The sequence below is a fragment of the Chryseobacterium caseinilyticum genome, from assembly GCF_014837145.1.
In the GTDB taxonomy this organism is placed as follows: domain Bacteria; phylum Bacteroidota; class Bacteroidia; order Flavobacteriales; family Weeksellaceae; genus Chryseobacterium; species Chryseobacterium caseinilyticum.
Genome location: NZ_JACYFS010000003.1, coordinates 422,177 through 479,847, shown reverse-complemented (window position 1 = coordinate 479,847; position 57,671 = coordinate 422,177). Strand labels below are relative to the sequence as shown.

The 57,671-nt window shown below is 36.7% G+C and carries 51 protein-coding genes (2 of these 51 running past the window's edge); 30 read left to right on the top strand and 21 right to left on the bottom strand.

Annotation, left to right across the window (positions count from 1 at the left end; translation table 11 throughout):
- Together rho and IC610_RS12900 are read left to right on the top strand one after the other, a co-directional pair.
- Positions 1-1,562, top strand: partial view of a transcription termination factor Rho gene (rho, locus tag IC610_RS12905; RefSeq protein ID WP_191737228.1) — the 3' portion only. Its footprint begins 274 nt before the window's first position; 1,562 of the gene's 1,836 nt are visible here — the last part of the coding sequence; its start codon lies beyond the left edge, outside the window; the stop codon is at positions 1,560-1,562.
- A 164-nt stretch (positions 1,563-1,726) separates the two neighbouring features.
- On the top strand, positions 1,727-2,323 hold the full coding sequence (locus IC610_RS12900) for a superoxide dismutase (protein ID WP_194698922.1): 597 nt from the start codon (positions 1,727-1,729) through the stop codon (positions 2,321-2,323).
- Between the two features lie 124 nt (positions 2,324-2,447).
- On the opposite strand, the gene IC610_RS12895 is transcribed toward IC610_RS12900, so the two are convergent.
- A complete protein-coding gene (locus IC610_RS12895) occupies positions 2,448-3,206 on the bottom strand; it encodes a murein L,D-transpeptidase catalytic domain family protein (protein ID WP_056082509.1) in 759 nt (252 codons plus the stop codon).
- Between the two features lie 118 nt (positions 3,207-3,324).
- A complete protein-coding gene (msrB, locus tag IC610_RS12890; protein WP_191737227.1) occupies positions 3,325-3,774 on the bottom strand; it encodes a peptide-methionine (R)-S-oxide reductase MsrB in 450 nt (149 codons plus the stop codon).
- 303 nt (positions 3,775-4,077) lie between these two features.
- Here msrB and IC610_RS12885 point away from each other — a divergent pair, with 303 nt between their 5' ends.
- A complete protein-coding gene (locus IC610_RS12885) occupies positions 4,078-5,322 on the top strand; it encodes a DUF445 domain-containing protein (protein WP_191737226.1) in 1,245 nt (414 codons plus the stop codon).
- Positions 5,323-5,452: 130 nt separating this feature from the next.
- Here IC610_RS12885 and IC610_RS12880 read toward each other — a convergent pair whose 3' ends face one another.
- The 3 genes from IC610_RS12880 to IC610_RS12870 all read right to left on the bottom strand — a co-directional run bounded on the left by IC610_RS12880 (position 5,453) and on the right by IC610_RS12870 (position 7,750).
- Positions 5,453-6,490 carry a quinone-dependent dihydroorotate dehydrogenase gene (locus IC610_RS12880; RefSeq protein WP_191737225.1) on the bottom strand — a complete coding sequence of 346 codons (1,038 nt, stop codon included), beginning with the start codon at positions 6,488-6,490 and terminating at the stop codon, positions 5,453-5,455.
- Positions 6,491-6,833: 343 nt separating this feature from the next.
- Positions 6,834-7,529, bottom strand: coding sequence for a pseudouridine synthase (locus tag IC610_RS12875; protein ID WP_191737224.1), 696 nt, complete (start codon positions 7,527-7,529; stop codon positions 6,834-6,836).
- Between the two features lie 26 nt (positions 7,530-7,555).
- A complete protein-coding gene (locus tag IC610_RS12870) occupies positions 7,556-7,750 on the bottom strand; it encodes a DUF4177 domain-containing protein (protein ID WP_191737223.1) in 195 nt (64 codons plus the stop codon).
- A gap of 293 nt (positions 7,751-8,043) precedes the next feature.
- Between IC610_RS12870 and IC610_RS12865 the strand changes: the two genes are divergently transcribed.
- From IC610_RS12865 to IC610_RS12855, 3 genes are all read left to right on the top strand, one after another.
- Positions 8,044-8,568 (top strand): hypothetical protein, encoded by a 525-nt coding sequence (locus IC610_RS12865; protein ID WP_191737222.1) that lies wholly within the window; start codon positions 8,044-8,046, stop codon positions 8,566-8,568.
- 395 nt (positions 8,569-8,963) lie between these two features.
- Positions 8,964-10,505 carry a glycine--tRNA ligase gene (locus IC610_RS12860; protein ID WP_191737221.1) on the top strand — a complete coding sequence of 514 codons (1,542 nt, stop codon included), beginning with the start codon at positions 8,964-8,966 and terminating at the stop codon, positions 10,503-10,505.
- Between the two features lie 474 nt (positions 10,506-10,979).
- Positions 10,980-12,503, top strand: a complete 1,524-nt coding sequence (locus tag IC610_RS12855) for a hypothetical protein (RefSeq protein ID WP_191737220.1) — start codon at positions 10,980-10,982, stop codon at positions 12,501-12,503.
- A 55-nt stretch (positions 12,504-12,558) separates the two neighbouring features.
- Here IC610_RS12855 and IC610_RS12850 read toward each other — a convergent pair whose 3' ends face one another.
- The gene (locus IC610_RS12850; RefSeq protein ID WP_228462924.1) at positions 12,559-13,842 is read right to left on the bottom strand and encodes a M48 family metallopeptidase; all 1,284 of its coding nucleotides are present in this window, start codon (positions 13,840-13,842) and stop codon (positions 12,559-12,561) included.
- Between the two features lie 98 nt (positions 13,843-13,940).
- On the opposite strand from IC610_RS12850, the gene IC610_RS12845 reads away from it, so the two are divergent.
- From IC610_RS12845 to IC610_RS12835, 3 genes are all read left to right on the top strand, one after another.
- Entirely contained in the window at positions 13,941-15,074 is a 1,134-nt protein-coding gene (locus IC610_RS12845) for a serine hydrolase domain-containing protein (protein ID WP_191737218.1), read from the top strand.
- Between the two features lie 82 nt (positions 15,075-15,156).
- Complete coding sequence (locus tag IC610_RS12840; RefSeq protein ID WP_191737217.1) at positions 15,157-15,657, top strand: hypothetical protein; 501 nt, start codon at positions 15,157-15,159, stop codon at positions 15,655-15,657.
- Positions 15,658-15,883: 226 nt separating this feature from the next.
- A complete protein-coding gene (locus tag IC610_RS12835) occupies positions 15,884-16,495 on the top strand; it encodes a YdeI/OmpD-associated family protein (RefSeq protein WP_191737216.1) in 612 nt (203 codons plus the stop codon).
- Positions 16,496-16,703: 208 nt separating this feature from the next.
- Here the strand turns inward: IC610_RS12835 and prfA are convergent, their stop codons facing one another.
- The 5 genes from prfA to lon form a co-directional block, all read right to left on the bottom strand.
- Positions 16,704-17,789, bottom strand: a complete 1,086-nt coding sequence (gene prfA / locus IC610_RS12830; protein ID WP_056082571.1) for a peptide chain release factor 1 — start codon at positions 17,787-17,789, stop codon at positions 16,704-16,706.
- Between the two features lie 256 nt (positions 17,790-18,045).
- Positions 18,046-20,883 carry an alpha-amylase family glycosyl hydrolase gene (locus IC610_RS12825; protein ID WP_191737215.1) on the bottom strand — a complete coding sequence of 946 codons (2,838 nt, stop codon included), beginning with the start codon at positions 20,881-20,883 and terminating at the stop codon, positions 18,046-18,048.
- 162 nt (positions 20,884-21,045) lie between these two features.
- The gene (locus IC610_RS12820; protein ID WP_191737214.1) at positions 21,046-23,109 is read right to left on the bottom strand and encodes a T9SS type A sorting domain-containing protein; all 2,064 of its coding nucleotides are present in this window, start codon (positions 23,107-23,109) and stop codon (positions 21,046-21,048) included.
- A gap of 149 nt (positions 23,110-23,258) precedes the next feature.
- On the bottom strand, positions 23,259-24,371 hold the full coding sequence (locus IC610_RS12815) for an AI-2E family transporter (protein ID WP_191737213.1): 1,113 nt from the start codon (positions 24,369-24,371) through the stop codon (positions 23,259-23,261).
- Between the two features lie 308 nt (positions 24,372-24,679).
- Positions 24,680-27,085 carry an endopeptidase La gene (gene lon / locus IC610_RS12810; RefSeq protein ID WP_191737212.1) on the bottom strand — a complete coding sequence of 802 codons (2,406 nt, stop codon included), beginning with the start codon at positions 27,083-27,085 and terminating at the stop codon, positions 24,680-24,682.
- Positions 27,086-27,340: 255 nt separating this feature from the next.
- On the opposite strand from lon, the gene IC610_RS12805 reads away from it, so the two are divergent.
- From IC610_RS12805 to serS, 11 genes are all read left to right on the top strand, one after another.
- Entirely contained in the window at positions 27,341-29,467 is a 2,127-nt protein-coding gene (locus IC610_RS12805) for a peptidylprolyl isomerase (protein ID WP_191737211.1), read from the top strand.
- A 125-nt stretch (positions 29,468-29,592) separates the two neighbouring features.
- Positions 29,593-30,546 (top strand): MlaD family protein, encoded by a 954-nt coding sequence (locus tag IC610_RS12800; RefSeq protein WP_191737210.1) that lies wholly within the window; start codon positions 29,593-29,595, stop codon positions 30,544-30,546.
- A gap of 18 nt (positions 30,547-30,564) precedes the next feature.
- Positions 30,565-31,896 (top strand): (Fe-S)-binding protein, encoded by a 1,332-nt coding sequence (locus IC610_RS12795; RefSeq protein WP_191737209.1) that lies wholly within the window; start codon positions 30,565-30,567, stop codon positions 31,894-31,896.
- A gap of 90 nt (positions 31,897-31,986) precedes the next feature.
- The gene (locus tag IC610_RS12790; RefSeq protein ID WP_191737208.1) at positions 31,987-32,772 is read left to right on the top strand and encodes a (Fe-S)-binding protein; all 786 of its coding nucleotides are present in this window, start codon (positions 31,987-31,989) and stop codon (positions 32,770-32,772) included.
- A 10-nt stretch (positions 32,773-32,782) separates the two neighbouring features.
- Positions 32,783-33,946, top strand: a complete 1,164-nt coding sequence (locus IC610_RS12785; protein WP_191737207.1) for a hypothetical protein — start codon at positions 32,783-32,785, stop codon at positions 33,944-33,946.
- Positions 33,947-34,014: 68 nt separating this feature from the next.
- A complete protein-coding gene (locus tag IC610_RS12780) occupies positions 34,015-34,503 on the top strand; it encodes a hypothetical protein (RefSeq protein WP_191737206.1) in 489 nt (162 codons plus the stop codon).
- A gap of 84 nt (positions 34,504-34,587) precedes the next feature.
- On the top strand, positions 34,588-35,718 hold the full coding sequence (locus tag IC610_RS12775; protein ID WP_191737205.1) for a glycosyltransferase: 1,131 nt from the start codon (positions 34,588-34,590) through the stop codon (positions 35,716-35,718).
- 1 nt (position 35,719) lies between these two features.
- A complete protein-coding gene (locus tag IC610_RS12770) occupies positions 35,720-36,970 on the top strand; it encodes an MATE family efflux transporter (protein ID WP_191737204.1) in 1,251 nt (416 codons plus the stop codon).
- A 52-nt stretch (positions 36,971-37,022) separates the two neighbouring features.
- Complete coding sequence (asnB, locus tag IC610_RS12765; protein WP_191737203.1) at positions 37,023-38,924, top strand: asparagine synthase (glutamine-hydrolyzing); 1,902 nt, start codon at positions 37,023-37,025, stop codon at positions 38,922-38,924.
- A 33-nt stretch (positions 38,925-38,957) separates the two neighbouring features.
- The gene (locus IC610_RS12760) at positions 38,958-39,464 is read left to right on the top strand and encodes a hypothetical protein (protein ID WP_191737202.1); all 507 of its coding nucleotides are present in this window, start codon (positions 38,958-38,960) and stop codon (positions 39,462-39,464) included.
- Between the two features lie 110 nt (positions 39,465-39,574).
- A complete protein-coding gene (gene serS, locus IC610_RS12755; protein WP_191737201.1) occupies positions 39,575-40,855 on the top strand; it encodes a serine--tRNA ligase in 1,281 nt (426 codons plus the stop codon).
- Between the two features lie 139 nt (positions 40,856-40,994).
- Here the strand turns inward: serS and IC610_RS12750 are convergent, their stop codons facing one another.
- The 6 genes from IC610_RS12750 to IC610_RS12725 all read right to left on the bottom strand — a co-directional run bounded on the left by IC610_RS12750 (position 40,995) and on the right by IC610_RS12725 (position 47,392).
- The gene (locus IC610_RS12750; RefSeq protein ID WP_191737200.1) at positions 40,995-41,576 is read right to left on the bottom strand and encodes a pentapeptide repeat-containing protein; all 582 of its coding nucleotides are present in this window, start codon (positions 41,574-41,576) and stop codon (positions 40,995-40,997) included.
- A gap of 155 nt (positions 41,577-41,731) precedes the next feature.
- Positions 41,732-42,961 carry a rod shape-determining protein RodA gene (gene rodA / locus IC610_RS12745; protein ID WP_191737199.1) on the bottom strand — a complete coding sequence of 410 codons (1,230 nt, stop codon included), beginning with the start codon at positions 42,959-42,961 and terminating at the stop codon, positions 41,732-41,734.
- Positions 42,958-44,988: a peptidoglycan D,D-transpeptidase FtsI family protein gene (locus tag IC610_RS12740; protein ID WP_191737198.1), complete on the bottom strand. Its 2,031-nt coding sequence runs from the start codon at positions 44,986-44,988 to the stop codon at positions 42,958-42,960. Before IC610_RS12740 ends, rodA begins: the two co-directional genes overlap by 4 nt.
- Positions 44,985-45,491: a hypothetical protein gene (locus IC610_RS12735; RefSeq protein ID WP_056082624.1), complete on the bottom strand. Its 507-nt coding sequence runs from the start codon at positions 45,489-45,491 to the stop codon at positions 44,985-44,987. The genes IC610_RS12740 and IC610_RS12735 overlap by 4 nt, the downstream gene beginning before the upstream one ends.
- Positions 45,484-46,338, bottom strand: a complete 855-nt coding sequence (gene mreC, locus IC610_RS12730; protein ID WP_191737197.1) for a rod shape-determining protein MreC — start codon at positions 46,336-46,338, stop codon at positions 45,484-45,486. Before mreC ends, IC610_RS12735 begins: the two co-directional genes overlap by 8 nt.
- 28 nt (positions 46,339-46,366) lie before the next feature.
- On the bottom strand, positions 46,367-47,392 hold the full coding sequence (locus IC610_RS12725; protein WP_056082629.1) for a rod shape-determining protein: 1,026 nt from the start codon (positions 47,390-47,392) through the stop codon (positions 46,367-46,369).
- A gap of 237 nt (positions 47,393-47,629) precedes the next feature.
- Here IC610_RS12725 and hemA point away from each other — a divergent pair, with 237 nt between their 5' ends.
- The 7 genes from hemA to IC610_RS12690 all read left to right on the top strand — a co-directional run bounded on the left by hemA (position 47,630) and on the right by IC610_RS12690 (position 53,663).
- On the top strand, positions 47,630-48,904 hold the full coding sequence (hemA, locus tag IC610_RS12720; protein ID WP_191737196.1) for a glutamyl-tRNA reductase: 1,275 nt from the start codon (positions 47,630-47,632) through the stop codon (positions 48,902-48,904).
- Positions 48,891-49,799, top strand: a complete 909-nt coding sequence (gene hemC, locus IC610_RS12715) for a hydroxymethylbilane synthase (protein WP_191737195.1) — start codon at positions 48,891-48,893, stop codon at positions 49,797-49,799. The genes hemA and hemC overlap by 14 nt, the downstream gene beginning before the upstream one ends.
- A 225-nt stretch (positions 49,800-50,024) precedes the next feature.
- Complete coding sequence (locus IC610_RS12710) at positions 50,025-50,606, top strand: DUF1287 domain-containing protein (protein WP_191737194.1); 582 nt, start codon at positions 50,025-50,027, stop codon at positions 50,604-50,606.
- A 6-nt stretch (positions 50,607-50,612) separates the two neighbouring features.
- Positions 50,613-51,269, top strand: a complete 657-nt coding sequence (locus tag IC610_RS12705) for a peptidoglycan recognition protein family protein (protein WP_191737193.1) — start codon at positions 50,613-50,615, stop codon at positions 51,267-51,269.
- A 111-nt stretch (positions 51,270-51,380) separates the two neighbouring features.
- On the top strand, positions 51,381-52,058 hold the full coding sequence (locus IC610_RS12700) for a uroporphyrinogen-III synthase (RefSeq protein ID WP_056082643.1): 678 nt from the start codon (positions 51,381-51,383) through the stop codon (positions 52,056-52,058).
- Positions 52,059-52,088: 30 nt separating this feature from the next.
- Positions 52,089-53,120 (top strand): uroporphyrinogen decarboxylase, encoded by a 1,032-nt coding sequence (gene hemE / locus IC610_RS12695; RefSeq protein WP_191737192.1) that lies wholly within the window; start codon positions 52,089-52,091, stop codon positions 53,118-53,120.
- Positions 53,121-53,663, top strand: a complete 543-nt coding sequence (locus tag IC610_RS12690; RefSeq protein ID WP_191737191.1) for a hypothetical protein — start codon at positions 53,121-53,123, stop codon at positions 53,661-53,663.
- Between the two features lie 51 nt (positions 53,664-53,714).
- Here IC610_RS12690 and IC610_RS12685 read toward each other — a convergent pair whose 3' ends face one another.
- Entirely contained in the window at positions 53,715-54,011 is a 297-nt protein-coding gene (locus IC610_RS12685) for a cytochrome C (RefSeq protein ID WP_191737190.1), read from the bottom strand.
- A gap of 131 nt (positions 54,012-54,142) precedes the next feature.
- Between IC610_RS12685 and meaB the strand changes: the two genes are divergently transcribed.
- The gene (meaB, locus tag IC610_RS12680; RefSeq protein WP_191737189.1) at positions 54,143-55,129 is read left to right on the top strand and encodes a methylmalonyl Co-A mutase-associated GTPase MeaB; all 987 of its coding nucleotides are present in this window, start codon (positions 54,143-54,145) and stop codon (positions 55,127-55,129) included.
- On the opposite strand, the gene IC610_RS12675 is transcribed toward meaB, so the two are convergent.
- On the bottom strand, positions 55,126-55,674 hold the full coding sequence (locus IC610_RS12675; RefSeq protein WP_191737188.1) for a DUF4251 domain-containing protein: 549 nt from the start codon (positions 55,672-55,674) through the stop codon (positions 55,126-55,128). The genes meaB and IC610_RS12675 overlap by 4 nt on opposite strands.
- 111 nt (positions 55,675-55,785) lie before the next feature.
- On the opposite strand from IC610_RS12675, the gene IC610_RS12670 reads away from it, so the two are divergent.
- Positions 55,786-56,592, top strand: coding sequence for a M48 family metallopeptidase (locus IC610_RS12670; protein ID WP_191737187.1), 807 nt, complete (start codon positions 55,786-55,788; stop codon positions 56,590-56,592).
- Between the two features lie 64 nt (positions 56,593-56,656).
- Positions 56,657-56,974: a hypothetical protein gene (locus IC610_RS12665; RefSeq protein WP_056082660.1), complete on the top strand. Its 318-nt coding sequence runs from the start codon at positions 56,657-56,659 to the stop codon at positions 56,972-56,974.
- Between the two features lie 34 nt (positions 56,975-57,008).
- Here IC610_RS12665 and IC610_RS12660 read toward each other — a convergent pair whose 3' ends face one another.
- On the bottom strand, positions 57,009-57,638 hold the full coding sequence (locus tag IC610_RS12660; RefSeq protein WP_191737186.1) for an outer membrane beta-barrel protein: 630 nt from the start codon (positions 57,636-57,638) through the stop codon (positions 57,009-57,011).
- Positions 57,622-57,671 carry the 3' end of an ABC transporter ATP-binding protein gene (locus tag IC610_RS12655; protein ID WP_191737185.1) on the bottom strand. 766 nt of this gene lie beyond the right edge of the window, so the window shows 50 of its 816 coding nt (coding positions 767-816); its start codon lies beyond the right edge, outside the window — the gene reads right to left on this strand; the stop codon is at positions 57,622-57,624. Before IC610_RS12655 ends, IC610_RS12660 begins: the two co-directional genes overlap by 17 nt.

Sequence of the window (57,671 nt, the reverse complement as noted above, 5' to 3'; positions counted from 1 at the left end):
CCACACAGACAACCGAAGATCAGGAAGTAAAACAGGAAGAACCTGCCGCTGAGCCTGCTTCGAAGGCCGAGACTGAAGTAGTTTCAGAAAGTGAAAATACTTCTGAAAGCAACAACAACACTCAGTCTAAGAAAAAAAGAAGAAGAGTAACACCTCAGGAATCAGATTCTCAACCTCAAAACGAAGAGAAAACGACAGAACAACCTACAGAAACTTCTGAAACAAAAGCTCCTCAGCAAAACACTTCTCAACATAACGCCCCTCAACAAAATACTTCTCAGGAGGAAAGACCGAGAAAACCTGTTCATCCTCAGCATACCAAAGGGCAAAACCAGCAGCGGAACCAAAATCCGAATCAGAATCAACAGCAAAATCAAAATCCGAATCAGCAACACAACAGAAATCAGGACAGACCTGAGGAAGTGGAGCAGAAAAAAGAGTTTAGTTTTGACGGATTAGTGAGCATCGAAGGTGTTCTTGAAATTCTACCGGATAATTACGGATTCCTGCGTTCAGCAGATTTCTCTTATATTTCTTCACCTGATGACGTGTATGTTTCGACGGCACAGATCAGAAATTTCGGTCTTAAAACCGGTGATAATGTGAAAGGTATCGTGAGACTGCCTAAAGAAGGTGAAAAATATTTCTCTTTATTAAAACCTACAGAAGTTAACGGACGTGATTTGGCATTCATCAAAGACCGTGTTGCTTTTGAATACCTTACTCCGCTTTTCCCTGAAGAAAAATTTAATCTTGCCGGAAAAGGAGCAACCATTTCCACGAGAATTGTTGATCTTTTTGCTCCAATCGGGAAAGGCCAGAGAGCTATGATCGTTGCGCAGCCAAAAACGGGTAAAACAATGCTTCTGAAAGATATCGCAAACTCTATCGCAAGCAATCACCCTGAAGTATACATGATGGTTCTTTTAATTGACGAACGTCCGGAGGAAGTTACCGATATGGAAAGAAGTGTTAATGCAGAAGTAATTGCTTCTACATTTGATGAAGCTGCAGACAAACACGTAAAAGTGGCCAATTTGGTTTTAGCCAAAGCCCAAAGAATGGTAGAATGCGGTCATGATGTTGTGATTCTATTGGATTCTATCACAAGACTTGCAAGAGCTTACAATACAGTAACTCCGGCATCAGGAAAAGTACTTTCAGGTGGTGTGGATGCAAACGCACTTCATAAACCGAAAAGATTCTTCGGAGCAGCAAGGAAAATTGAAGGCGGCGGATCGTTAACCATCATCGCTACAGCTTTGATTGACACTGGTTCTAAAATGGATGAAGTAATCTTTGAAGAATTTAAAGGTACCGGAAACATGGAACTTCAGCTTGACAGAAAAATTGCCAACAGAAGAATTTATCCGGCAATCGATTTGGTTGCATCAAGCACACGTCGTGACGACCTTCTTTTAGATGAAAACACATCGCAGAGAATGTGGATTTTCAGAAAATATCTTTCTGAGATGAACCCTGTGGAAGCAATGGAATTTGTGAATAAAAACATCAAAGGAACGATCAGCAATGAAGAATTTTTGATGTCGATGAACAGATAAATTTCAGTTTAAAAAATATTTAAAGCACAGACTCAAAAGGTTTGTGCTTTTTTATTGAATCAACTCAGATCATCAATGTTAAAGATTTATTAAAATAATCCGTAATTTTTGATAATGGCTTAAATATTGGCTAAATTTGGGTAATAACATTAAAAAATATAATTATGTCATTTGAATTACCACAATTAGGTTATGCTTACGATGCTTTAGAGCCAACTATTGATGCAAAAACAATGGAGATTCACCACTCTAAGCACCATCAGGCGTATATCGACAATTTAAATAAAGCAATTGAAGGAACTGAATTATCCGACAAATCAATCGAGGAAATCTGCAAAACAGGAACTGACAAACCGGCAGTAAGAAATAATGGTGGTGGACATTTCAACCACTCGTTATTCTGGGAAATCCTTACACCTGGCGGAAGCAATGAGCCTGTAGGATTGGTTAGAAACGCCATCGAAAACTATGGTGGATTAGAAAAATTCAAAACTGACTTTTCTGAGGCTGCCAAAACAAGATTCGGATCAGGATGGGCTTGGCTGGTAAAAAATGAAGACGGTTCTGTTTCTGTAACTTCAACTCCTAACCAGGACAACCCATTGATGCCTGTTGCAGATATCAAAGGAACTCCGGTTTTAGGATTGGATGTTTGGGAGCACGCATATTACTTAAACTACCAGAACAGAAGACCTGATTACGTTGCAGCGTTTTTCTCTGTTGTAAACTGGGATAAAGTAGAAGAATTATTCAACAGATAATTTTCAACAACTCATAAAAAAAGGTTCAGAATTAATTTTCTGAACCTTTTTTATTTTAGAATTTTCATTTAATCACTAAACGAAGTTCAACAATTAAATAAGATTTTGTTTTAAGCTAAAAGCCTTAAGCCTTATTCAGCCACTCTGACTTTGAAAGATAATTCTGATCCGGATAATAAATAAAAAGAACATTTCTGCCTTTAATGGTATTGATGATCGGTTGCGTAAGATCTCTCGGTACTGCAGGGCAACCCCAGCTTCTTCCAATTCTTTTGTGAGCAGCCGCAAATGATTCACTTACATAATCTGCTCCGTGCATCACGATGGCTCTTCTATACGCTGCATCATTAAACCCTTTATCCATTCCTAAAAGTTTCAGAGAATATCCGTTTCCGCCATTATAGGTGGCATCCGTGATAAAAAATCCCATGCTGCTTTGTAAAGAACTGTCGGTGTTTGAAAAATTCGTGGCAAATTCCTCGCCTGTGTTTTTACCGTGTGCTACAAGAGAATTAAACAGCACTTTCTTATCGTTCAGATCGATCACCCAAAGTCTTTTGGTATTGGATGACATAGAAAAATCGCAAACAGTAAGTAAATGTGAATTTTCATCAAGCAGACCCGCTTTTTTCATATTTTCAAAACCGGTCAGCGCTTTAGAGAACACTTCAAAATTCAATTCATGTTCTGGCGCGAAAGCAATAGATTTGTAAAGTTCTTCGGAAGTTGAAGTTTCAGATTTTTCTGTTGATTTTAAATTAATAATCTTTTCAGACTTTTTTTCTTCACTCATTTTAAAATTTTCTTTTTTATCTGCTGGAGAAAGATAAAACGAGGTCGTCACTACATACACTACACTTAATACACTATACAATAACTTCATTCAATATTATGTTAAATTAAAATTGCGGAGACAAATTTATAAAAACATAATTATCAAACACTTAACATTGGAATAGTTTAACTCAATTTAAGAAACATTAACAACCGGAAAAAGTGAGTTATTTTCCTGATTCCGAATCGCCTACAAACTCCAGACTTACCGAATTCATGCAGTATCGCGTGCCGGTAGGAGCCGGTCCGTCATTGAAAACATGACCCAAATGAGAATCACAACGTTTGCAAACAACTTCTATTCTTTCCATACCGTGAGACGAATCGCGATGATAAGCGACTCCGTTTTTATCGGCTTCAAAAAAACTTGGCCAGCCACAGCTGCTCATAAATTTCTGGTTTGAGCGGAAAAGATGATTTCCACAAACAGCACAGTAATATTCTCCGAGCTCATCAAACTCATTATATTTCCCTGTAAAAGGTCTTTCTGTTGCGGCTTCACGTGAAATGGCGTAGAGATCCGGTGCGAGAATTTTTTTCCATTCGTCATTAGAAACATTCAGTTTTGCAGTTTCTGTTCTTGAATAATATGGATTGTTTTTTGCTTGGTCTTGCATAAGATTTATTTTAAAAATTGATTTTGGTAAAGCAAATATTTAACCACAATAGGCACAAAAGTTTTTCTGTAAAAGTAGTGATGACCTAATTTAAAGTTCACAAAACAAAAAAATTTAAAACAGTCTGATTCTGACCAACTTTTAATATAAAGGCTAAGAACGGAATATCAAAAAATTTCATACACTTAAAATACAAATGAATTGTCCGCTCTTTTCAGCATCAGCATTTTAACTTTAAAATTCAAAAAACCTTTTATAACTTTTGTGGTAAAATACAATACCAAATTTACTAAATTTGAGACTATGAATGATGAACTGAAACGAAAACAACTCAATAAATACAAGGCTTTTGCCACAGGACTTTTTGTTCTAATGGCTGTGATTTTTGTAATTACAACGATCCTGCAGAAAACTCACGAATCACATTGGATTGGCTACGTCCGTGCTTTTTCTGAGGCGGCAATGGTCGGTGCTTTGGCAGATTGGTTTGCCGTTACTGCACTTTTCCGTCATCCACTCGGACTTCCGATTCCGCACACGAATTTGATTGAAAACAGCAAGGAGAAGCTGGGTGATAATCTTGGAAGTTTTGTTGTATCAAATTTCCTGTCGCCTCAGACGATCCGTCCATACATTCAAAAAATTAAGATTTCGAATTTTGTTGGAGAATGGCTTACGAAAGAGAGGAATCAGGAAGCTTTAATTAAAAATCTTTCGGATATCATTTTGGATATTCTGAATAAACTCGATGATTCTGAAGTAAGCCGTTTTATCAGCAAAAAAGTGAGCGAGATGACGGATGATATTCAGTTAAACAAAATTTTAGGCAACGGAATTATTTATCTTCTCGATAAAAATGATCATCAGAAAATCGTAACCAATCTTTCAAAACAAATCAAAGAATATCTCATCGAAAATGATGAAATGATTAAGGATAGGGTGAAAAAAGGAAGTTACTCTTTTATCCCGTCGTTTGTAGACAAAAAGATAGCCGAGAAAATTGCGGGCGGACTTTCTGATTTCTTCCGTGAAATAGAAGAAGATACCAACCACGAAATCAGAACTTTAATTACAGAAAAAATATATGATTTTTCAAATGATTTAAAAGAAGACCCGAAATGGATTGATGAGTTTAAAAGCATGAAAAACGATTTTTTAAACAATCAAAAGCTGGATGAATACTCGAATGATATCTGGGTTTCCATTAAAAAAACATTGACTATAGAACTTCAGGAAGAAGAATCTTCATTAAAAAAATACATCACAAAAAACCTCAACGAGTTTTCTGAAAACTTAAAAACCGACGAAAAACTTCAGAATAAAATTGATAATTGGGTTCGAGTAACGGCCTACAAATACATTCTGAAAAACACACACCAGGCAGGAAACCTCATCAGCTCCACTGTTGGAAACTGGCAGGGAAAAGAACTGAGCGAAAAACTTGAATTAGAAGTTGGTAAAGACTTACAATTCATTCGTGTGAACGGAACCTTAGTTGGTGGATTGGTGGGTTTGATTATTTATACGATCTCGCATTTTTTTCTTTAAATATCTTATGCAGAGACAGCAAATCACTTGAATTTACATTCTGTTAAATCGATAAATTACATAATGTTAAGATAAAAAAGCAAAACCTCATCAATTTTGCTTTTCAATATTTTCTATAAAAATTTTCAAGTTACCTCGAAATTCTACCCGCTCTTGTCAGAATTTCCTTATTAATATCATTGATCAACTGCGTTCCTTCATAAATAAATCCAGTGTATAACTGAACCAAACTTGCACCCGCATTCAACTTTTCAATCGCATCTTTTGCAGAATGAATTCCGCCAACGCCGATAATTGGGAATGCACGGTTGCTTTTTTCTGAAAGATATTTAATCATTTTAGTACTTCGTTCACGAATCGGTTTTCCGCTCAAACCACCATTTCCGATTTCTGCTAAAACTTCAGGTGAAGTTTTCAGACCTTCTCTGTTTACTGATGTATTTGAAACCACAATTCCGTCAATTTTTGTATCTGCAATCAGTTCGATAATTTCGTCCAATTGCTGGTTGTTTAAATCCGGAGCAATTTTTAAAAGAATTGGTTTTTGGGTCGGTTTAGTTTGATTAATTTCTTTTACGGCAGTAATCAGCTCTCTCAGATATTCCACATCTTCCAGTTTGGCGTGGCTTCCGACGTTTGGACAGCTTACATTTAAAACAAAATAATCCACATAAGGATGAAGACCTTCGAAACAGTCGAGATAATCCTGAGTGTAATTTTCAGGGGTTGTGTTGGTATTTTTTCCGATGTTTCCGCCGATAATGATTTTTCCTTTGTTGCCTTTCAGTTTTTCAATGGCTGCTTCCAGACCATCGTTGTTAAAACCCATTCTGTTGATGATTCCACCATCTTCGATTAAACGGAAGAGTCTTTTTTTTGGATTTCCAGCCTGCGCTTTGGGAGTTACCGTCCCGATTTCTACAAATCCGAATCCTAAGTCGCCTAATTCGTTGAATAAAACCGCATTTTTATCAAAACCTGCCGCCAATCCTACGGGATTTTTAAATTTCAGTCCGAAAACCTCTCTTTCAAGACGTTTGTCTACGATAGGTTTTGGAAGAAATAATTTGGTTAAAAATCCGAAATTTTTGAGCATCGAAAAAGTAAAGTGATGAACTTCTTCAGGATCAAATTTGAAAAGGATGGGGCGGATAAGCGATTTGTACATTGAAAAAAAGTTTTACAAAAATACTCATTTTCAAATTAATGAATTCTTGATATGTGATAATTTATTTAAATGGAGATTATTTGTTGTTTTAAATACCAATTACACAAATGTTTTTCACTAAATAACATTTAGAATCTGCTTAATTTTCAAAATCTGCGAGATATTTTTAACGCAAAGGTTTATTAAATAGGCTTGTTATTTTTTAGAGGGCAAAGGCAAATAAATTTGCTGCGTGAAGCGTGAACGTTAGCTTCAAAAATCAACCCGTTGATTCTTCTTTGCTTTCTTAAGTCTTGCAATATTGAAAATAAATCTTTGCGTTTAAATAATTTCCATTAAATTATCAATGATAAATACTCAAATCAAAATTCAAAATATCTCCTACCCTTTTAAACTCATCATCTATAGTCGCATTGACCGTAATTTTTTCATTAGAAACAGGATGATTAAAGATTAACTGATGGGCATGAAGTGTCATTTTATTGATTTCAAATGCCTGAAGCCATAATTTGTTCTGCTTGTTGCAGCCATGTTTTCTACAGCCTAAAATAGGATGCAGAATATGTTTAAAATGTTTTCTTAACTGATGGAATCTACCCGTTTCAGGAATTGCTTCCACCAGACAATATCTCGAAGTCTGATGTTTTAAAAATGGCAGATCTATTTCAGATGTCTGTAAACGTTTATAATATGTGACAGCATTTTGTTTTACTTCATTTTCATTGACTAAGTCGTAATCGATTGTCTCTTCTTCCTTCGCCCAGCCGCGGAGAATGGCAATGTATTTCTTTTCAACTTCCCGTGATGCAAACTGTTCGCTCATGGTTCTCAACGTTTCTTTATCTAAAGTAAACAGCAAAACGCCTGAAGTTTTTCTGTCTAAACGGTGAACAGGATAGACCTTTTGCCCAATCTGTTTTCTCAGCTCCTGAATCGCATACGTGTCTGCCTCTCCGGAATAGAAAGATTTGTGAACCAACAGTCCGCTGGGTTTATTGATGGCAATAAGATGTTCGTCGCGATACAGAATTTCTAACATGTCGCAAAACTAAGAATAAATTAGTTCTACAACTCTCTTTTGAAAGTATAAATAACACCGTAAAAAGTTCCTCCGTAATCCCTGCTTTCTGCGACCACCAATTCCAAGCCTTCACTTCCGTGCTGATTTAAAATTTTATCAATTTCAGCAGGATCATATTTAGTTCCCCAAAATCCTGTTGGTTCAATAATAACGGTTTTATACTCGAATTTTTTTTTCATAATACATTTCTATTTTAATCTAAATTTAAAAATATTTTTTTGAAGTTTAGACTTAAATCTAATGTGTTTTTAAAACCCGTCAGGTCTGTATTTTTACGGCTATAGCCTGAGTGCTCCAACTCATTTATTTAATATTATTGTTTTGTAAATATGTCTTTAGATTCTATAGTAATTCTTTTTTTTATTTTGATAAAGCAGCACACTTACAAATCTCCACCAGATGAAAAAAATTAACATTTTATCTTTACTGATAATTGATTAATTTAATTATCATTGTAAAAAAAATAAAAATCATGAAAAACTTCAGTTTAATATTATTCGCATTACTGTTGTCATCAAATCTTTTTTCCCAAACTACCGACACTTTGAGCTTAGGCAAAACCGGCAGAGAATTTTTTATTAAGGGAAACCAAAAATATAAGGCTTCTGAGTACAAAAGCGTTTTTACCAATCAGGAAGCGTTGGCTTACATGAAAAAATCACGTACCAACAATGCGGTTTCTCAAGTCTTTGGAGTAATGGGTGGCGGATTGGTCGGATGGGGACTGGCTACTGCAATTAGCGGAAAAAAAACAGTGCAAAATGGTATGGTTATTAAAGAGCAGGCAAAAGGCGGCTGGGGTCTAGTTGGTGCCGGTGTAGGATTAATTGGTATCGCCATTCCTTTTGCCATCGGATCATCCAAAAATCTGAAAAATGCGGTTAAAACTCAGAATAACGCAGACAGAAATAGCACAGAAGCTGAAAATACTCACGCAAGCCGTTTTTACAAACTCGAGATTGGCGGAAACGGAGTTGGACTCAGCTATAATTTCTAAAATAATATCAAGCGGTTTTTTTTAACTGCTTTTTTTATTTCTGATTAAACATTTCATGGTCTAAACCTAACGGGTTTTCGAAACCCGTTAGGTTTGGAAGTATGCTGTTGTAAAATTGGGATTTTAATTTTTGAGCTGTCGCTAAACCTCATAGGTTTTAGAAACCTATGAGGTTTTTCCTAATAATTTCAGTTGTTTGAACGTAATTTTGTCCATAGCCCTGATGGAAACGGCATCCTTTTTTGTGGCGGACGCAACGGAGTGGAGACCGCCACAAAAAAGATATAGTGGACAGCAGGTTCCTGGCTCCTAATAATTTCAGGATTAAAAACTTCTGTCATCCCGCTTTTAACTTCCTACATTTTCACTATTTTTGCAGGTAAGACGAAAAATTTATGGCAAAGCAAGACGATGTTTTCAAGAAAGTGATTTCTCACGCTAAAGAATATGGGTTTATTTTCCCTTCCAGTGAGATCTACGATGGTTTATCAGCTGTTTATGACTATGGACAGAATGGTGCAGAACTGAAAAATAATATCAAACAATACTGGTGGAAAGCGATGGTACAGCTGAACGAGAATATTGTGGGTATTGATTCAGCGATCTTAATGCACCCGACTACCTGGAAAGCTTCGGGCCACGTTGATGCTTTTAATGATCCTCTGATTGACAATAAAGATTCTAAAAAACGTTTCAGAGCGGATGTTTTGGTGGAAGATTACTGCGCTAAAATCGAGGATAAAGAAAATAAAGAAATTGAAAAAGCTGCCAAAAGATTTGGTGAGTCTTTCGATAAAGCTCAGTTTGTTGCGACGAATCCCAAAATTTTAGATTACAGAGCAAAAAGAGAACAAATTTTATCCCGATTGGCAAAATCTTTAGAAAATGAAGATTTGGCTGATGTAAAAGCTTTGATTGAAGAACTGGAAATTGCTGATCCTGATACTGGTTCAAAAAACTGGACAGAAGTAAGACAATTCAACTTAATGTTCGGAACCAAACTGGGTGCGTCTGCAGATTCTGCTATGGATCTATATTTAAGACCTGAAACGGCACAGGGAATTTTCGTTAATTTCTTAAATGTACAGAAAACTTCGCGTCACAGACTTCCTTTTGGTATCGCTCAGATTGGTAAAGCATTTAGAAATGAGATTGTTGCGAGACAGTTTATCTTCAGAATGCGTGAATTTGAACAGATGGAAATGCAGTTTTTCGTTGCTCCGGGAACTGAACTTGAATTCTACGAACAGTGGAAGCAAAAACGTCTGAACTGGCACCTGGCACTTGGTTTAGGAAATGACAATTACAGATTCCATGATCATGAGAAACTGGCACATTATGCGAATGCTGCGGCGGATATTGAATTTAATTTCCCGTTTGGATTTAAGGAACTTGAGGGTATTCACTCGAGAACTGATTTCGATTTGAAGGCGCATGAGAAGCATTCAGGAAGAAAATTACAGTTTTTTGATCCTGAAAGAAATGAAAACTACGTTCCGTATGTGGTGGAAACCTCAGTTGGTTTAGACCGATTATTCCTTTCTATTTTCTCTCACTGTCTGAAAGACGAAGTTTTGGAAGACGGTTCGGAAAGGACAGTTTTATCGCTTCCGCCAGCATTGGCTCCGGTAAAAGCAGCGATTCTTCCTTTGATGAAAAAAGACGGTTTGGCAGAATACGCAGAAAATATCTTCAATGATTTGAAATATGATTTCAATTTATTCTACGAAGAAAAAGATGCGATTGGAAAACGTTATAGAAGACAGGATGCTATTGGAACGCCTTACTGTATCACGATTGATCACGATTCGTTAACCGATCACACGGTGACGATCAGAGACAGAGACACGATGCAGCAGGAAAGAGTTCCGGTTTCTGAACTGAGAAGAATTATTGATGAGAAAACGAATTTCAGAAATTTACTTTCTAAAATATAAATTGAAAGCCTTGAGAAATCAGGGCTTTTTTGTTGGAGTTACAATAAAATTTTTACACATAAGTAACGAAGTATTTTTTAACTTTCTACAGATGAAAAGAACACATTAGATTTCGAAAATCTTTGATTTTCTCCTGATATGGTCTAAAATATTTTTAGAGCCTCTTTAAGATTATTAAAATAGTTTGATTATACTGATTTTAAATGGTTTGATTAATTGAGTCTTCGACAGGCTCAGACTGACAAATCTAATACTAACCGCTCAATTTAACGGTGTCAGCCCGTCGAAGAGTTTTTGAACCATAGTTATCTATTTGAAAAAAAAATAAAAAAGCTCTTAATTTAAATTAAATCTATCGCGACTTATGTGTCATATTACTGAAAATTAATCAACAATAATTTAACATAAAAATATTTTCATCGACCTGTTTGAAATATCCTTGAATTCACTACTTTTGGATTTCAAATTTTAAATATGAAGAAAATCTTTCTATACTTTTTCGGATTGGCAAATGCCCTGTGCTATTCCCAGACTCAGGATTTGGCATCTTTGGCATCGGGCGACTATTTAGGGATGAACGCCCTGTTTGACGTCGATGATAATCTCTACGGATATGTTTCTTTATATTCTTACGGTAAATCTGGTGACAGGACAAAAAAATTCGAATACGTAATTTTAGATAAAAATCTAAATCCTATTGCCAATAAAGAATTTGAAGGCGACATCACTGCAGGCGGATATTCCGGATATATCGATTTTAGAAAAAAAGTTATCCTCCGCCCCAATTCTTTGGACTATACCAAAATAAAAATGAGTGAGATTTTTACTCCACGGTCTATGGAAATTGATCTCGGTTCCAACACCATTCAGAGAAAAACCTATTATAATTATGAGAGTGGTGCCTTCAAAGAAATCGACCAGCCAAAAAACTGGAAGGAAGCCCGAAAAGAAAACAGAGAAGAGAAGAAAGAGAAGGGTTACAACTACGAATCTACTGTGGTAGAAATTAAAGAAGGTGGTTTTATCGCGATTGAACTTAAAGATTTTGGCAAGTACACGACTGACAATGCACTCATTAAATTTGATGAGAATAAAAAAGAAATCTGGAGGTATAAATATAATACAAGCGGTGACAAAAAAAATAATGAAAGGCTGAGGCTTCTGGATAAGGATGATCAGCATATTTACTTTCTTGCTGAAAAGAAAATTCAGGATAAAAAAACTTTCAGTCTGCTGGTATTAGATATCAAAACAGGAAACGAAGTTGCCTCAAAACCTGTTACAGGTCTTTCTGATGATACTTTAGAAAACATTACTTCGTTATCTTCCACCACAAGAAATTTAGATAACGATAAAACTTTTGATGATAAAATAGTTGTGATAGGAAGAAATTTTGAGAACAAAATGGGAACCGGCTTTGCCAGAATGATTGTAGATAAAAAAACATTTGAGGTAGACACCAAAAGAATGATCTATTATACAGATATGGCTGCATTTCTTCCGAAAATTGATGAGTTTGGTTATGTAGAAAAAGGCTATCATCTTCAGCCCCGCGACGTATTTTTTCTGAAAGACGGCAGTATGGGGATTCTCTTAGAAAAATACAAGATTGATTTTAATCTGGGCGTTGGTAAGACCACAGATTTGGTTTATCTTTTTACAGACAAAAATTTTAAGATAAAAGGGGTAAAAGTTTTCAGCAAAGAAAAATCATTGTATGACAATGACTATCTTTTTTCGCAATATCTGAATGATGGAAATGATGTTGTATTCTTTTACAGAGATTTTCAGAAAAATAAGGAAACCAAAGAAAAAAACTGGCAACTCTTTATCAATACACTGATCGGAGGAAGTTTCAAGCAGGAGGTGATTCCTATTTCTGAGAAAGATAATTTTGTGGTAACGCCGTTTGTGGCAAAAGAAGGCTTTATTTTGCTTCGTGAATATAACGAAAAGGATAAATACAATAAAGTGCGGCTGGAAAGATTGAATTATTAAATAGTAAAAATACAAACCTTCAAGGTTTTAAAAACCTTGAAGGTTTAATAAAGTTTCAGGATTCTTTTTTATAAAAATCCGCAATATTTTTTATTTCATCCAGACTCAGATTCCACATAAAATTCAAAAACTGCTGATAGCTCTCACTTTGATTTTTTGGGTCTACTCTGTCTAAATAACGGTTTAAATTGTAATTTTTTCTAGCTTCGTAAATTTTAGAAAAACATTTCCCGAGCCAGCTTCTGTAATACTTTTCTTCTTCGCCGTCCTGCAGATACTGTAAACTTGTATAAATGCCGACGCCGTAATCTTCAGAATTATAAAAATTAGGCAATGTTTCCATTCTGGCGATTTTTTCGAGTGCAGCAAAAGAATCTGATGCCTTCCCATCTTTCTCCTCTGTTTTCAGTTCAGGAAAAATCTTTCTCAGGTTATCAACCCGCAATGAAATTTCAGGATGAGAGCGCACAGAATCTTTATTGAGTTTTTCTTTGTAATGGTTGTAATTATACAGTGAAAAATCTTCCTTTTTAAGCCATTTTTCTTTAAATTCCTGATTGGGCAGACTGAAATATTTCTTGTAAGTGTCCAGCTTTAGCGTTCGCGGCGAAATCGTATCAAAATCCTCCAGTCTCTTTAACGTATTAACAAATTCTGCCGGTCTGAAACTACTCTTTTTAAAAATAGCATATCCAAGAGAATCTGCCTGCATTTCCTGCTTCCGGTTTTCAATTCCATTTTTATAGATTCTGTTTTTCAAGATGTCGAAAGCCCGTTTGTTGCTGTTATCTTTATCATATTTGATATTCTGAACCAGCAGCCTGTCGGTTTGATTATGGTCAATTAAACTGATAAAATCCTTCAAGCTGTGATCTGAAATTTTGTGTCCCAACTCATGTGCAATCACTGCTGCCACCTGGTCGTCGTTATTCAGCCAGTTGAAAAGCCCCATGTTGATTACAAAAGTGCCGTCTGCAAAACAGTAGGCATTCGGAGTATTGTCTCTCGCAATCAGAATTTTAAGATCCTGTGGAATCTGACTGTTGTTTTTCCTTAAACCGTTAATGAGACTTTTTACTTTTTCATCAAAAACAGAATTGAAAACAAAATTTTTATCTTTTACTTTTTGAGTAAAATCTTTCTCAAAATTTTTATAGACTTTCGCCAGCTCGCTGCCTTTTTTTCCGGGATAATCGGCTTTGCTTTTCTTAATAAGACTTTCATTATTTAAAGAAAATATTTTCAGAAATTCTTTTCGCTGAAGATAATCTGCAGTGTCGATTGCTTTATAGGTCTGTCCGAAACACGTTACAACGTAAAAAACAGACAGGAGGAACATCAATTTTTTAATCATAAAATCATCACATATTCACAAAAATAAATCATTTTCAGTCAATATTTTAAAATTAGTTTAAATTTGTTTCTGGAACATTTTTTATGGTAATTTTCATTTATTTCATTGTATTTCTCATCCTGATGGCGGCAGTTGTTTACATTTTAGATTACGGCTACCTCATCAACGGAATTTCCAAAACTTATTTTAAAGGAAAATCCAGCGCGCACATTGACGATGGTAAATTCTTCAGCAAAAATGTTATTGAAACTAAATCTCCTAAACCTTGGGTGAAGGCTGACAATTACAACAAAACTGATTTACCGAAAAATATAGTTGATGATTTAAATATTGGCAACACTGCCTCATTTTTAGTAATTAAAGATGGAAAACTGGTGCACGAACAATATTGGAAAGGCTATAACAAAATTTCTCTGACCAATTCTTTTTCAATGGCAAAAGCTGTTACGGTGATGCTTTTGGGTAAAGCTCTGGAAGAAGGAAAAATAAAAAACATCAACGGTAAATTTTCAGATTATTTTGATGAATTTAAAACCAAAACTTCAGCCGAAAATTTAACTTTAAAAAATCTGGCTCAAATGGAATCCGGTTTAGACTGGGATGAAGATTATAAAAATCCTTTCCGTCCCAATGCCAAGGCTTATTATGGAAAAAGCCTTATTGATGCTACGTTTAAAAGAAAATTTAAAGAAAAATCCGGTGAGAGATTTGAGTACCAAAGCGGTTCGACGCAACTTTTAGGATTTGCAGTAAAAAAAGCTATTGGACAAACGCTTTCAAGTTATTTATCTGAAAAATTCTGGATTCCACTGGGAATGGAACAGAATGCCATCTGGAGCACTGATCAAAGCGGTATGGAAAAAACGTATTGCTGTATTCATGCGACTTCCAGAGATTTTGCCAAGCTTGGACAGTTATTCTTGAATGATGGGGAATTTGATGGGCAACAACTACTCAATCCTGAATTTATCAATGAAATGAAAAATCCGACCAAAAAATCCAGTGAAATTTACGGAATGGGATTCTGGATCAATAATGACAACCCGATTAAACATTATTATTTTCTCGGACTTCAAGGGCAATACATCATTATGATTCCTGAACATAATATGGTGATTGTAAGAACCGGAAGCTATAATAATTTGCCTAAAACAGACAGAGGAAGGCCGGATCAGGTGAGGTTTTTAGTTAATGAAACTGTGAAGCATTTTGTTTAAAGGCTAAGCTTTAAAATATTTTGACCCCATGAAGATTATTATTAAATAGCTATGTGACATAGCTTCAAAACCATATAAAAACATGAAAACATTCATTATCATTGTATTTTCGATATTTAGTCTGTCTTTATATTCACAGAATGATACCCCAAAGAGAAATTCATATAAATTGGAAATAGCAGCTAATGAAACTCAACAATATGCTGCAGATATTCCAGAAAGCCCATATTTCGTAAAAGAAAAAATTCTTCAGATATATTGCGGTGAAAAGATTTTTGTAGAATGTGAGATTCAAGGTGATTCGATAAGCAAAATGAAAGTCGTTGAGAAAAATATCAATCCTGAAAAAACTATTATTATTGATTTTAGTCAGAACTCTGAAAATAGAAAAGAAATTCGCACTGATTTAAACGTCAAAAATCCTTTCTCAAAAAAACTTATATATGAAGCATTAATGTTTACGCCAATTAGCCAGAAATGGAAATCAACATCAATAATTCCCATTATGCCGAATTTGGAAAACTTCGAAATGTGGCCACATTCGATTGTTACTTTGGTGTTGGAAAATTGGAAATTAGAATAATGCTACCTCATGTAACAGCTGTTTGGCGATCGCGAATTTTACGGAAATTCGCGTTCACGTTTCGCAAGAATTTTATCTTTAACAGAAAAAAATCTATTCCAAACTCCGCGACGTTGGCAGACGTCAGAACGTTAAGATTAAGGAAGCATCTAAATATTTATTTACATTAATAATAAGTGTGATTTCCTGCAACTTAATCTTAAAATTCATTTTAAACTCTAAATTCATGGAAAAATATAATCCGAAAGTTGATGAGTACATCGAAAAAGCGCCGGATTTTGCACATCCTATTTTAAACCTCATCAGAGAAGTCGTACACGAATGTTCTCCGGAAATTGAAGAAGCCATCAAGTGGAAGTTCCCGACATTCATGTATAAAGGGAAAATTCTTTGCTCAATGGTTTCGTTTAAACAGTATTGCAGCATGGGATTTTGGCTTCACGGTGAAATGCAGACGATAAAAAATCTTGAAACTAATGCCGAACAAACCAACATGTTCAGCCTTGGCAAGATTACCAAAATGGAAGAACTTCCTAAGCGGCCTCAGCTTAAGAAAATTATTTTCGAAGCTATGGAACTGACCGACATGGGCGTTAAACTGAAAAAATCCGCACCTTCAAAAACCGAAATTGAAGTTCCTGAATATTTTCAAAATGCTTTAAGCCAAAACAAAAAAGCTCTTGAAGTTTTCGGAAAAGCATCACCGTCTTTCAGAAAAGAATATGTCAACTGGATTACTGATGCTAAAACTGAAACGACAAGAATTAAAAGAATTGAACAGGCTTTGGAATGGATTTCTGAAGGCAAAGGAAGGAACTGGAAGTATGAGAAGAAATGATGATGGAAGATGGAACTTTTCTTGTTGTGAGAAGATGATACTCCTCCGGAGTGCGTTTTCGCACATTATAATTCCCTACACAGATATTGCTCCGCTGGAGCATTTATTAATTTAGAAAAATTGATTTAATTTTCTCTGATAAAGAATAATTCTAAACAAAAAAGCTTCCAAAAAATTCGGAAGCTCATTTTATATTTGAAAGAAAATTTTAATAATTATCTTCTTCGCCTTTCATTTTTTCAGCATTTTCTGCCATGATTACGGCGTCGATCATTTCAGAAATATCACCATTCATGTAGGCATCAAGATTATACATTGATTTACCAATTCTGTGATCTGTAACTCTTCCCTGAGGATAATTGTACGTTTTGATTTTTGCAGAACGGTCACCGGTAGAAACCATCGATTTACGCTGTGCAGCAATATCTCCGACAGATTTCTGAACTTCAATATCGTATAATTTGGTACGGAGCATTTCCATCGCCAGTTCACGGTTGGCCAACTGAGAACGCGCCTGCTGACAAACGACTACCATTCCTGACGGTTTGTGCGTCAGCTGTACTTTGGTTTCAACCTTGTTAACATTTTGTCCACCAGCTCCACCTGAACGGGAAGTCTGCATTTCGATGTCTGCAGGATTCAGTTCAAAATCGATTTCTTCAGCTTCGGGTAAAACCGCAACTGTGATTGCTGAAGTATGTACACGACCTTGGGATTCTGTCTCCGGAACACGCTGTACACGGTGAACTCCGGATTCAAATTTCATAATTCCGTAAACGCCGTCGCCTTCGATCTTCAGAATAAGTTCTTTATATCCTTTTGCTGCTTCACTGGAGTCTGTGATCTCATGCTTCCAGCCTTTTGTTTTGAAAAACATGGTGTACGCTCTGTAAACGTCTTCCACGAAAATCGCCGCTTCATCACCACCGGTTCCGGCACGAAGTTCCACGATCACGTTTTTGTCGTCGGTAGGATCTTTAGGGATCAGGAGAACTTTCAATTCTTCTTCCAGACCGGGAAGTTTTTGCTGAGCTTCCACTTTTTCTTCTTTAGCCATATCTACAAGATCTCTGTCTGAACCATCTGCGATAATTTCCTCAGATTCCGCGATATTGTCTAAAGCATTTTTATATTGGTCGTAAACGTGTACTATTTTTCCTAAATCGCTGTATTCTTTGTTTAAAGAAGAATATTTTTTCTGATCCGAAATTACGTCTGGCTGTATAATAAGGTCTGCTACCTCATTATATCTCTGTTTTATCGCTTCTAATTTTGGAATTAATGACTTAGACATATTAAAAATTTAGTTTGCAAAGATACGGAATTGACAATGAAGAACAAAAGACCATTTTGAATGAGCTTAAAGTTTATTGCGAACCACAAAAGTAACAAAAGATTTAGAGAAAATTTGTTATTCATTAAGTTCAGAAAAGGAGAATACATTCACTAACTTTTGATCTTAAAAGTTTCCTCCTACATTTTTTAAAATGCCCTGCCAGCGTTTGAAACGCTGGCAGGGCTGACATGAGGATATTTTAATTAATAAAATCTTACTTCACGATCATTTTTTCAATAGAAACTCCGGTTTCAGATTTTAAATGAACCAGATAAGTTCCTGAAGGATAATTGGTGTTGATTTCTAAAGTACCATTTTCAGTTTTCAGTTGATAAGAATCCATCTTTTTACCGGTCATGTCGTAAATGGTAATTTCTCCATTTTTAACTTTGTGATAAATCAGTTTTGCCACTTTATTTTTCACAGGATTATCGGCAATCTGAAGCGAAAGTCTGTTTTCTAAATTCTGCTCAGATGTTGACAGAGTTCCTGCGGTATTTCCGTAAATTCTGAATTCTCCCGGTTCCAGACTGATCGGAGTCGTGGTTGATGCTACAGTGTATGAAGAGTTATCCATTAAATTCTGCCACTGTCCGGCGTACGGGAAATAAGGTACTATATTTCTTGTGGTAAGTCCGTAATTCGCCAAAACTACAACGTTTTTCATTCCGGCAACAGTGTTGTCCTGAAGATAAATCCTTGTTACCAGACCATCCACATCATTCGTAAGATTGTTGGATTCTACAGTGTACGTTTTCGTTTTAAAAACAGGGTGAATATTTCTTAAATTAATAATCTGCGACCATGTAGTGTAAATAGAATTTCTGTTCGGATTGGTATCATAACCTAAAGTGAAAGCTACAGGCTTTTCATCTGTACGGCAGGCGTTGTTGATGCTTCCATCCGGACATCTGTTGATGCTGAATTCGTAGCCCAATTCTCCAAACTGCCAGATCATTTTCGGGCCCGGAACAGTAAAGAATGTTGCTCCGAAAGTTTTCATTCTGTTTAAAGCTGTATTCAAAGTAGTAACATTGTAACCGCCGCTGCTTGCTCCGTAAGCCAGATTTTTAAACATTAATCTTTCCTCGTCATGGCTTTCACCAAAACCTACTGTATAATTATTGGTAAAACCGTGCAGTTCGTGATCCATACGGTCAAAACTGCTGTTATCTTTGTAACCCATTGTATTTTGGTTGTATGGACCGTTCTGGTTGTTCCAAAGCATGACACCTTTTCCTTCTGCCACTCTGTAGTTTGCCCACTGTTGCTCCTCAGCGTCAGTTCCGAGGTGCTCAAAGATCATATATGAATTAGGATCGATAGCCCACTGTTTGTCTGCATAATATTTCAAAACATCTACTCTGTCCTGCTGATAGGCATTGGTACATGTTTCGTCATTTTCAGTACAGTTTTGGGTAAAACCTTTGGTTAAATCCCAACGGAAACCATCGACTTTGTACTCTGTAAGCCACTGCTGAAGACATCTTTCAACATAATATCTGGTTGCGGCTGTGCTGTGATTGAAATCATTAAAAACATTATAAGAATGTTTCGGAACTGTATTAAAATAAGGATTATTGGCAGCGATATCTCCATAACCGTCACCATCCGGATCTACATTCCAAAGCCTAGCCAGCGGATTTCTTCCTGTAGCGTGATTGAAGGCAACATCGAGAATAACAGCAATTCCCTGTTGATGACAAAGATCTACGAATTCTTTAAATTTCGCCGGAGTTCCGTAAGCTTTATCAATTGCGTAATGGAATGATGTGTTGTAACCCCATGATATATTTCCTTCAAATTCCATAATCGGCATCAGCTCGATTGCATTGATATTTAAAGTTTTTAAATATGAAATTTTATTGATTAATGACTGCCAGTTTTTTTCTGCCGTGAAATCTCTTAAAAGCAATTCGTAGATAACAAGATTCTCCTTGTTGGGTCTTGTAAAATTGGTTACCTGCCATGGATAAGCTGTTTCACCCGTTTTAAACATAGAAACTTCAAAGCCCTGTCCTGCAGGGAAAGCTGGTAAATTAGGATAAGTGGTTGCTGAAATATACTGATCATCATACGACGAAAGAATCTGTGGAGAAAAAGGATCTGCCACTTTCTTTAAATCATTGGTTCTGTATTGGAAAGTATAGAGCTGCTGTGCAGTAAGTCCTGAAAGTTCAATCCAGTACAAATCCGGATTTGTGGTATCCCGTTTCATTAAGTAAGAATCATTGACAGCCCATCCATTAAAACTTCCGATCACGTGAACGAAATTTTTGAACGGTGCGTACAGAGCCAATCCCACTTTAGTCTGATCTGTAGAATGGTAGTTAATTCCCTGCTTTATCCATGTAGGAATTGCTTCTGAAACTACATTTCTTGGAGTCTGAAGAACAAAAGTTCTGTTCTTCACAGTATTGTTGGCATCAGTTGCAATCAGTTCCATATCGGCATCAGCTACCATTGTGTAATTGTAAGAATATGACGTTGAAGCCACTGAAGTTGAGTTAACAACCACTCCGTTAGCTTTCAGCTGATAAGTTGCTGCTGTGGTTGCTGTCGCAGAAATATTTATTGAACTTCCTGCTGCAACACTGGTAATGCTGCTGGCTGCCGGGCTGGTCATATTTAAATTTAATGTTCCAACGTTCACGAATATATCAGGTGAAGTCTGACTGCTTCCTGTTTTTGTTTTTAACAGGAAACCAAATCTGCCGATGTTGGTTCTGTTGTAAAATGTTGTCGGCGTAAATGTAAGCGAATAGGAATCTGTTCCTGCATTGTAAGCCAAACGGTTTGTTTCATTTGAATTTCCCCATGTTCCGTTAGTCGGGCAGTCCTGACTGTTGGCGTAATTTTGATCCAATGACCATGACCAGATATAAATTGCATTATTCGCAACACCCCACGCCGCTTCATCAATCTGATTTCCGGGAACGGTAAGTGTGATCTGCTGTGTTTCGTTGAAAGGATTGGGAGAAACTGTATAAGAAATCTGCCCAAAAATATTAGCGACAATCAACAGAAAAAAGGGTATAAGTATTCTTTTCATAAAGTACTATTTTTAGCGAATCTACATTAAATATTAAAACGAAAATCACTCCTACTGATAATTTATCATTTAGAGAAAATAAAAAAGCCCATCCGGAGATGAGCTTCATGTAAAAATTAATGATTAAAACAGTGTGACTGGTGTTTATTATAAAATTTGTGTTTAGTTTTTAATGATTTTTTTAGAAACTTTCTGTCCGTTTTTGAACTCGACTTCCACTATATAGATTCCTTTAACTAAAGATGTCATATCGATTTGATTATTTCTAAATTCCGCAACCATTTTTTGTCCCACAAGATTGCTTACAGAAATATTCTGAACCTGAGAATCTGATTTGATATACAGAATCCCGTTGGTTGGGTTTGGATGAATGCCAACTGAATTATTTTTAGAAAAATCAGTTACACTTAAAGCATCACTTGCAGGTTTTATGCATCTTACGGAAGACCCCTGACCTCTTGGAGCTCCGGCTGAAGGATTTCCGATGGTTGTTCCTACGTACAGATATTTCGCTCCTAAACCTGTAGGAGTTGAGCTCCAGAAATAACCTCTCTGACCTACAAATCCAAAAGAACCATCAGTGAAAGATCTGTTTCCTCCGGCAGGAAGTTTGAGTTTGCTTTCGTAGGCTGTTGCAGGATTATTGATTCCTTCTGCATTTTTAGCTGCAGTCCAGTCGGCCTGTGAAGGCATTTGCCAGTTGGGCCCAACGGCTTTACAGGGATCAGCTCCGTTTACAGCTGTGACTGAATTGGATGTTGCTGTCCATTGATCATTAAGGTCATTTCCGCCCCACCATGATCCGAGAATGAAAGATGAAGAACTCAATCCATTAGGTGAATTCGGTGAAGGAACAGTAGTTGTTGATGAATTTCTTACCTGATGGCCGTCGTCCCATCTTCCCCACTGGAAAAGATCGCCGTAAGAATCAGCGTCAGAAAGTGAAGTCGCCACCTGCGAGCTTCCCAGGTTCTGCTGAAGCCAGATTTTACCGTCGGCACCTCTCACAGTTGTGTACGTTACTGACTGACCTTTGTAATTAAATGTCACACATCCCAGATCGCCAACATTAGTTCCAGGATCTGTATTATTACAAGAACTGTTTGAAGACGGAGACGGAATTGCAATACGCTTTACTTTTGTATTTCCCTGTGTGTAAGCTAACAAAAGATAATTGTTCACATTATCAACTGCCAAATCATTATAAGTCGCCTCGCCATCGGAAATAAAATCTCCTCCAAAAGTTGACCAGGTATTTGATGCTGAATCTAACTGATATGCAGTATTTCGTAAAAAGTTATCATTCTCCCAACGGCTTGCCACTACGTAAGGTTTTCCTGATGAAGTAACTGCCAAAGCAACGTGCTGTACGCCGCCTGCGGAAAAATAAGCGTTTCCAACCTGTTCCCATGAAGTTCCATTAAATTTTTTTACATTAACCTTTCTGGAATTTGCTGAGTTTGAAACGTAAGCAACATACAGATTATTACTAGAATCAATTGCGATATCAGAAGTGTACTGCTCGCCTGAAGATGCTGCATCTACAATGCTTCCGCCAACCAAAGCCCATGGATCTGATGACATTGCTGTGGTTGTATTTTCATAAACACGAACACCACTTGCCACATTGGCTGTGTAGACTTTGTTGTTGGTTCCTATCACCATTTCTGCGAAAGCCGCACCATTTGAAAAACCTGCATTTCCCACCTGTTCCCAAGCTCCGTTGACCAGTCTTTTTACCGTTCCCGAACCTAATGTGCTGTACGTAAACAAAACACCTGAAGGGGCAACCGCCGAAGCATGATAATTGATTGTTGAAGTCGCTGCACTTGCCAGTTGAGTCCATGAAGTTCCGTTAAAATGACGGACTTCCAAACCGCTTCCCTGATTGGTGTAATAAAGATCAGTTCCTGCAGTATTAATGGAAAGTGAGTTGTATGTCGCAAAACTATTGGTAATTCCAGCACTTCCGCCAACGTAAGACCATGCAGTTCCGTTAAATTTCTGAACAGATCCTTTCTGAACCGAAACATCATAATAGGAAAGATAATAATTACCTGTATTGTCTACCACTAAATTATTAAAACTGCTTCCACCCGCCGAGACATTTGCCGATGAACCTACATTTTCCCACTGTTGGGCATTCACATCATTATTTCCTGCAATCGACAGCACCAAAACGGCAAAGCCCAATTTTACTGCCGATGAGTATAAACTTCCACACATAACAATCTTATTTTTATTTATTCTAAATTGATTTAAATTTTCTGCAAATTTATATCTTGTAAATAAAAAAGACTTATCATTTCCGAAGTTTATGTTATCATACCCGCAGAATTATCAGTTTTAAAATTAAATTATTGGGAATCAAAAACTTAATCCTTTTCTTCAAAAGTAATGTTCTTTGAAATTTTATATTTTCTCTTCTTTTTGTCTGGTTTTTGGTCTTCACCCAGAAGTCTGCCCCACGCCTGAAGTCCTTCAACTCTCTCAAAAACAATTTTTATAATCGCAATCGCAGGAATACAGAGCAACATCCCGGAAATTCCCCACAAATGTTCACCGATAATAATACCTATGAAAGAAAACAATGCATTGATCTTCACTTTGGAACCTACCACAAAAGGAAGCACAATATTTCCGTCGATGGCATGAATAATCACATAACCGATAGCTGTATAAACACAGTCTGAAACCGTGCCCGTGGCAAACGCAATGAAGCAGGAAATCAAAAGTGAAATACAGATTCCGATGTATGGAATTACATTAAGCAGTCCGGTGAGAACACCTAAAAGAATGGCGTATTTCACATCCAAAATACTCAGCAAAATGGTTGTGAGTACAGAAACGATAATGATTTGAATAAATAAACCAATGATGTACTGCTTCGTCATTACTCTTACTTCAAAAACGGCTTCCATTACGCTTGTCTGATGCTTTTCATTAAAAACATTAATAATAAACCGGTTTAAAATTCTTCTGTAATTTAAAATGAAAATGAAAAACAGAATGAAAAAAGCTAAAAACCCCAGACCGCTGGAGAAAATGCCGAAAGTAAAGCCCAAAATCAGTCCTGATGAAGACAGTATTTTTCCCACACCCTGATCGATATAGTCAAACTGCTCCTTGATTTTCACATTAAAAGTTCTGGAAACCCACTGCTGTAAATCTTCGAAAACACTGGTAAACTGGGCTCTCAATTTTGGAATATCATTGGTAAACCCTGAAATCTGAGTTGAAAAAAAGTAGATCAGTCCTGCTAAAAAAATAATAAGCACGAAGACCGACGCCAAAGTAGAAAATGACCTCGGAAACCTCAGCCTCCTCTCCAGAAAAGTGGCGAATGGTAAAAATAGCATCGCCATCAGAAATGCCAGAAAAAAAGGAGCCAGAATACTCTGCCCAAGACTCATAAGATAGCCAATCCCAATAATTGAGATGACAGCAAGTGCTAGTTTCTGAAGAAAAGGAAGTCGAAGTATATTCATTTGGAAATCTGTGTTTAAGAATAAGCAAACACTAAAGTGGCATAAACAAAAAACACGCCTTTCAGCGTGCCTGATGTAATTTAAATTCTATTTTTAATTTTGAAACCCAAACTCAACTGCCTGCATTCTGCGTAAGGGATAGAAGCGGCATCCTTTTGTAAGGAGGAACGACGAGCAAAAGATATAGCGGATAGCCCGACCCGTTTGCATGAAGCGTAGGGAACGCTGGCAGGGTTTCGAACCCTGCCAGCGTTGAGCGTTGGCCATGCAAAGGGATACGCCTAAAATTTTGTTACAAAAAACTTTGGTTACTTTTCTAATGCAATATCAATGACCTCCTCCATTCTGTTGACGTAATGCACCTTCATGTTTTTGATGTAATCCTGTTTGATTTCATTCACATCCTTACGGTTGGCTTCACAAAGAATGACCTCTTTAATTCCCGCTCTTGTTGCGGCAAGAAGTTTTTCTTTAATTCCGCCCACAGGAAGTACTTTTCCACGAAGTGTAATTTCCCCCGTCATTGCAAGATGAGGTCGCAGTTTTTTGTTGGTAAAAGACGAAACCATAGACGAAAGCATCGCAATTCCTGCAGACGGACCGTCTTTTGGTGTAGCACCTTCAGGTACGTGTACGTGAACGTTTTTCTTTTCAATTAAATCTTCATCAATTCCCAGTTCTTCATGTTTTGCTTTAATGTATTCTAAAGCGATTGTAGCAGATTCTTTCATCACCGTTCCCAGATTTCCGGTCATCGTCAAGGCGCCTTTCCCGTTGCTGAGAATACTTTCGATGAAAAGAATGTCTCCGCCAACGCTCGTCCATGCCAGACCAGTCACTACTCCCGGTGAATCTGTGATTTCTGAAATATTTTTCGGTCTTGGAACTCCTAAAATTTCATCCACTTTGTCAATGGAGATTTTCGGATCATATTCTTTTATCAACGCGGTCTGCAGAGCAACCCAACGGGCAATCCCTGCAATTCTTTTTTCAAGAGAACGCACACCGCTTTCTGAGGTATGAGCTTCTACGATATGTTTCAGTTCAGCATTTCCGAGTTTGAATGATTTTGAATCCAAACCGTTTTCGTCCTGCTGCTTTTTAATTAAATGTCTTTTGGCAATCTCAATTTTTTCCTCTAAAGTATAACCTGCAATCTGGATAATTTCTGTTCTGTCTAAAAGCGGAGTCTGAATCGTTGACAATGAATTTGCCGTTGCTATAAACATCACTTTAGATAAATCATAACCCAGCTCAAGGAAATTATCGTAGAACGAATTATTCTGTTCAGGATCCAAAACTTCAAGCAAAGCCGAGCTCGGGTCACCATGAAGACCTTGCGCAATTTTATCCATTTCATCCAAAACGATTACCGGATTTGAAGTACCTGCCTTTTTTATTGACTGAATAATTCTTCCTGCCATCGCCCCGATATAGGTTTTTCTGTGGCCCCGGATTTCGCTCTCATCGTGAAGTCCTCCTAAAGAGAGACGCACATATTTTCTGCCTAAAGCATCAGCAATCGACTTCCCTAATGAAGTTTTACCAACTCCCGGAGGGCCAACCAACAGAAGAATCGGCGACTTCATATTGTTTTTAAGTTTCAGAACAGCCATGTGTTCTAAAATTCTTTTCTTGATATCTTCAAGACCAAAATGGGCTTTATCTAAAATTTTCTCAGCCTTTGCAATATCAAAAACATCTTTAGAGTAGTTATCCCACGGCAGGTCTACAAAGAAATCAAGGTAGTTCCTTTGAACATTGTAGTCGGGAGAATTCGGATTCTGTCTCTGAAGCCTTGAAATTTCTTTATCAAAATGATCCTCAACTTCCTGATTCCATTTTTTGTCTTTCGCCTTTTTTAAAAGCTCTTCAACATCGCTTTCGGGTCCGCCACCCAATTCATCCTGAATGGTTCTGATCTGCTGATTCAGAAAATATTCTCTCTGCTGCTTGTCGAGATCTTTAGATGTTTTCTGATGGATCTGATTTCTGAGCTCCAGTTTTCTGAAGTCTTCATGCATCATCTCGTAGCATTTTTTTGCACGCTCCAGCAGACTTTTCTCCTCCAGAAGCTTTTGCTTTTCTTCAGATTTGAAGCTTGCATTGGTGCAGACAAAATTTAGGAGATCTTCGTTATTGCTGATATTTTTTATTGCAAAATTCGCAGCATTGGGAATATTGGGATCCAACTCAATAATTTTGAGAGCTAAATCTTTGATATTTTCTAGTAAAGCCTCGTACTCTTCTTTATTTTTTGGTTTTGAATCCTTTAACTTGCTAACTTCAGCTTTAAAATACGGCTGAGATTCCACGAAATTTTTAATTTTAAACCTGTGGAAGCCTTTTGTAATTGCTGTGATATTACCTTCAGGAAGTCTGATGATTTTAATAATCTTCGCTAAAGTTCCTGTTGTATAAAGATCTTTTTCTACAGGCTGCTCAATGTCTGAATGTTTTTGGCTTAAAATCCCAATTAATTCTCCGTTTTTTTGAGCTTCTTCCAGGAGTTGAATGGAATTTTTTCTACCTGCAGTAATCGGAATAACCACTTGCGGAAACATCACCATATTTCTAACAGGAAGAATAGGAAAAACCTTCTGCTCTGCATTTTTTTCTGTTTCTGAAAAGTCTGAAACATTGATTCCCTCAGTTACAATATCGAAACTTCCACCCAAGATTTCATCAAAATCTATATCTTCAAATTCTGTCATAGTATTTTCAATGACAAATTGTCATTATAATTTATTTGTTAATCGCAGGAATCTGAGAAAAGCTTTTGTCAGAAGCCTTAAGATTCCGGAAAGTATAAATTGTCAATTGATATGCCATTTGATTTTAATTAAAAAATGTGGTCAAAATTTCCTTTTTAGATAAAATTAAATTTAAAACCCTAAAAAAGCAACTTAGATTATGCTAATTTCTTAAAAATGTGTATTTTCGCAGACTATATAAAACTATATTATAAAATGGCAATTTTAGGACAGATTAGGAGTAAACCTTGGCTATTGATGGGGATTATTGCACTTGCACTTTTAGCATTTTTAGTAAACCCAGAAAGCATCGAGAAGGTTTTTGGTAAAAATCCTGACGTTTTAGGAAAGGTAAATGGCGAGAAAGTAACCCGTGAAGAGTTTAATGATCAGCTATTTGTATTGCAGGAGCAGGCAAAACAACAAGGTCAGCCACAAAACGGTCTTGAAGAGCAGGCTTGGCAATTATTGGTACAGTCTAAACTGATCAAGCAACAATTTGAAAAAATGGGATTTGAGATGACAGATGATCTTTTCTGGAGCCAAATTCAATATGATCAGATGTTTGCTCAGGATCAGACATTCCGTGACGAAAAAGGAAACTTCAAAACTGTGGAGTTTAAAAAAATGATTGAGGGACTTCAAAACACCCAACCTCAACAATACAATTTCTGGTTGAAGAGCAAAAAAGCGATTGAATACAGAATTATGGCAAGACAGGTATTTGCCAATATCTCTACAGGACTTACGACAGGTAAAAAAGAAGCTGAGGAATTAATGAAAGAGAGAGATCAGTTAGCTGACATCGATTTCGTAAAAGTAGATTATGCTTCATTTCTTGCAAAAAATAAAATCAAAGTTACTACTGAAGATTTAAAAAACTACATCGATCAGCATCCTGTAATGTTCAAAACAGAACCAAGCAGAAACCTTGGCGTTGTATTTTTCCCTGCAAAACCTAGTGCTGCAGATGATGCTGCTGCATTAAAGGAAATCAACAGATTATACACAGGAACTGAAAGCGGAGAAAACTTCTCTAACGCAGCAAGCGATTCACTATTTGTTTTGGCTAATTCTGATGTACCTTTCAACAATCAGTATGTAAATGCAAAACAAGTTCCTCAGGCGCTTCAGGGGAAAATTGAAACTGCTGCAATCGGGCAGGCTTTCGGACCTTACAAAGAACAGGATCTTTACGTAGTTTCTAAACTTTTAGATAAAAAGAAAGCTTCAGATTCTGTTACTTCAAGTCACATTTTGATTTCATACAAAGGTGCAGAACGTTCAAGTGCAACAAGAACGAAAGAAGCTGCGAAGAAAATTGCTGACAGTTTATTGGCAGGAATTAAAGCAAATCCGGCAAAATTTGGTGAAGATTTAAAACTATCTGACGAGCCAAATGCAGTTGAAAGAAAGGGAAGCGTGGGTTGGACTACTTCTCAAAGTCAGTTCGCTCCGGAATATTTAGATTTTTTACGTAAAAACGAAGTAGGAAATATCGGATTAACAGAAACTTCTTTTGGATATCACATCATTAAAGTTGATGATAAAAAATTAGGTTATAAAATCGCACACCTTGTAAAAACTGTAAAACCATCTGAAGCTACAGAAAATACAATTGATAAAAACTCAAGAAGATTTATTCAGCAGGTGGAAGGGAAATCTTTCAATGATTTTGTAAATATTTCTAAAAAAGGAAATTATCAGTATACCAACGCTGCACAAACTAAAAGATTTGACGGACAGATTCAAGGTTTGGGAACTGATAAGGATGCAGAAATTCTTACTTGGGCATTTGATAAGAAAAGAGAAAAAGGAGACACAGAACTGTTTACTGTAGAAGGAACTGGAGATAAAATCGTAGTGTACTTAAACGGAAAACAGGAAAAAGGCCTTGCTGATCCGGAATCTGTAAGAAGTCAGATTGAAACTATCGTTCAGAATAAATTAGCTGCTAAAAAAATTGCTGAGAAAATCGGTAAAGCTTCTAATCTTGATGCAGTAGCCAAAATGTTTGCTACAACCAAACAGTCTGCACAGGTAAATCTATTACAACCATCAGTGGCAGGAGCTATGGAGCCTAAAGTTGCCGGTGCAGCTTTCGGAATTCAGAAAGGTAAAGTTTCAAACCCTATTGAAGGCGGAACAGGAGTTTACGTTTTGGTGAAAAAATCTGAAACAGTAAACAAGCAGGCCGGAGACTTAAAGCAGTTCACAGAATCTATCACTCAGAGAAACGCAGGTATGTTTGGGCAAGCTTGGATGAAGAGCTTACAAGACAATGCAGACATCGATGATTACAGAATTGAGATCTGGGATAAGTTGGGATCGCAGCAACAATAAAAAATTAATTTTATCATAATATTGAAAGCGGCAAAGTTTTTGTCGCTTTCTTTGTACTTAACACCGAGCAGTAGTTTAATACACTCAAAATGTATTATATTTGCTCATTAGAAAAAATTTAAAAAGTGAAATTCAGCAAAGAATTAAAAGCCGGTCTCATCGCGTTATTGGCTATAGTCAGTTTTGTGTTTTTATTCCAGTTTATGAAGGGCAAAAGCCTTTTTACGACGGATAATATTTTTTACGCTAAATACGAAAATGTAGAAGGTCTTACGCAGTCTGCTCCCGTTTCTATCAATGGTCTTAAAGTGGGACAAGTTGATAAAATCATTCCTATTACCGGAAAAGACGGACAAATCAGTTTTGTAGTAAAAGTAACTGTAGATGATGATTTTGAATTTTCAAAAAACTCAAGTATAGAAATTTTTGAACCTGGTCTGATGTCTGGAAAAGAAATGAAGCTGAACCTTAAATATGGTGGAGCTACTGCCAAAGATGGCGATACATTACAGGGAGCTTACAAATTGGGAATGCTGAACAGTCTTTCTTCTCAGGTTGGTCCGGTAAAAGATCAGTTACAAACTGTGCTCTACAGAGTTGATTCTTTGATGATGAATGCCAATCAGGTGATGAATGCTCAAAACAGAGAAGAAATCAAAGTTTTATTACATAATCTTAACAGAACTGTAGGTGCACTCGAAAGTACTGCGGGAAGCGTGAACAAATTAGTTGGAAACAACGATCCTAAACTGCAGAAAGTTTTAGATGAAGCCAGCCTTACAATGCAGAGCGGTAAAACGACTTTAGACAAATACGGAAATCTTGCAGAGAGCATCGACACTCAAAAATTAAACGCTACAATTGCCAATCTTGATGCAACTGTAGGTCAGTTAAACAAAGTAGTATCAGGAATAGACCGCGGCGAGGGAAGTTTGGGCAAAATCATGAAAGATGAGCAATTATACAACAACCTGAATTCTGCTTCAACTAATCTAAATGCTCTTCTTGAAGACTTTAAAGCCAATCCAAAAAGATATGTAAACTTCTCAGTGTTTGGTAAAAATGCAAATAAAGAATAACTTTTAACCTTTTCTGGTATGCAATATATCGACAATATCCTATTTGTAATTTTACTGATTGCGGGATTTGGTCTTTTCGCTAAAAGTCTGCAAAAAATTTATAGAAACATACGTCTCGGACGAGAAATCAACCGAAGCGACAGAAAAAACGAGCGATGGGAAACCATGGCTCGTGTTGCAATGGGGCAAAGCCGTATGAGCGCCAGACCTATCGCAGGCATTCTTCATCTTTTCGTTTACGTTGGTTTTGTAATTATCAATATTGAACTGATTGAAATCATTGTAGACGGAATCTTCGGAACACACCGTTTCTTGTCCACTATTTTCGGTCATACTTTTTATAATATTTTTACGGCAACTTTAGAGATCCTTGCTGTTTTAGTAATCATCGGAGTTGTTCTTTTCTTCATCCGTAGAAATTTTTACGGTGTGAAAAGACTGACAATGAAAGAACTTTTCGGGTGGCCAAAAAATGATGCGAATTGGATTCTAATCATTGAATTTGCTTTGATGGTGGCTTTCTTCACTATGAATTCTACTGATCTTATTTTACAAAAACGTGGAGTGTTAGAAGCTCACGGAAGTTTCCCTATAAGCCAAATGACTTTAGTTCCATTTCTGGAAATTTTCAGTTTTGATAATATCTATCTGGAGATCTTTGAAAGAGGAGCTTGGTGGTTTCACTTTGTTGGAATTTTATTCTTCATGAATTATCTTTATTATTCAAAACATTTACACATTATTTTAGCCTTCCCAAGCACTTGGTATGCTAATCTTGATTTATATGGAAAATTTAATAACTTAGATTCCGTTACAAAAGAAATCAAACTGATGATGGATCCGAATGCTGACCCTTACGCAGCTTCGGCTGAAGGTTCGGAAGAGGCTCCCTCGAAATTTGGCGCCGAAGATGTTTTTGATTTAAATCAGGTTCAGCTTCTCAATGCCTATTCCTGTACAGAATGTGGAAGATGTACGTCGGTTTGTCCTGCAAATATTACTGGTAAAAAATTGTCTCCAAGGTTAATTCTAATGAAAACAAGAGACCGCTTAGAAGAAGTTGGAAAAAACATTGATAAAAACGGTAAGTTTGAAGACGATGGTAAAAAACTGCTGAACGATTACATCACGAAAGAAGAACTTTGGGCTTGTACCACATGCAACGCATGTACACAGGCTTGTCCGGTGCTTTTAGACCCACTCTCAATCATCTTTGAGATGAGAAGATTTTTGGTAATGGAACAGTCTGCCGCACCACAGGAATTAAATCTGATGATGACGAATGTCGAAAACAATGCTGCACCTTGGCAGTATAATCAGGCAGACCGATTGAATTGGGCAAAAGACTAATTAGATAATTTAATTAATTTGAAAATTTGAAAATTCGGCGTTCAGGTTATTTTCAAATTCTCAAATTAGCACATTTTCAAATTAAATAAAATGGATTTCACTATAAAAACAATGGCCGATTACACAATGGAAGGCAAATCTCCCGAAGTTCTCTTCTGGGTAGGTTGTGCGGGAAGTTTTGACGACAGAGCCAAAAAAATAACAAGAGCATTCTGCAAAATTTTAAATAACATCGGCGTTGAATTTGCCGTTCTCGGTCAGGAAGAAAGCTGTACCGGTGATCCTGCAAAACGGGCCGGAAACGAATTTGTTTTCCAGATGATGGCTTTGACGAATATTGAAGTTCTGAATGCTTACGAAGTAAAAAAAATCGTGACGGCCTGTCCGCACTGTTTTAATACTCTAAAAAACGAATATCCTGCATTAGGCGGAAATTACGAGGTTATACACCACACTCAGTTTCTGAAAAGCCTCATGGAAGAAGGCCGCCTGAAAATTGAAGGAGGAAAATTCAAAGGTAAAAAAATCACTTTTCACGATCCATGTTATCTGGGAAGAGCGAATGGAGAATATGAAGCACCAAGAATGCTTCTTGAAAAGCTGGATGCCGAACTGGTGGAAATGAAGCGTTGCAAAACCAACGGTCTCTGTTGCGGTGCCGGTGGCGCACAAATGTTTAAGGAGCCGGAAAAAGGGAATAAAGACGTCAACATCGAACGTACGGAGGAAGCGCTTTCAACCGAGCCAAAAGTTATTGCAACAGGTTGCCCGTTCTGCAACACTATGATGACAGATGGTGTGAAGCATTTCAATAAAAATACAGAAGTAGAAGTAAAAGACATTGTAGAACTTTTGGCAGAAGCTGAAGATCTTTAATTTCAGGTGTGTGGAGGAAACAAAATCATTCAGTAATCTGAAATCTCAGTGGAAATTTTCTTTCCTCATCACACTTATACTAATGTTTCTTTTAAGCATTTGGAATTTCAAAAACAGAATGTACGACTGGGATATGCCCGGTTACATGGGTTGTTTTTATACCATTCTGGAGCCCGATAAACCAAAAGAAATTCACGCAAGAATCTATCGGGAGATAAAACAGGAGGCTCCGGAAAAAGAGTATTTAGACATTATTGGTGTTAATCTGTACGATGAAACCCGTCAGTGGTTTACAAAAAATACACAGTCATTTACTGAACAGTTGCCGTATTTCCAGATAAAAGTTGGATATAATCTGACATTACTGGCCTTATACAAAATCGGATTTACAGGTCCAATGTCTGTCACAATTCTCAGCATTATCTCCTATTTTATCTCAGGAATTCTAATATTTTTTGTTTTAAAAATCATCTTTCCGAGAAATCCCTGGCTTTCGTTACTGCTCACTGTCAGCATCTGTTTACTCAATCCGATGACCCACATGGCGCAGATTTCAACGCCGGATATGTTTATCTTCCAGTTTATGATGCTTTTTATGATTGCATTTTTAAAAAAATGGAACCACTGGATCATATTTTTACTCCAGTTTTTAATCGTCATTGTACGACCGGATTACATCACTTTTTCACTCACATTTTATGCGACTCAGTTTATTTTTGAATATATTTCTTCGAAAAAAATCAATTATCTGATTCTGCTTCAGTCCGCTTTTTTGATTGTCATTTACGCTTCCATTCTTCATTATTACAACTATCCCGGCTGGAAGGCACTTTTCTATGACACCTTCATTTACAGAAGACCATTCATCAGCAAACAATCTGCAGATTTTACAATGTCCGAATATTTCAGTTTTCTTATTTCAAAATTACTGTACTTCAAAAAAGTAACTGTTTCATGTATTGCAATGCTGATCGGTATATTTTGTTTTACAAAAGATAAGTTTACAAGATTATTTGCCATCTGTTTTGTACTCAACATTTACATTAAATTCGTATTATTTCCGCAGTCGGCAGCGATACGGTTTTTCTTTCCGTTTATCGCTCTGTTGCTCATGACTTTTTTCTATAGTGTAAGTAAAAGATATCCCAATCTGAGAATCGGGAAAATTGCTTAATTTTACACTTTAAAATTTATTTAATTGAAATCGCATCCGCTGATTTTATTCAATCAAAATATAAGCTTATGAAAATTGAAGAATCTGATATTGTAGAAGCCAACGACTACAGAGTCATTATATATCCCGCATCAAGACCACTTGCAACCGTTGAAGCAAAGAAAATCACAGAAAAACTGTACGACTTCCTGGCTACATGGGCTGCTCACGGTAAACCGCTGTCCTCATCTTTTAAAATCGAAAAAAATCAGTTCATTGTTATCTGTGTGGATGAGGAAAAAGAAATGGCTTCCGGCTGCAGCATTGATGCACTCGGAAAAATTATGCGCGAAATTGACGACGAATATCAATTGGGATTATTCGACAGAATGAAAGCTAGTTTTGTGGAAAATGGCGAAGTAAAAACACTGAAACTGATCGATTTCAAATCAAAAATCAGAAACGGAGAAATCTCCAGAGACATCGATGTTTTTGATTTTTCAAAGAATACCTATCTTGAATTTTTAGGAAATTTCCTTTTGCCTTTCGAGAGAAGCTGGGCTTCGGTAATCAAATAATCTTAAACTCATATTTAAATTTCCTCTGCGGTTTCGAATTAATTTTGAGACTTCAGAGGAAATTTTGTTATTTTGAAGTTACAAATGCTAAAAGTGCTTTTTTTAACTACGGCGCACCATTCGAAGGATGACCGCATCTACTATCATCAGGCAAAATCGCTTGCTGATGCAGGTTTTGAAGTTAAAATTACAAGCCTTTCTGATGATTTAAATGAAATTTCACATCAGATTGAAATTGAATCGTACCCTATTCTACATCACTCTTCTCAGCAGAAGATTGAAGCTTTTCTTAAAGTCTGTAACTCTTTTCAACCCGACACAATCATTTGCTCTGAGCCATTGGCTGTTTTTGCAGCGCATCAGTTTCAGAAAATAAAAAAAACATCAGTCGTTTACGATATAACCGAATGGTATCCGGCGATGTCGATGATCATTCATCTTCCTTATCCATCCAAAATTTTTCACGCTGTAAAATTCTTCCTTATTAATTTGTACGCCGGTTTTCTGAGTACAGATTTTATTTATGGAGAAACGACCAAAAAGTTTCCGCTGGCTTACTTTTTTCCTTTCAAAAGAAATATCATCCTGCCCTACTATCCGGATTCTGAATTTATTTTTTCCAACATTAAAAAATTAGATTCAAATCAGATAACACTGTGCTGTACCGGACAGATTTCTAAGGATAAAGGAATCGGAAACTTCTTCAAAGCCATCGATTTGGTGCGAAAAAAGGACACTGATGTTGAAATTAAAATCCTCATTATCGGTTCTGCAAGAAATGAAAACGATCGTGTTTACTTTGAAAATCTTCTTTCAGAATACCAGTTTAAAAATATTGAAATTAAAAAACCAATGTCATTTGAGAAATTTACTGAAAGTTTCGCCGAAGCTGACATTTGTTTTGATCTACGCGAATTGAATTTCGAAAATAATCATTCCCTTCCCATCAAACTTTTCTACTACATGGGAGCCGGAAAACCTGTGATTTATTCAGATTTAAAGGGCATTCGACAGCACATGGATATTTCAGGTTTCGGATATTCAGTCAATCCGGATGATTCAGAAAGAATTGCTGACATTATTTTAAATTACATTAAAAATCCTGAGCATTATAAAACTCATGCGCAAAATGCAGATCAGGCTTTCAGAGAGAAATACAACTGGAATGTGATTAAAAATTCTTTTACCGAATTTATAAAAACCAGCCACAAATAAGATGCTCACGATTCTGAAAACATTTGTGTCCCGCTTTCTTATTCTCATTCTGAGTTTCGGGCTGGTCATTTTCTCCACACAGTTTTGGGGCAGTGAAGGCAAAGGAACAATCTCGATTGTAATTGCCAATGCTGCAATTGTAGGTTTTTTCAGCAGCATTTTTGCCGGAAGCAGTACTTCCTATTTTGCTTCAAAATTCAAAACAGAGCAGATTTTGGTGTACTCATATCTCTGGTCGATTTTGACGGGAATTGCGGTACCACTGCTTTTTTTATTTTCTAAAATACAGTCAGCCTATCTTTTTCATTTGATTGGAATATCCATATTTTCAGCACTGCTATCCGTAAACGTCAATCTTTTTATCGGAATGCGGAATATTAAAATGTTCAACATTTACACTGTTCTTCAACAGCTTTTACATGTCGTTTTTCTATTTGGATTTATTTTTATTTTAAATTTAAAAGAGGTTTCAACCTACTTTACAGCTCAGACTTTTTGTCTTGCCTTTTTATTTTTAATAAGTTTTTTTCAGATTATCAAAAAATGTAAATCATCCAACTTTAAATTTTCATCCGAAGTTTTCAGAAACATGTTTGATTACGGCTGGAAGAACCAATTCAGTGCGCTGATTCAGTTTTTAAATTACAGACTCTCATTTTATTTTCTTGAACATTACGAAGGAATTTCAACAGTCGGAATTTTTTCCGTCGGAATTACCTTTGCAGAAGCCATCTGGACGATTACCCGAAGCATTGCTGTCGTCCTTTATTCAGAAGTGATCAACAGCAAAAGCAGGGATGAATCTATTCTAAAAACAAAACATTCACTAAAACTTTCGTTTAGCCTGATGATGATTTTTATCCTCGGAATAATCGTCATTCCCGCTTCGGTTTATGAGCTTATTTTCGGCAGCGCTTTCCGTCGGACCAAAGAAATTATGCTCATTCTGTCTTTAGGAATCTTTGCTATTGCAGTGAGCGATATGGTAGGCTATTATTTTTCAGGAATTAAAGAACTGAAAATTCTAAACATCAAATCGATTATTGGCTTAGCTGTTACAATTTTCTTATCAGTTATTTTAATACCAGAATACGGAATTTACGGTGCCGGCATTGCCACTGTCGCTTCATACTGCGTTTCTGCGTCAATTTTATTTTATCATTTCTACCGTTCCACAACGTTTGACGTTAAGGATTTTTTGATTTCCAAAAGCGATTGGAATGATATAAAATCTAAATTTCTGAAAAAGTAAAATCCCTCTAAAACCTGCACTTTTCTTATTTTTACATCACAATATCAAAATCATGTGCGGAATCTGCGGTTATTATTCATTTAAAAAAGAAATTTCTACGAAGAATATTCTGGAAATGAATAAGGCAATTCAGCACCGCGGTCCCGATGACGAAGGTTTTTGGCTTTTCAATCAAAATTGGGGAAAGTTTTTTTCAGGAATTGATTCTACAGAAAAAATCAAGGAAACCTTTCCGGTTATTAAAGATGAAAAATCACGTTTGGCATTGGGTTTCCGAAGACTTTCTATTGTTGATCTTTCCGAAAACGGGCACCAACCCATGACTTCACAGGAGGAAAATTTAATCATCACATTTAACGGTGAGATTTATAATTTCAAAGAATTACGGGTCGAACTTGAAAACTATAATTATTACTTTAAAAGCAGTTCCGATACAGAAGTCATCCTGAAAGCCTACGAACACTGGGGAATTTCAATGTTTGAAAAGCTGGACGGAATGTTTGCGATTTGCATCGTAGATTTAAATCAGAAAAAAGTCATTTTTGGGCGCGACAGAATGGGTTTGAAACCTCTTTTTTACATCAAAAATAATGATGGCCTGATTTGGGCATCAGAAATAAAATCTATTTTAAAAAACGAATTTGTAAAACCCGAAATCAACTGGAACGGCGTTTATACCAATTTTCTTTTTCAGACCACTTTGGCTCCGGAAACCTGTTTTAAGGATATTTTTTCGCTGGAAGCAGGAAGTTTAATGATTTTAAATCTCGAAAATCATTCCATCACAAAAGAAAAATTCTGGACTTTAAGTTCAAAAATAAATTCTGAAATTTCTGAGGAAGAAGCGGTAAAAAAAATCGACGAATTGCTATCGAAAAGTGTTTCCGAACAGCTTTACGCTGACGTTCCGGTCACAAGCATGATGAGCGGAGGAATTGATTCCACTTTGATTACTGCAAAAGCAAAACCTTTTAAAAATGATGTTAATGCTTTTACTATTCAGTATAAATTTGCTGAAGATGAAGTTAAAAATGCCTCTCTGGTTGCTGAAAAACTTAAAATTAAACATCATATAAAAAAGGTGAACGATGATGAAGTTTTAGCAGATTTAAAAGAAAATATTCAGCATTTTGAAGAGCCTTATTCAAGTCTGGAAGTGTTGATGAATGCTGCAGAGGACGCAAAAAACCTGGGCTTTAAAGTAGTTTTAAGCGGAAATGGTGCAGATGAACTTTTCGGAGGTTATGGACACACTTTAAAACTGAAAAAATGGCTGGTGCTGAAGAATTTTAATTTTGTCAGAAACTTTATTTTTACGAAAGACCCGCTTTCTCAAAAGGTCAAAAATTACTTTTCTCAGGAGTTTATTTTTGATTTTTTCCGCCAAAGTCAGGTTGGAATGAAGCCATTGGAGGCTGAAAATGTTTTGAAATCTGACATCTTTAAAACAATCAATATAGATTTCAAAAGATTTCATTTAACTGAAACCAAAAACTATTCAGGTTATTTTGAATATGATATGAAATATTCTCTATCGTCACATCACGTTTTCAGGGATGATCTCAGTGCAATGAAATTTGGCGTGGAATTCCGATATCCTTATCTGAGCAATGAACTTATTGATTTCGTATTGACTTTACCGGAGAAATTCAGGTTTAACGGTATAGAAAATAAGCCGTTACTGAGAAAAGTGGCTGAAAATTATCTTCCAAAAGAAGTTTTGAACATGCCCAAAAGAGGATTTTCTTTTCCACTGCATCATTTCATTAAAAATGAAAAAAAAGTTCAACATTTTATCACCGAAAATCTTGAAAGCCTGAAAAAACGGAATTTCTTCGAGGCCGAAACAATAGACCGCTGGTGGAAAAATCAAAACAACGTTTACGACTGTGTGAAGATCTGGCAGCTCGTGACATTTGAGCTTTGGTATCAGAAATATTTTGAAAATCTGTAACCGCTCTACAAATTAATATTTTAACTTTGTACAATGAAGAAATATCTTTGGGGATTATCATTGTTTTTACTGGCACTTCTGAGTTGCAGAACTGATGAGGAAAGCCTGCAGAACATTGATCAGATCATCACTTTTTATATGAAAAATGCTGCGGGACAGGACCTTCTGAATCCCACAGCCGTTGGATCCTATTCAAACATTACCATGAACGATGTTTTCGGGGAGACAGACAATTCGCCGGTTACATTTTCCAGTCCGGCAATGCAAGCGGATTCTACCTACTCCATTCAGTACACAGCGGGAGCCACAAGAAGATTGCTGTCTACGGACGCAAATGACAACAGGATTTACCATTCTCAGATTGCTCTTAAAATGAGCCAGAAAATAAATGACACCGCTTTTGCAGAAGTGAGAGACACCATGGAGATTCAGTACCGGTGGTCGCCTACTCTTTTTGAGGTATCTAAGGTTCTGTACAATAAAAATGAAGTTTTTAATAAAACTCCAACCTCCGGAAATACATTTACCATTACGAAATAATTTAATTTTCATAAATTGCAGGATGAACGGTTTTTAAGCGAAAAATGATCATCATTTTCGGTAAAAATATATTGACCATTCATTATTTTCAAACACCCAACAACTCATTTATGTTACAGGTTCAATTTTTGCGCGACAATAAGGAACGCGTTTTAGAAGGTCTTAAAAAGAGACAGTTCAAAAATCCTGAATTGGTAGACGAAGCCATTGCTGCCGATGAAGAAAGAAAAAAAATTCAGTTTGAACTGGATTCTCAACTTGCCGAATCGAACAAAATCGCCAAAGAAATCGGGATTTTAATGAGAGAAGGCAAAAAAGAAGAAGCAGAATCGTCGAAATCTAAAACAGCACAGTACAAGGAATCGAGCAAAGAACTTGAAAGCAAACTCAGCGTTTTGGAGACTGATTTAATGAACATTTTATATCAGATCCCGAATATTCCGAACGAGAAGGTGAAAGCCGGTGTATCAGCAGATGATAACGAAATTATTTATCAGTCTCACGATGTGGAAGGCTTAGGTGAAGGTGCAATTCCGCACTGGGAACTGGCAAAAAAATACAACCTGATCGATTTTGAACTGGGTGCAAAAATTGCCGGAGCAGGCTTCCCTGTTTATCTTGGAAAAGGTGCGAGACTACAGAGAGCTTTGGTTCAGTATTTTTTAGATAAAAATGTGGACAAGGGATACATGGAAGTGAATCCTCCTCACGTTATAAATGAAGCTTCAGGCTACGGAACAGGACAACTACCAGATAAGGAAGGGCAGATGTATGAAATTGCAAATAATACAACAGTAGAAACTCTGTTTTTAATTCCTACGGCTGAAGTTCCGGTAACGAATCTTTACCGTGATGTTTTGTTTCAGGAAAAAGATCTTCCAATCAAAAATACAGCGTTTTCACAGTGCTACAGAAGAGAAGCGGGAAGTTACGGCGCTCACGTACGAGGTCTGAACCGTCTTCATCAGTTTGAAAAAGTGGAGATTGTAAGAATCGAAAAGCCGGAAAATTCCTATGCTGTTTTGGAAGAAATGGTAGAACATATCAAAGAAATTTTAACTGATCTTGAGCTTCCGTACAGAGTTTTAAGACTTTGTGGCGGTGATACAGGATTTGCTTCTGCGATGACTTACGATTTTGAAGTCTGGAGTGCGGCTCAGGAAAAATGGCTTGAGGTAAGTTCAGTTTCCAATTTTGAAACTTTTCAGGCGAACAGATTGAAGTGCAGATACAAAGCAGATGGAAAGTCTCAGCTGGTGCATACTTTGAACGGTTCTGCGATGGCTTTACCAAGAATCATGGCGGCTTTGCTTGAAAATAATCAGACTGATGAAGGAATTAAACTGCCGAAGAAAGTAGCTGAATATGCGAAGTTTGATTTGATTAACTAATTTAGATTTGAATCTTTAAGATCTATTTAGCTGTAAGTTTTTTAAGAATTTGCAGGCAAATTTAAGATTGATTTTAATAGTAAACTTACCTCGAACTAATTTAAATATAAATTTAGACCACCTTTCCGGGGTGGTTTTTTTATGCGTTTTTGTCGATAATAATTTTATGATGAAGCAGTAAACCTGAGAGATTTGAAGGTGAAAATCTAGCGCCTTTCATTTTGTTGTTATCAGGATTAAATGCAAAATTAAAAGCTGTTCTGAAGTCGGTCTGTTCGAGGTTGGTACGGTCGAAAGTGGCTCCTGAAAGATCACAGTTTAGAAAAGCGGCGTTTCTGAGATCAGTTTCCGAAAAGTCGGTTTCGTGTAGAACACAGTCTTTAAAAACATTTTTTCTGAGTGACAGTTTGTAAAATATAGAATTGCTCAGCAGACAGTTTTCAAATTTAAAAGACAGTCCGAAATCATTACAGGAATCGAAGGCAAGACCAAGCATTTTAGAATCTCTAAAAATGACATCGCGGAAAGCCGTGGAGTTTAGCTTAGCCATACTGAGATTACAGTCTGTAAATTCACAGTCACTAAATTTAAAACCGGAAAAATCGGCATATTCAAAATTGCAGTTTTTAAAAGTGCAGTTTTCATATTCACCTGTCTGCAAAGGAGATTCGGCGAAATTTGAATTGGAATAATTTTGCTCTGAAATGTAAACTTCGCTCATTAAAATCTTTTAAATTTAATTTGAAAAATCTAATAGTAAAAATACCAAAAATTGAATTTTAAAAACAGTATTTTCTCACGCTGATTTTGAAGGTTGAGCAGATTTTAAAGATTGTTTGGAAACTTCCAGCTCACATCACCCAGCTTTCCACCTTTTTACACCAAACTGTTCTTATCTGCGTAATTTAGTTTAAAGAAAATAAAAGTCATAATTGAGAATGCCAAAAGCGAACTTCCACCGTAACTGAAGTATGGCAACGGAATTCCTACCGTTGGAAACAAGCCCATCACCATCCCTAAATTGATGGAAAAGTGCATTAAAAGTATTGAGGCAAACGAAAACCCGAAAACTCTGTTAAAGGTTGATTTCTGCTTTTCTGCGAGGTAGTAAATTCTGCCGATAAAAACCATGTAACATAAAACCAGCACAGAACTTCCTACAAATCCCCATTCTTCGCCTACGGTACAGAAAATATAATCGGTTTCCTGTTCTGGAACAAATTTTCCCTGCGTAACAGAACCTTCCCGGTAGCCTTTGCCAAACATTCCGCCAGAACCGATGGCCGTTTTAGAATACAATAAATTATATCCTGAGGTATCTCTGAAGGCTTTTTCACCTTTGTATAAAACTTCAATTCTCTCTCTCTGATGTTTGGGAAGTTTTTCCAGAACATAAGGAGTTCCGAACGCCAAACCACACAGAAGAAGCAGTGAGCCTGCAATACCTGCAACAGAGATCACATCCCATGACATCCTGTGGTAATTTAAGAAAATAAATACCGCGTAAATTAAAACGATGACAATAACCACGTAAAGTGGATTTACGGCCAAAGAAATAAGAAAAACGCCGGCAAATAAACCTCCTATTCCAAACAGCCAGCCACTCAATCCTTCACGGTATAAAGCAATGAAAAAGGCCGTAAATACTAGCAAAGACCCCACATCTGGAATGGACAAAACCACAATGGCAGGAATTCCCACGATGGCTAAAGTTGTGATGAGCGATTTTCTATTTTTTAAATTAAATTCGGCACCCGAAACGTAGCTTGCGAGCATCAAGGCAGTACCTATCTTCGAAAATTCTACCGGCTGCATTGTAAATCCTCCGAATTTGTACCAGTTTTTCTGTCCTAAAATTTCGGTACCGAAAACATGTAATCCTGCGAGCATTAAAACTCCTCCTATATAGAAAATTGCTGAAAGGTTTTCGAAAAATTTACTTCTGCTGAAAAAAATAATTAAGCCTACAACTATTGAAATCCCGAAGAAAATTAATTGTTTTTCGCCCAACTTCTGGTCAACGCTGTAAATATTGGCGATGGCAAAGATGCACAGCAAAAAATACAGCCCGAGCCCCAACTTGTCTATTCCTTCTGTCCACTTCATAATTTCGGGTTTTTAGAAGTTTTTTTTGCCTTTTCTTTTTCCTGAAGTCTGGCTTTTTGTTTTTTTACCATTTCCAGGCTGTCCTGTATTTTTTTCAGTTTTAAAGAATCCGGTTTTGGATCTTTGTACAGACCTTTTCGTTTTAAATCCGCAATCCACTGACGTTTGTATTCAGGCATAAAGCTCGCAGTGACCATTTTTTTATAAAGATGTTCACGCTTCAGGTCTCCTGTAATGTATTTTTCTGCAATAACTGTACACGCCGGCCCTGCCCATGTTGCTCCAAATCCTGCATGTTCCATTACGGCGACCACTACAATTTTAGGCTTATCTGCAGGCGCAATTAAAACAAAAATGGAGTTGTCTTTCCCCTGCGGAACCTGTGCAGTTCCTGTTTTTGCTAACTGAGTGAACTCGGTGGATTTCAGACCTCTGGCTGTACCTGCAAGCACCACCGCTTCCATACCTTTTAAAACAGGCTCAAAATGTCTTGCTTCAACCAAAGTCTGATGTTTCTTTTTGAATCTTGGATCTGGATTAGGTTTCCCATCAATTGATTTCACGATATGAGGCGTGTAGTACCAACCACGGTTCGCAATTGCAGCCACATAATTTGCGAGCTGAATCGGCGTTACCAAAACATCACCCTGACCCATCCCGTTGTAAATCGCACCAGTCGGCATTTCGTCCCAGTTTTTAAAATCTACTTTCTGGGAACCATTCGCCTTCATAATTGCTTTGAAACGTTTTTCATAAAAATCCCCTGAAGGAATTCTGCCTTTTGCACCAACAGCAAAATCATTATTTAAAAACTCACCCACTCCAAAACTGCTCATGATCTTTTTCCATTCGTCAACTCCTTTGGATGGATTTCCCGGATATTTCTTGATGATCGCAATAAAAGCATAAGTGAAAAAACAGTTGCTCGAAACCTGAATAGAAGGAATCAGCGGATCAGCACCACCGTGACCTTTGATTCTTTTTCCTCTGTAGTAAAAACCGCCACCGCATGGGAAAATTGTTTTGTCAGTCATCACCCCCATCTGCATCGCTGCCAGAGCGGTCAGCAATTTGAAAGTAGATCCCGGAGGATAACCCGCCTGCAAAGATCTGTCGAACGTTGGTTTGTTTTCGTAAATGGTATCTTTTGAAAGTCGGTAAAGATTTTTTGACTTGTTGGGACCTGTAAAAAGATTGGGATCAATATCCGGACCGGTTGCTGCAACCAGAACTTCACCGTTGTTGGGATCTATGGCAACGACAGCTCCGTGTTTATCAACGAGCATTTCTTCAGCCATTCGCTGCAAATCGTAATCGATGGTTAGCGTAATGTCTTTTCCGGTAACAACCTCTTTATCCAAAGTTCCGTTTTTGTAAGGACCAACATTGCGGAGTTTAATGTCTTTCTGAATGTATTTTATGCCTTTAATTCCACGGAGATCTTTTTCGTAGGCTTTTTCAACACCACTTTTACCGATAAAATCTCCCGGAAGATAGTAGGTAGAATCTTTCTTGATCTCGCCATCGTTTACCTCATTCGTGTAGCCCAAAAGATTTCCTGAAGTAGAAACCTCGTACTGTCTCTGAGGTCTCGAAACAATGTTAAACGCAGGATATTTAAATATAATTTCCTGAACTCTTGCAATATCTTCCCTACTCAGATCCTTAAAGAAAGTCATTGGTGTGAGCTTGGAAAAATACTTTTCTTTTTTAATATTATTGATTCTTGTAATGAAATCCTGTTCTGTAATTTTCATTAAATTACAGAATGCAACGGTGTCAAAATCGGGTTTCATCAAAGCCTGAGTGAAAGAGATTTCGTAGGCTGGCTGATTTCCAACCAAAATTTTTCCGTTCCGGTCGAAGATTACGCCTCTTTGGGGAATAATGTATTCAGTTTTAATGGATGTATTGGCAGCGTTGAGTGCATATCTGTCAGTAAACAACTGCAAATACGAAAGCCTTGCTACGAAAATGAGAGCAATGACAACAAGAATGGAGAAGATTTTTAAATAGCGTGTATTCAAACTTTCTGTTTGATTTTAAAGATTAATGCGTAAATTATTATAAATATAAACGAAATTAAACTTGTAATCGATATATTGAGTAAAATTTCAAAAATTCTTGTGAACTTGAAAAACTCAATATACTGCACAAAAAGCTGGTGCAGGAAGATACTTGAAAATAAGAAAAGTAAAAACTGACTCCACTGCAAAGACTGGAATGAGAAAAAGTCTGTGGAAGTATCTGTAGATGTTCTGAAGATTAAGGTTCTGAAATAAGCGATAAGCGTTGTAGCAAAAGCATTATTTCCTCCGGAATGTAGAAAAGTATCAATGATAAAACCTAAAAGAAAGCTCAAAGCCAAAAACTGAAATTTATTTCTGAAAAACGGATAAAACATGACAAACGCCGGATAAATTACCGGGATGTATATTCCAAATAAGGTAATCTTATTGAGCACAAAAATCTGCAGTGCCACCAAAAATGCCATGATCAAAAGGTCGGTAAATATCGTTCTGCTAATCATGTTCTTTGTTAATTACAGCCTGCATGGTATCCTGAATTCTCTGCACTTCTGCTTTTTTCAGGTTTTTAACCACATAAATTTTACTTAGAGCACCCATTTTTTCACTCAGTTCCACCGAAATATCCCAGAAACCGGTTTGGTTATCAACAGAATATCCTGCCACTTTCCCAACCATAACTCCCTGAGGGAAAATCGCTGATTTACCGTCTGTTACAATGGTATCCCCCACTCTGATAGAAACATATTTCGGAATATCTGAAAGATGCATTGTTCGCGAATTGTCGCCCTTCCAGGTAAGCGTTCCAAAGTAGCCTGACTTTTTCAGAGCAGCATTAATTCTGATTTTATTCACACTTAAAACCGACTGTACCAGCGCATAGGATTCTGTGGAATTTATTACAATTCCCGCAATTCCTTTCGGTGCCATGACACCCATTTGAGGAAGTACTCCGTCTCGTTTTCCGCGGTTGATGGTGAAGTAGTTATTTCTTCTGTTGATGCTGTTAAAAACAATGTCACCATCTACAAAAGTATAGATTTGCCCATTGCCTAGTGTATCGTGTACCTTTCTGAACATCGGGTTTTTGTTGTAGCCTTTTCCGTAGAGCTGCGTCATCAGCATTTTATTCTGAGCCACGAGATCTTCATTAGTCTGCTTGAGTTTCAGATAAGAAACCCCCTCGTCAATATAGCCGGAAACCCACGCATTAAAGGCCGCACTTTGACCTGCGAGCCACGATTTCTGCATTGCGTTTTTAGAAAATATCAGAACAAGAGCAATGATCTGCAGAAAAATAAAGAAGATAAACAAAGAGTTCTTCGAAAAAATTCTCAGCAAAAATCCCATTCAGATAAAAGGTCGTAAAAAGTTAAAATTATTTAATTAAGAAATTGAATTTATCCATATTCTTAAGTGCGATACCGGTACCTCTTACAACAGCTCTCAAAGGATCTTCAGCAACAAAAACCGGAAGACCTGTTTTCTTGTGAAGTCTGTCTGCCAAACCTCTCAGCAAAGCACCACCACCAGCAAGATAAATACCTGTTTTGTAGATATCAGCCGCTAATTCCGGAGGAGTAAGTGATAAAGTTTCCATTACAGAATCTTCAATTCTGATGATTGATTTATCCAGAGCGCGGGCAATTTCTTTGTAACCAACCATAATTTCTTTTGGTTTACCTGTAATAAGGTCTCTACCCTGTACCGGGATATCGTCGATATCCACATCAAGATCTTCAACTGCAGAACCTACTTCGATTTTCACTCTTTCAGCAGTTCTTTCTCCGATATATAAATTGTGATGCGTTCTTAAAAAATAAGCAATATCATTGGTAAATACGTCACCTGCAATTTTCACAGATTTATCGCAGACAATGCCACCTAAAGCAACAACAGCGATTTCAGTAGTACCACCACCGATATCGATAATCATATTACCCTCAGGCTTTTGAACATCAATACCAACTCCGATTGCAGCTGCCATTGGTTCGTAAATCAAACGTACTTCTTTTGCGTTAACTTTTTGGGCAGAATCTCTTACCGCTCTTTTTTCAACCTCAGTAATTCCTGAAGGAATACAGATTACAATTCTTAAAGCAGGCTGAATAAACTTCCCTTTAATCCCGGGAATTTTTTTGATAAATTCTTTAATCATGTGCTCCGAAGCATGGAAATCAGCAATCACCCCATCCTTCAAAGGACGGATGGTTTTGATATCTTCGTGCGTCTTACCCTGCATATGTTTTGCCTGCTCACCTACTGCAATCGGCTTTCCTGTGGAACGCTCAATGGCTACTATAGATGGTTGATCAATAACAATTTTATTATTATGTATGATAAGAGTATTTGCGGTTCCTAAGTCTATCGCAATTTCCTGCGTAAACATATCGAATATGCCCATAATTTTTCTGCTGGTTTAAGTTTACAAAGATATAAATTTAACATCAGTCATAAAGTCTCATTTTAAATAATTTGGTTAAAATTTTATTAAATTTTGAAACTTCCTTTAACAGCTGACAAGTTAATCTTCAATAGATTTTTCTTTGTTTATCATCATTATAAATAGCTTTTCACGATATTTATCATTTACTAAATCACAAAATCCTTTGATAAAAAAGAATTAAATTTGCACCTGTTTATGATACAGTATTCTAAAGTACATCAGACATCCAATTTTGCCGTGCTGTCAATCAGTTACGAGAAGGCTGATGTAGAGACAAGAGGAAAATTTGCATTTTTTGATGAAAACATCAAGAGTTTTGTTACCAAAGTTCACGAGCAGGATCTTGGTGACGCATTCGTTGTGTCTACCTGCAACCGTACAGAAATTTACACCACAACCAACAATTACCTTCTCATCGCCGAAGAATACTGTAAAACCATCGATGTACAGCTGACCGATTTTTTACAGTTTGCGAATATCCTCACAAAAGAAGAAGCACTGAAACACCTTTTCCGTGTAGCAGCCGGACTGGAAAGTCAGATTATCGGTGATTTTGAAATTATCGGACAGATCAAAAAAGCGTATGCCCGTTTTAAAAGAGAAAGAAAAAATTCAAATCCATTTTTAGAAAGGTCAATAAATTCCGCGATTCAGATTTCAAAGAGAATAAAAAACGAAACGGGAATTTCGAACGGTGCAGCTTCGGTTTCTTACGCTGCCGTTCATTACATTTTAAATAATCAGAAAAGAATTACAGAGAAAAATATTCTCCTTCTTGGCGTTGGTGAAATCGGACAAAACACGGTTGAAAATTTAGTAAAACACGTTTATCAGCCAAAAATAAAAATAGCCAACCGGACTCAGGAAAAAGCAGCTAAAATTTCTGAGAAATACAATATCCCGAATATTGATTACAGTGATTTCGAAAAGGAATTGGCGAATACAGATATTCTCATCGTTGCCACCGGAGCAAAAACACCGATCATTAACAAAACGCATCTCGTAAACGGAAAGGAAATTTTAATTATCGACCTTTCAATTCCGCATAACGTTGATAAAAATGCTTCCGAACTTGAAAATGTGACATTAATTGATGTTGACGAACTTTCAAAACAGATTCAGGAAACCATTCAGCAAAGAGAAAAAGAAATCCCGAAAGCGGAAGTCATTATTAAAGAAATGACCAAAGATTTTCTTGAATGGGAAAAAAAGAGAAAACTGGCGCCCAACATTCATCACTTCAAAGCCGTCCTGAAAAACATGGAACGCAATGAAATGCACAACTTTTACAGAAAAAATAAATACATCGACATCAACGATATGGAACTTTCTGAAAAAATGATTCAGAAAATCACCAACCGTTTTGCGAAATACATCATCGACAATCCTTTAAAGGCAGAAGAAATCAGCAAACTGATGCACGAAATTTTAGTGGAACAACCCAACAATGAATTCAATGAAAAACATTAGAATAGGAACAAGAAAATCTGCACTCGCACTTTGGCAGGCAGAGGAAGTGGCAGAAAAACTGCAGGAATTAAATTACACAACCGAGATTGTTCCGATTGTTTCTTCAGGTGACAAAAACCTCACGCAACCCCTTTATTCATTGGGAATTACCGGTGTTTTCACAAGAGATTTAGATATTGCTTTACTGAACGACGAAATTGATATCGCTGTGCATTCCCTGAAAGATGTTCCTACAAAACTTCCCGAAAACATCGAGATCGTTGCCTGCCTTGCAAGAGATTTCCCTCAGGATGTTTTAATCAGAAGAAAATCTGCTGCCAATAAAGAATTGCACGAACTTAAATTAGCGACAAGCAGTTTAAGAAGAAGAGCTTTCTGGCTGAAACAGTATCCCGAAACGGAATTTTTTGACATCAGAGGAAACATTCAGACCCGACTTCAGAAACTGGAGGAGCAGGATTTTGATGCGACAATTTTATCACTGGCCGGAATCAAAAGGATGAAGATGGAAATCGATTATGAATTCCTTCCGATGATGATTCCTGCTGCCTCGCAAGGTGTTGTGGCAGTTGCCGGACATTCGGAGAAGAAAGAGATCAACGAAATTTTAGCTAAAATCAATCACATGGAAACCCAAATCTGTGTGGAAATTGAAAGAAATTTTCTCAGCACGCTGGAAGGTGGCTGTACCGCTCCGATTGGTGCTTTCGCAGAAAGGTTTGAGGATAAAATCAGATTAAAAGCCGCACTCTGTTCGCTCGACGGAAAAAACTACATCGCCACCGACGAAAGTTTTGATTTTAATGAAGAAGAAAATTTCGGAGCAAAATTTGCAAACATCGTTTTGGAAAATGGTGGAAAAGAACTGATGGCGGAGATTAAAAATCAGATCTGACAATTTAAAATTTAAGATTTAAGATTTAAGATACAATATCGCTATTGAAACAGTAAGATTTTCAGCTTTGAAGGTTTTTCAAGAAAATTTCTGGCGAAATTCATTTAAGAGACTGCTTGATTACGATTTGATTTAAATCTTAACATTTCTTTATATTTCAGATTCTGTATTGTTTGGATTTAATTTTTGAACTTTACAGAAATTCTATCTTCAAATTTCCTACTGATGAAAAAATATCTTTCCATACTCATTCTTCTGTTTTTTTTCTTTACTGTCAATGCTCAGAATCAGTTTGCTCAAAAATTATCTGATGCTGCATTAAGTTTAACGAAAGATCGTGTCGTTTACGATCCCGCTTACTTTTCAATCAAATATCCGAACGGAGATGTTCCTGCTGACAAAGGTGTTTGTACAGATGTTGTCATTCGCGCGTACAGAAAAATAGGAATTGATCTTCAGAAGGAAGTACATGAAGATATGAAAAAAAACTTTTCAAAATATCCCAAAAACTGGGGTTTGAAAAGACCTGACACGAATATTGACCATCGAAGAGTTCCTAATTTAAGAGTGTTCTTTGCCAAATTCGGAAAATCAAAATCTATCGAAACCAACCCGGCACTCTACGCTCCCGGAGATATCGTGACGTGGCTTCTTCCAGGAAATTTAACGCATATCGGAATTGTAGTCAACAAAAAATCAACGGACGGAAAACGGTATTTAATTGTTCACAATATCGGTGGCGGACAGGTCATTGAAGACTGTCTGTTTAAATTTACGGTTACGGGACATTACCAATATTCTAAATAATTTATAATGAAAAAGGTAATTTTCCTTCTCTTTATATTTGTTTTAAATTTCAGTTCTGCACAGAATTCAGGTTTAAAAATTGTCGAAAAACCCATAAATTATTCACCGGAAAGAATCCGGTTAAGTCTGGAATATTTACAGGATCATCATGGTTTGATTCAGAAAACACCTACAATCGTTCCCAAAATGATTGTTTTGCATTACACCGCAGGCGGAACTGTTGAAAGCAATTTTAAATATTTCAACAACACACATCTTGAAAGTGCCAGAAATACTTTAAAAAAACAAAGCACGCTCAACGTTTCCTCACAATACATCATCGACAGAGACGGCACGGTTTACCAACTGATGGAACCGAATCAATTTGCGAGGCATACGATTGGTTTAAACTACTGCGCCATCGGCGTTGAAAATATAGGTAGTAAAAGTCAGCCACTCACAGATAAACAAGTGGAAGCAAACGCGCAATTAGTCAGATATTTAACTCAAAAATATAAAATCGAATACCTCATCGGCCACTCAGAATACGGAGTTTTCAGAAATTCAAAATTGTGGAAAGAATCTGATCCGAAATATTTTACAGGAAAAGAGGATCCCGGAAAAGAATTTATGAATAAAGTGAGACAGAAAGTTTCAGATTTGAAATTAAAAGATAAACCATAAAATTATTTTTGTAAAATACTTAAGCCTTAGCTGAGTGAAACGCCTTTGCGAACTTAAAAATATACGCATAGAAATCAAAAAAAACCTTTTCGCTCTTTGCATTAAAAAACAATGAACATTTTATTTACCAAAAATTCAGACAAAGAATACATTTCCGAAAAGCTCGGAAGTGCATTTTCATTTGACTGTATTGAGGTCATCAAAATAAAATCCCTACCTGTAAAAAGTTTTGATTTAAAAGGCAATTCACTGATTTTTACAAGTGCAAACGGTGTAAAAAGTTTTTTTGAAAACGGTTTTATGCCCGATGAAGATTTTACATCAAAAAACTACAACAAAATTTACTGTGTCGGCGAAAAAACCAAGAGAGAACTTAGGAAAAACGGTTTCGGAACTTTTAAGGTTTTAAAAAATGCAGAAACGCTTTTAAAATTTATTACTGAAAAGTGTTCACAGGAAAAATTTATTCATTTCTGTGGAAATCTCGCGCTCGATGTGTTGGATAAGAAACTTCCGCTGCAAAATATTCAGTATAAAAAAGTGGTGGTTTATGACACAGAAGAACTCAATCCGGCAATTACTGAGAAATATCACGCTATAGTTTTTTTTAGCCCAAGCGGAGTTCGTAGTTTTGCGAAAAATAATTCTCTGGACAATACACTCCTTTTTTCGATTGGAGAAACGACCTCCAATGAATTAAAAAAATTTACTGATAATAAAATTTTTACCAGTAGAAAAAACAATTTAGAAGATTTATTAAAAATGCTGTCGGCAAACTTGAGCTTTTAAAGCCATGAGCCAGAAGCCAAAAGCTAAGTTATGATTAAAAACGACCTATATTTAAAAGCACTTCGTGGCGAAACTGTAGAAAGACCGCCGGTTTGGATGATGAGACAGGCAGGCAGATATTTACCGGAATTCATTGCACTTCGCGACAAATACGACTTTTTTACGAGATGCCAGACTCCTGAACTGGCTTCCGAAATCACCGTTCAGCCTATCAGAAGATTTCCTTTGGATGCAGCGATTTTGTTTTCGGACATTCTGGTAGTTCCTCAGGCGATGGGAATTGATTTTAAAATGAAAGAATCTGTCGGACCTTGGTTGGATGAACCCATCAGAACTGCAGAACAGGTTGAAAATGTGGTAGTACCTGATGTGAACGATACTTTAGGATACGTTTTCGACGCCATTGAAATGACTTTGGAAAAGCTGGACAATGAAATTCCTTTGATTGGATTTGCCGGCTCACCATGGACGATTTTATGTTACTGCATCGAAGGAAAAGGTTCTAAAGATTTTAATATTGCTAAATCGTTCTGTTTCCTGCAAACCGAAGCTGCGCATAAATTATTACAGAAAATTACAGATACAACGATTGCTTATCTGAAAAGAAAAGTTGAAAAAGGCGTTTCTGCGGTTCAGGTTTTCGATTCATGGGGCGGAATGCTTTCTCCACAGGATTATCAGGAATTTTCATGGCAGTACATCAACCAGATTGTTGAAGCTTTGGCACCGTTAACGCATGTTGTAGTTTTCGGAAAAGGATGCTGGTTTGCATTGGAAGATATGACAAAATCTAAAGCTTCTGCATTGGGCGTTGACTGGACGATCACACCTGAACTTGCGAGAAAATTCACCAACAATTCTGTGACTTTACAGGGAAATTTTGACCCATCAAGACTGCATTCAACTCCTGAAACGATTAGAAAAATGGTTCATGAGATGATCAACCGTTTTGGGAAAGACAGATATATTGCCAATTTGGGACACGGGATTTTACCGAATATTCCTTTGGAAAATGCGGAAGCGTTTATCAGAGCTGTGGTGGATTGGAAGCCGAATAATTAAATGAGTTCTAATATTGATTTATCTGAGCTCAAAGAAGTTTTTAACTTTGAATATTTTGAAACTTATTCTTTACAAAGAGGTTCAGACTATGAAAAAGTTATCCTCGAAAAAGAGGAACTTTATAATCAACTCATCAACAAATCAAAACTTGAAAATTTAAGTTTAGAAGAAAATCTTGAACTGGAAATTCTAAATTCACTGTTAAATAATACTCAGTTTTTATTTGATAAAAATCGCAAACTTCACTTTTCTGCAGAAAAACTGAATAGGTTTTACCCGCATGAAAATGAGTCAGAAGAATTAATTAAAATACTTCAAATTAAAACTGAAAAAATACCGTCATGGATGTGCGGACCGGTTTATCGTGATGCGATCGTCTTTTATGACAGGGAAAATGAGATTCGTGAGGTTTTAAATATTTGCTTTTCCTGCGAATTTATCCAAAACTTAAATCAGGATTTTATAGATGTTGACGAAAGCGTTTATGACGGTTTAAAACAACTCTTATTGAGCTTTGGACATAAGATTAAAGCTGATGAATAACAAAAATCCCTTTCAAAATAATTTTGAAAGGGATTTTTAATCTGTATAAACTTATTTTGTTTTTGCTGAAACAATGTAGTCGTACACCCACTGATGCTGTTCATCATTAAGTCTTGCTTTAGGCGCCATGGAATTCATAATTCCAACCCATTCCACTGAAGTAAAATCATCTGGTTTTGGCAGACCGTGACATTTTTTGCAAGAATTTTCAAAAATTGTTTTCCCTTGAGCCAATTGTTCAGAAGTACTTGCTGCTGCTGCAGGAGCTGTAGTTGTTGCAACCGCTTTTGGTGTACACGACGCGAAAAGCAATGCTGCTAACAGAGAAGTTCCTATGAGTTTTTTCATTTTATTATTATTTAATAAACAAAATTAGTCTTTCAGTTTTTAATCTGTATTCCCAAAACTTAATTTAGAAGCATTAAAATTAAGATCAGGCACAAAGCTTTTTTGTTTTTAATTTTTATATTTTTGAACCGATGAAAATCTCTACACAGGAACTTTTCGACGGAATACGATCGGGCGACAAACGCCTGATCGGCAAAGCCATCACTTTGGTTGAAAGCAAAAAAGCCGAACACCGAAAGCAGGCGGAAGATCTGCTAAAACAGATTATGCCTTTCACCGGAAAATCTGTTCGTGTTGGAATTACAGGGGTTCCCGGTGCAGGAAAATCTACTTTCATTGAAAATTTTGGTCTGTTAGCGATTTCAAAAGGTAAAAAAGTTGCTGTCTTGGCCATTGACCCAAGTTCAGCAATTAACAAAGGGAGTATTCTGGGCGACAAAACCAGAATGGAAGAATTGACTAAACAAGAAAATGCTTTCATCAGGCCTTCTCCGAGTTCTGGATTTTTGGGAGGTGTTGCCAATGCCACTTTTGAAACGATGTTGATCTGCGAAGCAGCAGGTTATGATTATATTTTAATTGAAACTGTTGGTGTAGGGCAATCTGAAATTCTGGTTGCAGATATTACTGATGTTTTTTTATTTTTAAAAATTATTGGTGGCGGAGATGAACTTCAAGGTATCAAACGGGGAATTATGGAAATGACCGATGTTATTTTTATTAATAAAGTTGATGAAGACAATCTTCAAAAAGCTAAAAACACAAGACTTGAACTGAAACGGGCTTTGGATTTTATTCCTCCAAAAGAGAAAGACTGGAAGGTACAGATTTTATTAGGTTCAGCATTAAATAATCAAGGATTGGAAGATGTTTTTGAAAAAATAAATGATTTCATTTCATTAAAAAAGAAATCTGACAGATTTGAACTGGTAAGAAAACAACAGTCTGAAAAACGCTTTGAATATTGGGTTCAGGAATATATTTTAGCTTCACTGAAGAAAAACACAATGTTTGAAGAAGCGTATTTTCAGCACAAAAAAAATGCTTCAGAACAGATTTCAAATCCAAGCTCTGAAGCAAAATTATTTGTTGATAAATTTCTTAAAGATGAAAATTAGAGCTTTTCTTTTTCAGTTTCAATTTCTGTTTTCGAAATATACCCGTCGTATGAAATAGGCTGTCTGTCGTTGCTTTTTACTGATACAAGTGCGCCCCCGTCTTTGAAAACCTCAATGTAAATATCACTTACATTGTTCACATCTTTTGGTTGAATTCTGTAAACCCACTTTCCTTTTTTCTTTTGAGTCTTTTCAATTTTAAAATCCTTTGAGGTAAATCTGTAACTGTTGTTATTTGAATTACCATAAGTTGGATTAAACACTCTCCCAAAATATGGAAGAACGACTTCTAATTCATTTTTTTTGATGCTAAAACCATAACCTTGGCCTTGCAGTTGAAACATTCTCATCGCCGGTGCATTTGGCAACGAGTTAGCGATGTTGATAACATCATAATTGGTTGGGTTGGCTCTTTCGGCATGAAAACTGAACTCGTCAGAATTGATCAACGCATCTGTCTGTACCTGAGTCATCTTTTGGCCATTCATGTGTTGGTAATTTAAGATAAATCCAAACATCAGAATAAATACAATATATTTTTTCATAATTTTATATAAATAGATTAGCATTAAACATAACAAATTTTATGCTAATATAATGTTTGTTTTCCGTTTGGAATAAATATTGTAAGACTGCAATTATTAACACTCGAAACAATGAAAACTAAATTCTTTTTAGGAATGGGCGCTGCTGTTTTTGCAGTTGCTGCTTGTACTACAAATCCTATTACAGGGAGGTCTTCGCTACAGTTGGCGAACAATTCTGAGATTCTTACGATGGCTTCTCAGGAATATAAAACTACACTTACAGGTTCTAAAGTTGTAAAAGGAACTGCCGATGCAAACAAAGTTGTAAATGTAGGTAACAGAATAAAAAACGCAGCCGAAAAATATTATACCAGTATCGGAAGACAAGCTGACTTGGTAAGCTACGCCTGGGAATTTAATTTAATTCAGGATAAACAGATCAATGCATGGTGTATGCCCGGCGGAAAAGTTGCTGTTTATACAGGAATTTTACCAATTACAAAAGACGATACGGGATTGGCAGTAGTAATGGGTCATGAGGTCTCTCATGCACTAGCAGGCCATGGAAATGAGAGAATTTCTCAATCGATGGTCGCTCAGTATGGCGGACAGATCTTAGGTGGTTCTATTTCTAATGCGCAATGGGCAAAAGTTTTCGAAACAGCTTACCCAATCGGATCGCAAGTGGCACTATTAAAATATGGTAGAAATCAGGAATCTGAAGCAGATCAAATGGGATTGTATTTAATGTCGATGGCAGGATATGACCCAAGACAGTCTATCCCTTTCTGGCAGAGAATGGAAGCTGCTTCAACCGGTGCAAGACAGCCGGAATTCCTTTCCACTCACCCGAATCCGGAAACGAGAATTTCAGGTTTAAATAAAAATCTACCGCAGGCTTTGGAATATTACAAAGCGGCAGGAGGAAAACTTTAAACATAGAATATTGCCTGATTTTATTTGAAATCAGGCTTTTTTAATCCTTATTAAATTTAAAACAATGAAAAATTTATCAATAACAGGAATTATACTTTTAGCTTTGGCAATATTGCTTTTTTACCTTACAACTGACGGTTTTACCACTGAAGAAATTGGTTTACCTCATGTGATGGGCGTAATGGGTGGCGTCGGCATCGGGTTAATCATCGGTGGAATTGTAGGCTACTCCAGTAAAGGCAGCGCGATAAAAGAAGAACAACGGAGAAAAGAATATAAACAGCTTCAGCAGGAAAAAGCTGAAATGGAACTTAAAGCACAGCAAATCGCACAGCGGGAAGCAGAGCTCAACAGAGAACAAAACAGAAATCCTCAAGTTTAATTTGAGGATTTTTTATTTTTAAATTTAAATCAGATTAGAATTTATATCCAACGCCGACCATAAAAAGGTTAGCCCGGTTGTCATAACGAATGGTTTCTGTATTCTGAGCACCTCCTACTTTTCTCACAAAGTCTCTTTGATCTTTCGTTAAAGCACCTTCATACTTTGCATTCAATATAAGGCTTTTCAATTCTACCTGTGCACCAAACTGATAACCTACTGTAAACTGGTTTTTAGAATTTTCCACAAAATCATTGTAAGTATCTTCCTTGGCTAAATTGTAGCTCATCACAGGACCAATAAACACTCCAAGCGTGTTTCCTAAAACCTTATGCCCCACCAAAAGCGGAACATCTAATCTGTTGTTTTTCACATCAAAAGTGGTGTTGGAAACCGGATCTGTGAATTCGTTTTTAAATGTTGTGTAGTACACCTCAGGCATTGCAAAAAATCCTAATGGCAAATCTACTTTTACAGAAAGACCTACGTTGAAACCAACATTATTACTTCCTTTGTTTTCAAATGCAGCAGTGGCAGAATTTGAAATATTTTTCCATGATGGCGAACCTGTCGGAAAGATTAAATTGGCCTTTCCAGCTAATGAAATCTGTGCAGACGCTGCCATTGAAATTCCTACTAAAGCGATGCTAAGAACTTTTTTCATTTTCGTCAATATTAGTGATTGTATTTTCAATCG

Excerpts from the sequence above, each read along its gene's own strand:
- IC610_RS12895 (WP_056082509.1), bottom strand. The coding sequence starts at position 3,206 with ATGAAGTTATTGTATAGTGTATTAAGTGTAGTGTATGTAGTGACGACC.
- IC610_RS12900 (WP_194698922.1), top strand. The coding sequence starts at position 1,727 with ATGTCATTTGAATTACCACAATTAGGTTATGCTTACGATGCTTTAGAG.
- IC610_RS12735 (WP_056082624.1), bottom strand. The coding sequence starts at position 45,491 with ATGATTAGCAGAACGATATTTACCGACCTTTTGATCATGGCATTTTTG.
- IC610_RS12750 (WP_191737200.1), bottom strand. The coding sequence starts at position 41,576 with ATGAGCGAAGTTTACATTTCAGAGCAAAATTATTCCAATTCAAATTTC.
- IC610_RS12885 (WP_191737226.1), top strand. The coding sequence starts at position 4,078 with ATGAATGATGAACTGAAACGAAAACAACTCAATAAATACAAGGCTTTT.
- IC610_RS12725 (WP_056082629.1), bottom strand. The coding sequence starts at position 47,392 with ATGGGCATATTCGATATGTTTACGCAGGAAATTGCGATAGACTTAGGA.
- IC610_RS12690 (WP_191737191.1), top strand. The coding sequence starts at position 53,121 with ATGAGTTCTAATATTGATTTATCTGAGCTCAAAGAAGTTTTTAACTTT.
- prfA (WP_056082571.1), bottom strand. The coding sequence starts at position 17,789 with ATGTCTAAGTCATTAATTCCAAAATTAGAAGCGATAAAACAGAGATAT.
- IC610_RS12825 (WP_191737215.1), bottom strand. The coding sequence starts at position 20,883 with ATGAAAAGAATACTTATACCCTTTTTTCTGTTGATTGTCGCTAATATT.
- IC610_RS12850 (WP_228462924.1), bottom strand. The coding sequence starts at position 13,842 with ATGTTCCTCCTGTCTGTTTTTTACGTTGTAACGTGTTTCGGACAGACC.
- IC610_RS12855 (WP_191737220.1), top strand. The coding sequence starts at position 10,980 with ATGAAGAAAATCTTTCTATACTTTTTCGGATTGGCAAATGCCCTGTGC.
- IC610_RS12870 (WP_191737223.1), bottom strand. The coding sequence starts at position 7,750 with ATGAAAAAAAAATTCGAGTATAAAACCGTTATTATTGAACCAACAGGA.
- IC610_RS12865 (WP_191737222.1), top strand. The coding sequence starts at position 8,044 with ATGAAAAACTTCAGTTTAATATTATTCGCATTACTGTTGTCATCAAAT.
- lon (WP_191737212.1), bottom strand. The coding sequence starts at position 27,085 with ATGACAGAATTTGAAGATATAGATTTTGATGAAATCTTGGGTGGAAGT.
- IC610_RS12795 (WP_191737209.1), top strand. The coding sequence starts at position 30,565 with ATGCAATATATCGACAATATCCTATTTGTAATTTTACTGATTGCGGGA.
- IC610_RS12660 (WP_191737186.1), bottom strand. The coding sequence starts at position 57,638 with ATGAAAAAAGTTCTTAGCATCGCTTTAGTAGGAATTTCAATGGCAGCG.
- IC610_RS12880 (WP_191737225.1), bottom strand. The coding sequence starts at position 6,490 with ATGTACAAATCGCTTATCCGCCCCATCCTTTTCAAATTTGATCCTGAA.
- IC610_RS12700 (WP_056082643.1), top strand. The coding sequence starts at position 51,381 with ATGAACATTTTATTTACCAAAAATTCAGACAAAGAATACATTTCCGAA.
- IC610_RS12835 (WP_191737216.1), top strand. The coding sequence starts at position 15,884 with ATGGAAAAATATAATCCGAAAGTTGATGAGTACATCGAAAAAGCGCCG.
- IC610_RS12770 (WP_191737204.1), top strand. The coding sequence starts at position 35,720 with ATGCTCACGATTCTGAAAACATTTGTGTCCCGCTTTCTTATTCTCATT.
- IC610_RS12840 (WP_191737217.1), top strand. The coding sequence starts at position 15,157 with ATGAAAACATTCATTATCATTGTATTTTCGATATTTAGTCTGTCTTTA.
- rodA (WP_191737199.1), bottom strand. The coding sequence starts at position 42,961 with ATGAAGTGGACAGAAGGAATAGACAAGTTGGGGCTCGGGCTGTATTTT.
- IC610_RS12815 (WP_191737213.1), bottom strand. The coding sequence starts at position 24,371 with ATGAATATACTTCGACTTCCTTTTCTTCAGAAACTAGCACTTGCTGTC.
- msrB (WP_191737227.1), bottom strand. The coding sequence starts at position 3,774 with ATGCAAGACCAAGCAAAAAACAATCCATATTATTCAAGAACAGAAACT.
- IC610_RS12860 (WP_191737221.1), top strand. The coding sequence starts at position 8,964 with ATGGCAAAGCAAGACGATGTTTTCAAGAAAGTGATTTCTCACGCTAAA.
- asnB (WP_191737203.1), top strand. The coding sequence starts at position 37,023 with ATGTGCGGAATCTGCGGTTATTATTCATTTAAAAAAGAAATTTCTACG.
- IC610_RS12790 (WP_191737208.1), top strand. The coding sequence starts at position 31,987 with ATGGATTTCACTATAAAAACAATGGCCGATTACACAATGGAAGGCAAA.
- IC610_RS12875 (WP_191737224.1), bottom strand. The coding sequence starts at position 7,529 with ATGTTAGAAATTCTGTATCGCGACGAACATCTTATTGCCATCAATAAA.
- IC610_RS12675 (WP_191737188.1), bottom strand. The coding sequence starts at position 55,674 with ATGAAAAAATATATTGTATTTATTCTGATGTTTGGATTTATCTTAAAT.
- IC610_RS12685 (WP_191737190.1), bottom strand. The coding sequence starts at position 54,011 with ATGAAAAAACTCATAGGAACTTCTCTGTTAGCAGCATTGCTTTTCGCG.
- IC610_RS12665 (WP_056082660.1), top strand. The coding sequence starts at position 56,657 with ATGAAAAATTTATCAATAACAGGAATTATACTTTTAGCTTTGGCAATA.
- IC610_RS12760 (WP_191737202.1), top strand. The coding sequence starts at position 38,958 with ATGAAGAAATATCTTTGGGGATTATCATTGTTTTTACTGGCACTTCTG.
- hemE (WP_191737192.1), top strand. The coding sequence starts at position 52,089 with ATGATTAAAAACGACCTATATTTAAAAGCACTTCGTGGCGAAACTGTA.
- hemC (WP_191737195.1), top strand. The coding sequence starts at position 48,891 with ATGAAAAACATTAGAATAGGAACAAGAAAATCTGCACTCGCACTTTGG.
- IC610_RS12705 (WP_191737193.1), top strand. The coding sequence starts at position 50,613 with ATGAAAAAGGTAATTTTCCTTCTCTTTATATTTGTTTTAAATTTCAGT.
- IC610_RS12780 (WP_191737206.1), top strand. The coding sequence starts at position 34,015 with ATGAAAATTGAAGAATCTGATATTGTAGAAGCCAACGACTACAGAGTC.
- IC610_RS12670 (WP_191737187.1), top strand. The coding sequence starts at position 55,786 with ATGAAAACTAAATTCTTTTTAGGAATGGGCGCTGCTGTTTTTGCAGTT.
- IC610_RS12820 (WP_191737214.1), bottom strand. The coding sequence starts at position 23,109 with ATGTGTGGAAGTTTATACTCATCGGCAGTAAAATTGGGCTTTGCCGTT.
- meaB (WP_191737189.1), top strand. The coding sequence starts at position 54,143 with ATGAAAATCTCTACACAGGAACTTTTCGACGGAATACGATCGGGCGAC.
- IC610_RS12805 (WP_191737211.1), top strand. The coding sequence starts at position 27,341 with ATGGCAATTTTAGGACAGATTAGGAGTAAACCTTGGCTATTGATGGGG.
- IC610_RS12775 (WP_191737205.1), top strand. The coding sequence starts at position 34,588 with ATGCTAAAAGTGCTTTTTTTAACTACGGCGCACCATTCGAAGGATGAC.
- mreC (WP_191737197.1), bottom strand. The coding sequence starts at position 46,338 with ATGGGATTTTTGCTGAGAATTTTTTCGAAGAACTCTTTGTTTATCTTC.
- IC610_RS12710 (WP_191737194.1), top strand. The coding sequence starts at position 50,025 with ATGAAAAAATATCTTTCCATACTCATTCTTCTGTTTTTTTTCTTTACT.
- IC610_RS12845 (WP_191737218.1), top strand. The coding sequence starts at position 13,941 with ATGGTAATTTTCATTTATTTCATTGTATTTCTCATCCTGATGGCGGCA.
- serS (WP_191737201.1), top strand. The coding sequence starts at position 39,575 with ATGTTACAGGTTCAATTTTTGCGCGACAATAAGGAACGCGTTTTAGAA.
- hemA (WP_191737196.1), top strand. The coding sequence starts at position 47,630 with ATGATACAGTATTCTAAAGTACATCAGACATCCAATTTTGCCGTGCTG.